Annotated in this window: 47 protein-coding genes (2 of these 47 cut by a window edge); 15 read left to right on the top strand and 32 right to left on the bottom strand. The window is 74.5% G+C overall.

The genetic code is table 11. The annotated features are described in order from the left end of the window. Positions 1-965 carry the 3' portion of an ATP-dependent DNA ligase gene (locus AMPC_RS18620; RefSeq protein ID WP_248343043.1) on the top strand. Its footprint begins 91 nt before the window's first position, so 965 of the gene's 1056 nt are visible here — the last part of the coding sequence; the start codon falls outside the window, past its left edge; its stop codon occupies positions 963-965. Between the two features lie 138 nt (positions 966-1103). On the opposite strand, the gene AMPC_RS18615 is transcribed toward AMPC_RS18620, so the two are convergent. The 18 genes from AMPC_RS18615 to AMPC_RS18530 form a co-directional block, all read right to left on the bottom strand. Then, complete coding sequence (locus AMPC_RS18615; protein WP_248343042.1) at positions 1104-3602, bottom strand: hypothetical protein; 2499 nt, start codon at positions 3600-3602, stop codon at positions 1104-1106. 174 nt (positions 3603-3776) lie between these two features. After that, a complete protein-coding gene (locus AMPC_RS18610) occupies positions 3777-4445 on the bottom strand; it encodes a hypothetical protein (RefSeq protein ID WP_248343041.1) in 669 nt (222 codons plus the stop codon). 59 nt (positions 4446-4504) lie between these two features. After that, positions 4505-7648: an FAD-binding and (Fe-S)-binding domain-containing protein gene (locus AMPC_RS18605; RefSeq protein WP_248343040.1), complete on the bottom strand. Its 3144-nt coding sequence runs from the start codon at positions 7646-7648 to the stop codon at positions 4505-4507. A 13-nt stretch (positions 7649-7661) separates the two neighbouring features. Then, positions 7662-8768: an enolase C-terminal domain-like protein gene (locus AMPC_RS18600; RefSeq protein WP_248343039.1), complete on the bottom strand. Its 1107-nt coding sequence runs from the start codon at positions 8766-8768 to the stop codon at positions 7662-7664. Continuing rightward, entirely contained in the window at positions 8768-10549 is a 1782-nt protein-coding gene (locus AMPC_RS18595; RefSeq protein ID WP_248343038.1) for a thiamine pyrophosphate-requiring protein, read from the bottom strand. Before AMPC_RS18595 ends, AMPC_RS18600 begins: the two co-directional genes overlap by 1 nt. Before the next feature lie 26 nt (positions 10550-10575). Beyond that, positions 10576-10968: a sensory rhodopsin transducer gene (locus AMPC_RS18590; protein WP_248343037.1), complete on the bottom strand. Its 393-nt coding sequence runs from the start codon at positions 10966-10968 to the stop codon at positions 10576-10578. Positions 10969-11014: 46 nt separating this feature from the next. Beyond that, positions 11015-11446: a cytochrome C oxidase subunit IV family protein gene (locus AMPC_RS18585; protein WP_248343036.1), complete on the bottom strand. Its 432-nt coding sequence runs from the start codon at positions 11444-11446 to the stop codon at positions 11015-11017. A gap of 15 nt (positions 11447-11461) precedes the next feature. Further along, complete coding sequence (locus tag AMPC_RS18580) at positions 11462-12115, bottom strand: cytochrome c oxidase subunit 3 family protein (protein ID WP_248343035.1); 654 nt, start codon at positions 12113-12115, stop codon at positions 11462-11464. After that, the gene (locus AMPC_RS18575; RefSeq protein WP_248343034.1) at positions 12108-13766 is read right to left on the bottom strand and encodes a cbb3-type cytochrome c oxidase subunit I; all 1659 of its coding nucleotides are present in this window, start codon (positions 13764-13766) and stop codon (positions 12108-12110) included. Before AMPC_RS18575 ends, AMPC_RS18580 begins: the two co-directional genes overlap by 8 nt. After that, complete coding sequence (gene coxB, locus AMPC_RS18570) at positions 13747-14796, bottom strand: cytochrome c oxidase subunit II (protein ID WP_248343033.1); 1050 nt, start codon at positions 14794-14796, stop codon at positions 13747-13749. The genes AMPC_RS18575 and coxB overlap by 20 nt, the downstream gene beginning before the upstream one ends. Beyond that, positions 14793-15665 (bottom strand): SCO family protein, encoded by an 873-nt coding sequence (locus tag AMPC_RS18565; protein ID WP_248343032.1) that lies wholly within the window; start codon positions 15663-15665, stop codon positions 14793-14795. The genes coxB and AMPC_RS18565 overlap by 4 nt, the downstream gene beginning before the upstream one ends. Beyond that, complete coding sequence (locus AMPC_RS18560; RefSeq protein ID WP_248343031.1) at positions 15662-16039, bottom strand: hypothetical protein; 378 nt, start codon at positions 16037-16039, stop codon at positions 15662-15664. The genes AMPC_RS18565 and AMPC_RS18560 overlap by 4 nt, the downstream gene beginning before the upstream one ends. Then, entirely contained in the window at positions 16036-17214 is a 1179-nt protein-coding gene (locus tag AMPC_RS18555; RefSeq protein WP_248343030.1) for a hypothetical protein, read from the bottom strand. Before AMPC_RS18555 ends, AMPC_RS18560 begins: the two co-directional genes overlap by 4 nt. Next, complete coding sequence (locus tag AMPC_RS18550) at positions 17211-17777, bottom strand: c-type cytochrome (RefSeq protein ID WP_248343029.1); 567 nt, start codon at positions 17775-17777, stop codon at positions 17211-17213. Before AMPC_RS18550 ends, AMPC_RS18555 begins: the two co-directional genes overlap by 4 nt. Then, complete coding sequence (locus tag AMPC_RS18545) at positions 17774-18313, bottom strand: DUF3341 domain-containing protein (RefSeq protein WP_248343028.1); 540 nt, start codon at positions 18311-18313, stop codon at positions 17774-17776. The genes AMPC_RS18550 and AMPC_RS18545 overlap by 4 nt, the downstream gene beginning before the upstream one ends. Next, entirely contained in the window at positions 18310-19746 is a 1437-nt protein-coding gene (gene nrfD, locus AMPC_RS18540) for an NrfD/PsrC family molybdoenzyme membrane anchor subunit (RefSeq protein ID WP_248343027.1), read from the bottom strand. Before nrfD ends, AMPC_RS18545 begins: the two co-directional genes overlap by 4 nt. After that, on the bottom strand, positions 19743-22703 hold the full coding sequence (locus tag AMPC_RS18535) for a TAT-variant-translocated molybdopterin oxidoreductase (protein ID WP_248343026.1): 2961 nt from the start codon (positions 22701-22703) through the stop codon (positions 19743-19745). Before AMPC_RS18535 ends, nrfD begins: the two co-directional genes overlap by 4 nt. Positions 22704-22709: 6 nt before the next feature. Then, positions 22710-23360 (bottom strand): cytochrome c3 family protein, encoded by a 651-nt coding sequence (locus AMPC_RS18530; RefSeq protein WP_248343025.1) that lies wholly within the window; start codon positions 23358-23360, stop codon positions 22710-22712. Between the two features lie 209 nt (positions 23361-23569). Here AMPC_RS18530 and AMPC_RS18525 point away from each other — a divergent pair, with 209 nt between their 5' ends. From AMPC_RS18525 to AMPC_RS18505, 5 genes are all read left to right on the top strand, one after another. Beyond that, on the top strand, positions 23570-24415 hold the full coding sequence (locus tag AMPC_RS18525; protein ID WP_248343024.1) for a sigma-70 family RNA polymerase sigma factor: 846 nt from the start codon (positions 23570-23572) through the stop codon (positions 24413-24415). Between the two features lie 57 nt (positions 24416-24472). Continuing rightward, positions 24473-25210 carry a leucyl/phenylalanyl-tRNA--protein transferase gene (aat, locus tag AMPC_RS18520; protein WP_248343023.1) on the top strand — a complete coding sequence of 246 codons (738 nt, stop codon included), beginning with the start codon at positions 24473-24475 and terminating at the stop codon, positions 25208-25210. Positions 25211-25221: 11 nt separating this feature from the next. Continuing rightward, the gene (locus AMPC_RS18515; RefSeq protein WP_248343022.1) at positions 25222-25545 is read left to right on the top strand and encodes an ATP-dependent Clp protease adaptor ClpS; all 324 of its coding nucleotides are present in this window, start codon (positions 25222-25224) and stop codon (positions 25543-25545) included. A 2-nt stretch (positions 25546-25547) separates the two neighbouring features. Next, positions 25548-27821, top strand: a complete 2274-nt coding sequence (clpA, locus tag AMPC_RS18510; protein ID WP_248343021.1) for an ATP-dependent Clp protease ATP-binding subunit ClpA — start codon at positions 25548-25550, stop codon at positions 27819-27821. 202 nt (positions 27822-28023) lie between these two features. Then, a complete protein-coding gene (locus AMPC_RS18505; protein ID WP_248343020.1) occupies positions 28024-28284 on the top strand; it encodes a hypothetical protein in 261 nt (86 codons plus the stop codon). Here the strand turns inward: AMPC_RS18505 and AMPC_RS18500 are convergent. Continuing rightward, positions 28253-29221, bottom strand: coding sequence for an Fpg/Nei family DNA glycosylase (locus AMPC_RS18500; RefSeq protein ID WP_248343019.1), 969 nt, complete (start codon positions 29219-29221; stop codon positions 28253-28255). The genes AMPC_RS18505 and AMPC_RS18500 overlap by 32 nt on opposite strands. A gap of 232 nt (positions 29222-29453) precedes the next feature. On the opposite strand from AMPC_RS18500, the gene AMPC_RS18495 reads away from it, so the two are divergent. Next, on the top strand, positions 29454-29969 hold the full coding sequence (locus AMPC_RS18495; RefSeq protein WP_248343018.1) for a YjbH domain-containing protein: 516 nt from the start codon (positions 29454-29456) through the stop codon (positions 29967-29969). A 51-nt stretch (positions 29970-30020) separates the two neighbouring features. Here the strand turns inward: AMPC_RS18495 and AMPC_RS18490 are convergent, their stop codons facing one another. Continuing rightward, a complete protein-coding gene (locus AMPC_RS18490; RefSeq protein ID WP_248343017.1) occupies positions 30021-30542 on the bottom strand; it encodes a c-type cytochrome in 522 nt (173 codons plus the stop codon). A 379-nt stretch (positions 30543-30921) separates the two neighbouring features. Here AMPC_RS18490 and AMPC_RS18485 point away from each other — a divergent pair, with 379 nt between their 5' ends. From AMPC_RS18485 to AMPC_RS18475, 3 genes are all read left to right on the top strand, one after another. Next, on the top strand, positions 30922-32076 hold the full coding sequence (locus AMPC_RS18485; RefSeq protein ID WP_248343016.1) for an HNH endonuclease: 1155 nt from the start codon (positions 30922-30924) through the stop codon (positions 32074-32076). Between the two features lie 48 nt (positions 32077-32124). Further along, entirely contained in the window at positions 32125-34737 is a 2613-nt protein-coding gene (gene hrpB, locus AMPC_RS18480) for an ATP-dependent helicase HrpB (protein WP_248343015.1), read from the top strand. 76 nt (positions 34738-34813) lie between these two features. Then, entirely contained in the window at positions 34814-35581 is a 768-nt protein-coding gene (locus AMPC_RS18475; RefSeq protein ID WP_248343014.1) for a DUF72 domain-containing protein, read from the top strand. Here AMPC_RS18475 and AMPC_RS18470 read toward each other — a convergent pair. The 3 genes from AMPC_RS18470 to AMPC_RS18460 are packed head-to-tail and all read right to left on the bottom strand — an operon-like array spanning position 35538 to position 42138. Next, positions 35538-38009 (bottom strand): ATP-binding response regulator, encoded by a 2472-nt coding sequence (locus tag AMPC_RS18470; protein WP_248343013.1) that lies wholly within the window; start codon positions 38007-38009, stop codon positions 35538-35540. The genes AMPC_RS18475 and AMPC_RS18470 overlap by 44 nt on opposite strands. Before the next feature lie 31 nt (positions 38010-38040). Then, positions 38041-39282: a 2-oxoglutarate dehydrogenase complex dihydrolipoyllysine-residue succinyltransferase gene (gene odhB, locus AMPC_RS18465; protein ID WP_248343012.1), complete on the bottom strand. Its 1242-nt coding sequence runs from the start codon at positions 39280-39282 to the stop codon at positions 38041-38043. A gap of 21 nt (positions 39283-39303) precedes the next feature. Continuing rightward, positions 39304-42138 carry a 2-oxoglutarate dehydrogenase E1 component gene (locus AMPC_RS18460; RefSeq protein WP_248343011.1) on the bottom strand — a complete coding sequence of 945 codons (2835 nt, stop codon included), beginning with the start codon at positions 42136-42138 and terminating at the stop codon, positions 39304-39306. A 72-nt stretch (positions 42139-42210) separates the two neighbouring features. Here AMPC_RS18460 and AMPC_RS18455 point away from each other — a divergent pair, with 72 nt between their 5' ends. Beyond that, on the top strand, positions 42211-43326 hold the full coding sequence (locus tag AMPC_RS18455) for a 50S ribosomal protein L11 methyltransferase (RefSeq protein WP_248343010.1): 1116 nt from the start codon (positions 42211-42213) through the stop codon (positions 43324-43326). Here AMPC_RS18455 and AMPC_RS18450 read toward each other — a convergent pair. The 5 genes from AMPC_RS18450 to AMPC_RS18430 form a co-directional block, all read right to left on the bottom strand. Next, positions 43302-44327 (bottom strand): Acg family FMN-binding oxidoreductase, encoded by a 1026-nt coding sequence (locus AMPC_RS18450; RefSeq protein WP_248343009.1) that lies wholly within the window; start codon positions 44325-44327, stop codon positions 43302-43304. The two genes, AMPC_RS18455 and AMPC_RS18450, sit on opposite strands and share 25 nt — an antisense overlap. A 100-nt stretch (positions 44328-44427) precedes the next feature. Further along, positions 44428-45441: an NAD-dependent epimerase/dehydratase family protein gene (locus AMPC_RS18445; protein ID WP_248343008.1), complete on the bottom strand. Its 1014-nt coding sequence runs from the start codon at positions 45439-45441 to the stop codon at positions 44428-44430. Continuing rightward, entirely contained in the window at positions 45438-45824 is a 387-nt protein-coding gene (locus tag AMPC_RS18440; protein WP_248343007.1) for a response regulator, read from the bottom strand. The genes AMPC_RS18445 and AMPC_RS18440 overlap by 4 nt, the downstream gene beginning before the upstream one ends. 8 nt (positions 45825-45832) lie before the next feature. Continuing rightward, a complete protein-coding gene (locus AMPC_RS18435) occupies positions 45833-46618 on the bottom strand; it encodes a prolipoprotein diacylglyceryl transferase (protein ID WP_248343006.1) in 786 nt (261 codons plus the stop codon). Next, positions 46615-47310: a pentapeptide repeat-containing protein gene (locus AMPC_RS18430; RefSeq protein WP_248343005.1), complete on the bottom strand. Its 696-nt coding sequence runs from the start codon at positions 47308-47310 to the stop codon at positions 46615-46617. The genes AMPC_RS18435 and AMPC_RS18430 overlap by 4 nt, the downstream gene beginning before the upstream one ends. 95 nt (positions 47311-47405) lie before the next feature. Between AMPC_RS18430 and AMPC_RS18425 the strand changes: the two genes are divergently transcribed. Next, positions 47406-49211, top strand: coding sequence for a DUF294 nucleotidyltransferase-like domain-containing protein (locus AMPC_RS18425; RefSeq protein ID WP_404800659.1), 1806 nt, complete (start codon positions 47406-47408; stop codon positions 49209-49211). Positions 49212-49403: 192 nt separating this feature from the next. Then, entirely contained in the window at positions 49404-50012 is a 609-nt protein-coding gene (locus tag AMPC_RS18420; protein WP_248343003.1) for a 3'-5' exonuclease, read from the top strand. A gap of 115 nt (positions 50013-50127) precedes the next feature. Here the strand turns inward: AMPC_RS18420 and AMPC_RS18415 are convergent, their stop codons facing one another. Further along, on the bottom strand, positions 50128-50268 hold the full coding sequence (locus AMPC_RS18415) for a hypothetical protein (RefSeq protein ID WP_248343002.1): 141 nt from the start codon (positions 50266-50268) through the stop codon (positions 50128-50130). A gap of 225 nt (positions 50269-50493) precedes the next feature. Between AMPC_RS18415 and AMPC_RS18410 the strand changes: the two genes are divergently transcribed. Together AMPC_RS18410 and AMPC_RS18405 are read left to right on the top strand one after the other, a co-directional pair. Next, on the top strand, positions 50494-51768 hold the full coding sequence (locus AMPC_RS18410) for a chromate transporter (protein WP_248343001.1): 1275 nt from the start codon (positions 50494-50496) through the stop codon (positions 51766-51768). Positions 51769-51806: 38 nt separating this feature from the next. After that, on the top strand, positions 51807-52031 hold the full coding sequence (locus tag AMPC_RS18405; protein ID WP_248343000.1) for a hypothetical protein: 225 nt from the start codon (positions 51807-51809) through the stop codon (positions 52029-52031). A 21-nt stretch (positions 52032-52052) separates the two neighbouring features. Here AMPC_RS18405 and AMPC_RS18400 read toward each other — a convergent pair whose 3' ends face one another. From AMPC_RS18400 to AMPC_RS18390, 3 genes are all read right to left on the bottom strand, one after another. Then, positions 52053-52964: a MerR family transcriptional regulator gene (locus tag AMPC_RS18400; protein WP_248342999.1), complete on the bottom strand. Its 912-nt coding sequence runs from the start codon at positions 52962-52964 to the stop codon at positions 52053-52055. Continuing rightward, the gene (locus AMPC_RS18395; protein ID WP_248342998.1) at positions 52865-54055 is read right to left on the bottom strand and encodes a DNA topoisomerase IB; all 1191 of its coding nucleotides are present in this window, start codon (positions 54053-54055) and stop codon (positions 52865-52867) included. Before AMPC_RS18395 ends, AMPC_RS18400 begins: the two co-directional genes overlap by 100 nt. Positions 54056-54187: 132 nt before the next feature. After that, on the bottom strand, positions 54188-55381 hold the 3' portion of the coding sequence (locus AMPC_RS18390; protein WP_248342997.1) for a cache domain-containing protein. The gene runs 6 nt beyond the window's last position; the window shows 1194 of its 1200 coding nt (coding positions 7-1200); the start codon falls outside the window, past its right edge — the gene reads right to left on this strand; it ends in the stop codon at positions 54188-54190.

The following is a 55381-nucleotide window of genomic DNA, read 5'->3' as shown; positions in this document are numbered from 1 at the left end:
GGCAGCTCGAGCCGAAGTGGGACGGCTTCCGCTGCCTCGCCTACCGGGACGGCGCCGAGGTGGCGCTCCAGTCGAAGGCGGGGCAGCCGCTCGGCCGCTATTTCCCGGAGCTGGTCCAGGCCCTGGGAACGCTCCCGGCCCCGCGCTTCATCCTCGACGGCGAGATCGTCGTGCCGGTGGCGGAGGGCTTCTCCTTCGAGGACCTCCTGCAGCGCATCCACCCGGCGGAGAGCCGGATCCGGCGGCTCTCGCGGGAGCGGCCGGCGGCGCTGCTGGTCTTCGACCTCCTCGCCGACGAGCGGGGCCGGCTGCTCGCCGACGAGCCCCTCTCCGCGCGGCGGGCGGCGCTGGAGCGGTTCGCGGCCGCGTTCCTCGGGGACGGGCCGGTGCGGCTCTCGCCGGTGGCCCGCGACCGGGAGGAGGCGCTCGGGTGGCTCTCCGGGCGCGCCGGGGTGGACGGGGTGGTCGCGAAGCGCGCCGCCGCGCCCTACCGCGGCGGCGAGCGGGACATGGTGAAGGTGAAGCCGGAGCGCACGGCCGACTGCGTGGTGGGCGGCTTCCGCTGGGCGGCGAAGGGGCGGGAGGTGGGCTCGCTCCTCCTCGGGCTCTACCGCGACGACGGGCGGCTCGACCACGTCGGCCACTGCTCGGGGTTCGACGCCGCGACCCGCAGGGCCTTCACCGCCACCCTGCCCGCGCTCGCGTCGAACGGTCCGGGGACCGGTTTCAGCGGCACCGCCCCGGGCGGCCCCTCGCGCTGGGCGCGCGGCCGCTCCACCGAGTGGGTGGCGGTGCGGCCGGAGCTGGTGGTGGAGGTCGCGTTCCGCCACGTGAGCGGCGGCCGCTTCCGCCACGGCACCCGGCTCGTGCGGCTCCGGCCCGACAAGCGGCCCGACCAGTGCCGGCTGGAGCAGCTCGGGGCCGCGGGGCGGGCGGAGCTCGAGCCGCCCGGCGCGGACCCCTGAGGCGACACCGGGCCGCACCCCCTCCCTCGCCCTCCCCCGCTCCGCGGGAGAGGGGAAGACCTCGAGGTGCTCCACGCTGCACTCCCTCCCCACCGCGTGGGGAGGGCTGGGGAGGGGCCGCCAGCGGTGCCCTCGCGGCTACGGCGCCGTGAGGCGGAAGGTGCGCCAGGCCACGCCGGCCGACGGCGAGGCCAGGCCGGCGTAGCCCGCGCCGCGGAGCGCGGCGGCCGCGCCGTCGGTCACGCCGAGCACCGCGGCCCCGTTCACGCGCGCGGTGAGCGAGACCGGCCCGCCGCCCTGGGCGGTGAGCGAGAGCGTCGCCCAGTCGGAGAGCGTCGGGATCCCGGCGGGCGCCTCCCCGAGGGTCGTCGCGACGCCGCCCGAGAGGCGGCGGATCCGGACCCGGTTCGTGCCGAGCAGCACGAGCTCGTACCGGTCGCCCGGGGAGGGGGTGGGCGCGCGCAGGAAGATCGACATCTCCGGGACGCCGAAGCCGACCATCCGCGCGGAGACGGTGCAGTCGGCGCAGGCGGCGGCGCCCTCGGTCCCCACGTTCGCGCCGTTGTCGTCGGTGGCCGCGCCGGTCCGGGTGATCCAGGTGCCGGTCTGCGTCCAGGGCGCGCCGAGGGAGGTGCCGACGCGGAGGAAGTCGTCGCCGAAGAGCAGTCCGCTCGGCGGCGCGGGGCTCGGGCTCGGACTCGGGCTCGGACTCGGACTCGGACTCGGACTCGGGCTCGGGCTCGGGCTCGGGCTCGGACTCGGACTCGGACTCGGACTCGGACTCGGACTCGGGCTCGGGCTCGGCGCGGGGCTGGGCGTGGGCGCGGGGCTCGGCGTCGCCCCCGTCCCGGCGAGCACGAAGTCCTGGAACGGAATGCCGGCGGCGCCGGTCGAGAGGCCGGCGTACCCGGCCGCCCCGAGCGCCTGGGCCGAGCCGTCGGTGGCGGCGAGCCGGGCCGCGCCGTTCACGTAGGCGGTGAGCGACACCGGCGATCGGCCCCGCGCCTCGAGCCCGATCCGCGCCCAGTCGTTCAGGGCGGCGAGCCCCGAGGGCCCGCGGGCGAGCACGGTCGGGACGCCGCCCACCACCCGCCGGAGCGCGATCGAGCCGTCGCCGAGGAGCGCCACGTCGTACCGCTGCGCGCCCCCCGGCGTGGGGGCGCGGAGGAACGCGGCCACCTCGCTCACGCCGAAGGAGACGACGCTCACGTCCACCCGGCAGTCGGCGCAGGTGGCGCGCACCTCGCCGGCGAGGTTGGTGAAGTCGTCGGCCACCGCGCGCGTGCCGGTGGTGTACCAGACGCCCTGGGTCTGCCAGTCGGGCCCGAGCCCCTGGGCCGCGCGGGCGAAGGCGTCGGCGAAGAGCGTCCCGGCGGGCGGCGGCGTTCCGCCGCCCGCCGGGGTCGGGCTGGGGCTCGGTGTCGGGCTCGGGCTGGGGCTCGGCGTGGGCCCGGGCGCGGGCGCCCCGCCGCCGGCGAAGAGCGTGAGCACCTCGTTGCCGCCGCCGTTCGCGTCGGGCGCGGCGCTGTAGACGCAGGGCAGTCCGCCCGGTCCGGGCCAGCGCTCCGGCGCGGCCGGGTAGCCCTTGAAGAGCGCCGCGTCATCGAGCAGCTGCGCCGGGCCGAGCGCGCCGCCCGAGAGGACGCGGGCGCGGATCCGGTAGTAGGCGTCGAGCGTGACCGGCGTGTTGAAGAAGACCACCACCTCGCTCCCGGCCTGCGCCGCCGCCGGCTGGAGCGCCCAGTCGCCGGCGGTCTCCACCGCCTGCGCCGCGCCGAAGCCGCCGCCGTCGAAGTGGCGCCAGAAGAGCTGCTCGTTCTTGTTCTTGTAGAAGAGCTCCGCCCCGCCCGCGCCGTCGGCCACCGCCGACAGCGCCGCCCCGTGGTAGATGCCGTCCGGGAACGCGGTCTGCTCGGCCGACCACTGCGAGAGCGGATCCCCGTCGCCGCGCGTGCGGAACCGGGCCGTGGAGCCGGAGAAGTCGTGGGAGTCGTAGACGAAGAGGAGGCGGCTCCCCAGCGAGAGGATGCGCCCGCCGCCCCGCGCCGGCAGGTGCGCCAGCGACGGCTGCTCGGCGAAGGTCGCGCCGCCGTCGGCGCTGACCGAGACCACCGCCGTCGAGGTCCCGTCGCTCTCGAGCCGGAAGGCCTGGACCCAGATCCGCCCGGCCGAGTCCACCGCCAGCTCGGCGCGCGAGAAGGCGCTCGCGTCGCTCGCGGGGTGGAACACCCGCACCGGCGCGTCCGGCCGGTGGTCGCTCCCGTTCCAGCGCCACCACTGGAAGAAGACGTCGTGGCGCAGCGAGCCCGAGAGGCTCGGGGCCTCATAGGAATACACGAGCGCGGCGTCGTCCCCGGCGGCGAGGAGGTCGGCGGTGTCGGGCTCGCTCCAGTCGTCCTGGATGGCCGCGTACCAGCGCCAGGAGGCGCCGAGGTCGTCGCTGCGGAAGAAGCCGAGGCCGTGCCCCTGGGCCCCCTCCTGCTGCAGCGCGAGGAGCAGCACCGGCGCGTGCCCCGCCGGATCGAGCCGCAGGAGGTGCCGCTGCGCCGGCAGCGTGAGCGCGTTGCCGCCGGCGATGGGCGCGATCGAGGTGGCGCCCAGCGCGAGGGCGAGCGCGGCCGCGGCGAGCGAGGTCATGCGTGAAAGGGTGGGCCCCTCTCACGCGCCCGCCAGCCCGCCTTCATAGGGAAGGGGCGGGAGGGCCCGCCGGTCCCAGGCCGTGGGAGCGCCGCCGTGGCGGCAGCGCGAGGGGCCGGTGAGCGGGCGCCCGCGCCGCGGCGCCGGGCCGGGGCCGCGCGCGCCCGCCTCGCCTCAGCGGCCGCGCCGGGTCTCGGCGGGCGGCGTGCGCGCCTGGACCCGCTGGTCGGCCACGCCGGTCTGGCCCACGCCCGGGAGCACGCCGGTGAGGAGCGGCTTCCCCTCCGCCGGGGCGCCCTGCTGGCCGGCCGGGTAGAGCGCGACGTGCACGCCGGTGAGGCCGTCCGGCACCTCCTTCGAGAGGAAGAAGGCGGAGCCGGAGGCGTCCGGATCGACCTTGCCGAGCGGCTTGCGCTCGCCTTCCTTCCCGACCACCGCCTCGAGCCGGTACTCCTGGCCCGCCGGCGGCGCCGTCATCCCGAACAGGTAGGCGTTCAGGGCGTGGTGCTCGGGGTGGTAGAGCGCCACGCCACTGGCGATGCCCTTCGGGTCGGGCGAGGTGAGCAGGGTCGCGCCGCTACCGGGAGTCTCGAGGACGGAGACGTCGGCGCGCTGCTTGGTGATGACCTGGTCCCGCTCGTCGAGGTTCTTCTGGAGCTCCTGGTTCGCGGAGGTGAGCTGCCGGACCTGGGTCTCGAGGCCGCTCGTCCGCGAGATGGCGAGACCGGCGAAGACGAGCAGGAGGACGAGCGCCGCCATGGCCGGGAGGACGAAGAGCCAGACCTTCCGGTCGGTGCCGGCGCGCTCGGTGACGCGTCCGAACTGGAGAGATTCCTGTGCCATGTGCCAAAGGTAGGGCGCGCGCGCCGGAGCGGCGAGGCGAGCGGTCTCCCCGCAGCGCGTCAACGCCCTCGCCGCCGGCGCCCCAGCGCGCCCGCGACCCAGGCGAGGGCGAGCCCCAGCGCGAGCTGCGGCGCGAGCTTCCGGAGCCAGGCCCTCGCCGGCAAGCCCGGCCGCCGGCCCCTCGCCGTCCGCTCCGGCCAGGGGGCGCCGGCCCGCCAGCCGCCGCGGAGCCCCGCCGCGAGCGCCTCGGCGAGGTGGACCGCGCGCCGGCGCGTCCCCTGCGCGATCTGCTCGCGGCAGGAGAAGCCGTCGGCCAGCACCAGCGCCTCCGGCGGCGCCTTCCGGACGGCCGGCAGGACCGCCAGCTCGCCGGCCGCGACCGAGACCCGGTAGCGCTCCCCGGCCTCGAACCCGAAGGAGCCGGCCATCCCGCAGCAGCCGCCGTCGAGCAGGGTGACGTCGAGCCCGGCCGCCTTCGCCACCCGCTCCTCCGGCGCGAGCCCCATCACCGCGTGGTGGTGGCAGTGGCCCTGCATCACCGCCGGCCCGCGCAGCCTAGGCGGCGTCCAGGCGTCGCCGCGCCGGTCCAGCCACTCGGAGAGCGTGAGCACCTGCTCGGAGAGCCGGCGCGCCCGGGGATCGTCGGGGAGCATGTCCACGAGCTCGTCGCGGAAGACCGCCACGCAGGAGGGCTCGAGCCCGACGATGGGGATCCCGGCCTCGGCGGCCGGCGAGAGCGCGTCCACGAGGTCCCCGAGGAGCCCCTTCGCCCGGTCGAGCAGGCCGTAGTCGTAGAGCGGCCGCCCGCAGCAGAGCCAGCGGTCCGGGACGCGCACCTCGGCGCCGGCCGCCTCGAGCACCTCGACGGCGGCGATGGCCGTCTCCGGGTGGAAGTGGTCGTTGAAGGTGTCGGGGAAGAGGACCACCGGCGTCCCCCCGCGCCCGGGCGGCCGGGCGCGGAACCACTCCCGGAAGGTGTACGGGGCGAAGCGCGGCACCCGCCGGCGCAGGGCGATCCCGCCCGCCCACTTCGCGAGCGCCGAGAGTCCGGGCGCGGCGGCCACGAGGTTCGCGAGCCAGGGCGCGAAGGACGCGAGCCGCGCCCAGTACATGACGAGCCCCATGGCGTAGGCGGCCCGCGGCCGGAGCCGCCCCTGGTAGTAGTGCGACAGGAACTCGGCCTTGTAGCTCGCCATGTCCACGTTCATCGGGCAGTCGCTCTTGCACCCCTTGCACGCGAGGCAGAGGTCGAGGGCCTCCTTCACCGCCGGCTCGCGCCAGCCGCCCCGGAGCGGCTCGCCCTCCATCGCCTCGAAGAGGAGGTGGGCGCGGCCGCGGGTCGAGTGCATCTCCTCCCGCGTCACCCGGTAGGACGGGCACATCACGCCGCCGTGGTCGCGCCGGCACTCCCCCACCCCCACGCAGCGCGCCGTGGCCCGGCCGAAGCGCCGCGCGTCGGCGTCGAAGGCGAAGGCGGTGCGCGGCGCGAGCTCCCGGTACCCCTCGCCGAGCCGCAGGTTGGAGTCGAGCGGATACGGGTCCACCACCTTGCCCGGGTTCATCTTGCCGGCGGGGTCCCAGATCGCCTTGAACTCGCGGAAGGCGTCCACGAGCACCGGCCCGAACATCTTCGGGAGCAGCTCGGCGCGGGACTGGCCGTCGCCGTGCTCGCCCGAGAGCGAGCCGCCGTGCGAGAGCACCAGGTCGGCGGCGCGCTCGACGAAGCGGCGGTAGCGGGCGATCCCGTCGCGGGTGGTGAGGTCGAAGTCGATGCGGGTGTGGATGCAGCCCTGGCCGAAGTGGCCGTAGAGCGCGCAGTCGTAGCCCGACTCCTCGAAGAGCCGCCGCAGGTCGCGCAGGTACGGCCCGACGCGGTCGATCGGGACCGCCGAGTCCTCCCAGCCCTCCCAGGTGTCCTTCTCGCCCGGGACGCGGGCGGTCGCGCCGAGCCCCGACTCGCGCACCTTCCAGACGATCGCCTCCTCCGCGCGGTCGTCGAAGAGCTTCATCGACGGCGCGCCCCGGGCCTTCCGGAGCGCGTCCATGCAGCGGTGGGCCTTTTCCTCCGCCTCCGCGCGCGTGTCGCCGCCGAACTCGACGAGCAGCCAGCCCTTCCCGTCGGGGAGCAGCTTCAGCCGCTCCGGGTGGAGCCGCTTCTTCTTCATGTCCTCCACGAGCCGGTCGTCGATCCCCTCGAGGCCGATGGGCCCGAAGCGGCGCAGCTCCGGGACGTGGTCGCCGGCCTCGTAGACGCTCGGGTAGCCGAGGACGAGCAGCGCCCGCGAGGGAGGGCTGTGGACGAGCCGCACCTTGGCCCGGAGCACCGTCACGCAGGTGCCCTCGCTGCCCACCAGCGCGCGGGCCACGTCGAAGCCGTTCTCGGGCAGGAGGGCGTCGAGGTTGTAGCCGGAGACCCGCCGCTCGATCCTCGGGTAGCGCGCCCGCACGAGGTCGGCGGTGCGGTCGCGCAGCATCCGGAGCCGCGCGTGGATCTCGGCGCGCCGGCCGCCCAGATCGGAGAGCTCCTGGTAGGCGTCGTCGCTGGTGGGCCCCACCACGAAGCGCGCGCCGTCGTAGGTGAGCACGTCGAGCGCCAGCACGTTCTCGGCGGTCCGCCCGGCCATGACCGAGTGGACGCCGCAGGAGTCGTTCCCGATCATCCCGCCGAGGGTGCAGTGGTCGTGCGTGGAGGGATCGGGGCCGAAGGTGAGGTGGTGGGCCTCGGCGGCGTCGCGCAGCCGGTCGAGCACCAGCCCGGGCTCCACCCAGGCGAAGCCCGACGCGGGGTCGAGCTCGAGGAGCCGGTTCACGTGCTTCGAGAAGTCGATCACCACCGCCACGTTGCAGCACTGCCCGGCGAGGCTGGTGCCCCCGCCGCGCGAGAGCACCGGCGCCCCGTGCCTGCGGCAGAGCGCGATCGTGGCCACCACGTCCTCCTCGCTCCGGGGCACCACCACGCCGATGGGCACCTGCCGGTAGTTGGAGCCGTCGGTGGCGTAGAGGGCGCGGCTGCCGGCGTCGAAGCGGACCTCGCCCGCGACGACCCGCCGCAGGTCGGCCTCGAGCGCGCGGGCCGCCTCGGAGGTGACCCACTCGCCCGGCCGCGCACGCGCCTCCTCGAGCGCCCGGGCCTCGGGGACGGCGGCGGGGCCGAGGCCGGGGAGGAGGACGCGGTGCGGGGCGAGGGGCTCGAGCGGGTTCACGGGGTGGTCCTTTCTAGAAGGGGGCTCGGAACCGCTCGGCGTCGGCCGCCTTGAGGGCGATCCCGAGGCCGGGGCGGGAGAGGTCGGGCGCGAGCGCGCCGTCCACGGCGCGGGCCGCGCCGTCGAGCAGCATCCCCTCGAGCCGCACGTGGTCGAAGAAGTACTCGGCGTGCACGGCGGCCCGGAGCGCGCACAGCGGCGCCACGTGGAGCGAGGGGGCGCAGTGGCTCGAGAGCGGCACGCCGAAGGCGGCGGCGAGCGCGCCCGCCTCGAGGAAGCCGGTGATGCCGGCGCAGCGGGTGGCGTCGGCCTGGAGGGCGTCCACCGCCCCGGCCTTCAGCATGCGCAGGAAGTACCAGGAGTCGTAGCCGTACTCGCCGGCGGCCACCTCCATGCCGGCCGGGGCGCGGTCGCGCAGCAGGCGCAGCCCCTCGAGGTCGTCGGAGCTGACGGGCTCCTCGAACCAGGAGACGCCCTCGGCGGCGAAGCGCTCGGCGAGCCGCAGCGCCTGCTTGCGCCGGTAGGCGCCGTTGGCGTCCACGAAGAGCGCCACCTCGGGCCCCACCGCCTCGCGCGCCGCCCGCACCCGCGCCGGATCGGCCGCCGGGTCGCGCCCCACCTTCATCTTCACCCGCCGCAGCCCCTCGGCGGCCCAGCCCCCGAGCTGCTCCCGGAGCTCGGCCTCGCCGTAGGAGGTGAAGCCGCCGCTGCCGTAGGCCGGGATGGCGGGCCGGACCATCCCGAGCAGGCGCGCCAGCGGCAGCCCGAGGAGCTTCGCCTTCAGATCCCAGAGCGCCGCGTCCACCGCCGAGATGGCCATCGACGAGACGCCCGGCCGGCCCAGGTTGCGGATGGCGCGGACCATCGCCGCCCAGGCGCCGGGGACGTCGAGGGCGTCGCGCCCGGCGACGAGGGGCGCGAGGAGGTCGTGGACGAGCCGCGCCGTGGCGGTGTCGGCGTAGGAGTAGCCGGCGCCAAGCTCCCCTCCCCCGCGCGCCTCGACCCAGACCAGCGTGGTCGCCTTCCACTCGAGCGTGCCGTCCGACTCCGGGGTGCGGGTGGGCACGGTGAAGGCCGAGACCTCCACCCCCTCCACCCGCGCCGCCGTCCCCCCCGGCATCACGCCGTCCAGCTCTTCAGCATGTCCTTCCAGGCCTGCCGGATGAAGGCCGCCCGGTCGGGATCGCCCCGGGCGATGGCGCCCATGAACCCCTTCATCTGCTCGAAGGTGATGTGGGGCGGGAGCGGCGGCACCTCGGGATCGGTGATCGCCTCGACCACGCAGGGCCGGTCGGCGGCGAGCGCCTGGTCCCAGACCCGCCCCACGTCGTCCGCCGTCTCCATCCGCAGCCCGGCGAGCCCGATCGACTCGGCGTAGCGCGCGTAGGGGAAGTCGGGCAGGTCCTGCGAGGCCTGGAACTTGGGATCGCCCTCCATGACCCGCTGCTCCCAGGTCACCTGGTTGAGGTCGCGGTTGTTGAGGACCAGGACCACCAGCCGGGGGTCGCGCCACTCCTTCCAGTACTTGGAGATGGTGATGAGCTCCTCGTTGCCGTTCATCTGCATGGCGCCGTCGCCCACCAGCGCGAGGACCGGCCGGTCGGGGAAGGCGAACTTGGCGCCGATGGCGTACGGCACGCCCGGGCCCATGGTGGCGAGGTTGCCGGAGAGCGAGGCCATCATGCCCCGCTGGATCCGGACGTCGCGGGCGTACCAGTTGGCCGACGAGCCGGAGTCGGCCGAGAGGATGGCGTTCGCCGGCAGGCGGCGCGAGAGCTCCCAGTAGACCCGCTGCGGGTTGATGGGGTGGGCCGGGTTCATGGCCCGGGCCTCGAGCACCTTCCACCAGCGCGCCACCTCCCGCTCGATCTTCGCGCGCCAGGAGCGGTCCTCCTTGCGCCGCAGGAGCGGCAGGAGCGCCCGGAGCGTCTCGGCGCTGTCGCCGGCCAGGTTCACCTCCATCGGGTAGCGGATGGAGAGCATCCGGCCGTCGAGGTCCACCTGGACGCCGCGCGCCTGCCCCTCGGGCGGCAGGAACTCGGAGTACGGGAAGGAGGAGCCGACCATGAGCAGCGTGTCGCACTCCATCATCAGGTCCCAGGACGGCTTGGTCCCGAGGAGCCCGATGGCGCCCGTCACCCAGGGCAGATCGTCGGGCAGCGCCGCCTTGCCGAGGAGCGCCTTGGCGACGCCCGCGCCGAGCACGTCGGCCACCGCCGTGACCTCGTCGCTGGCCCGGAGCGCGCCCGCCCCCACCAGCATCGCCACCCGCTGGCCGGCGTTGAGCACCTCGGCCGCCCGGCGCAGGTCCTCCTCCCGCGGCACGACCCGCGGCGCCGACCAGCCCTGGCCGATGCCGGTGTGGACGGTGCCGTGCTTCTCCGGCGGCGGCTTCACCGGCAGCTCCTGCACGTCGTTCGGCAGGATGATGCAGGTGACGGTCCGCTCGGCGAGCGCGATGCGGACCGCCCGGTCCACGAGCTGCCGCGCCTGCTCCGGGACGTGCATCTGCTGCACGTACTCCTTGGCCACGTCCTTGAAGAGCGAGAGGAGGTCCACCTCCTGCTGGTAGTCGCCCCCGAGCGCCGTGCGCGCCGACTGGCCGACGATGGCCACCACCGGCTGGTGGTCGAGCTTGGCGTCGTAGAGGCCGTTCAGGAGGTGGATGGCCCCGGGGCCGCTGGTGGCGAGGCAGACCCCCACCTCGCCGGTGAACTTGGCGTGGGCGCAGGCCATGAAGGCCGCCATCTCCTCGTGCCGGACCTGCACGAAGTCGAGCTCCGGGACCTTGCGGAAGGCGCCGAGCACGCCGTTGATGCCGTCGCCCGGGTAGCCGTAGATGCGCCGGACGCCCCAGGCCCGCAGCCGCCCGAGGATGAACTCGCCCACCGTCGCCGCCATGTCCCCTCCTCCGCCGCGAGGCGGCGTCACTCCGCGAACGCGACCGTGCTGAGCAGCGCCGACTCGGCCTGCCGGGCGTCCAGCCGCGTGTGCTGCACGACGATCGGGACGTCCGACTCGAGGACGCTCGCGTAGTCGGCGCCCCTCGGCACCGGCGCCGGCGACGCGAGGTCGTTGAAGCGCAGGTGCAGCGTGCGCCGCGCCGGCACCGTCACGAGGTACGGGCCGGCCGGCTCGCGGTCCGGGAAGTAGATCGTGATCCGGACGTGGGCGTCGGACGCGCCGGCGTTCAGCAGGCAGGCGGTCTCGTGGCTCTCGAAGGCCCGCCCCACCTTGCCGCTCGAGAAGGGCGGGATGTACCCCTCGGCGATGGCCCAGCGGCGGCGCCCGATCGCGCCCGCGTCCTCGCCGTCCCCCATGCCTGGAAGGTGGGGACGCGGGCGCGGCAGGTCAACGGAAGGTTGCTCAGTGCTCGGCGGCGGGGCGGCCGATGGCGCCGGGGCGCCCCTGGCCCCGCTCGCCCTCCTGCACGTGGGGCTCCTCGCCCGGCGGCTGGAAGCGGAGGGTCTGCTCGTGCGGCGGGTTGGTGAGCGGGAAGCGGGTGGCGTTGTCGAGCACGGTGAGGCCGATGAGGAGCGCCACGAACGCGAGCGAGGTGACGAAGACCAGCCGGTTCGCCCCGGGTTGATCCCACAGGTGCATGAAGAAGAGCGCCACCAGCGTCGCCTTCCCGCCCGCGATGGCCATCGCCACCAGCAGGTGCCACGGCGGGCCGAGCGCCAGCCGCGAGGTCAGGAAGGTGGCGACGGTGAGCACGCAGAGCGCCACCCAGACCGCGACGTAGCGCCCGGTGCCGTGGTGCTCCTCGAACCCTGCCGCGTTCTCGCCGTGGGCCATGCCGGGTCGCTCCGATCAGATGAGGTAGAGCAGCGGGTAGAGGAAGATCCAGATGAGGTCCACGAGGTGCCAGTAGAGGCCGGCGAGCTCGATGGGCGCGAAGTGCACCGGCCCGAACTCCTCCCGCCAGGCCCGCACCGCCATGATCGCGAGCACCGTCATGCCCACCACCACGTGCGCGCCGTGCAGGCCGGTCATGATGAAGTAGAGGGTGAAGAACATGCTCGCGCCGGGGCCCTGCACCTCGGCGAAGTGGTAGAACTTCCCGGGCAGCTGCCCCTCGTGGAAGTGGTTCGTGTACTCGATGGCCTTGATGCCGAGGAACACGAAGCCGAGGGCGAGCGAGACCGCGAGCAGCGCCGCCGCGAGCTTGCCCCGCCCCTCCTTGGCGAAGTGGTAGCCGAGCGCCACCGTCAGCGACGAGGTGATGAGGACGAAGGTGTTGGTGGTGCCGGCCCAGAGCTCCACGCCCTTGCGGCTCGCCTCCTCGAACACGGTCGGGTAGAGGAACCGGTACACCGCGTAGGCGGTGAAGAGGCCGGTGAAGAGCAGCACCTCGCTCACCAGGAAGAGCCACATCCCGAGGCGCGCGGCCTCGGTCTGCTGCCTCATCGAGACGAAGTGGTGCGCGAGCGGCGGCTCGATCGCGGGCGTGGTGGCCTCAGGCATGCTGCGCCTCCGGCGGCGGCGTGGGGCTGGGCTCCTCGCCCGGGCCCCGGTCCTGGTAGTCGTGCGGCCCGTGCGTGAACACCGGCGGCACCGGGAAGTTGAGCGCGGACGGCGGCGACGGCGTGTTCCACTCGAAGCCGCGCGAGCCCCACGGGTTCGCGCCCGCCACCCGGCCGTACTTGAGCGAGAGGAGCAGGTAGACGAGGACCAGCAGGAAGCCGAAGCCGAGCAGCGAGGCCCCGGCGGTGGAGGCCACGTTGAGCGGCCAGAACTGCGCCGGGTACGAGTAGTAGCGCCGCGGCATCCCCATGTTGCCGAGCAGGAACTGCGGGATGAAGGTGGCGTTGAAGCCGAAGATGATGGTGCAGGCCGCCACCAGCGCCCAGCCCTCCGAGTACATCCGCCCGAACATCTTCGGCCACCAGTAGTGGATGCCGGCCAGGAAGGCCATGATGGTGCCGCCCACCATGATGAAGTGGAAGTGGGCCACCACGAAGTAGGTGTCCTGCCAGTGCACGTCGAGCGAGACGGTGGCGAGCGCCACCCCGGTCATCCCGCCGAACACCAGGAAGAACAGGAAGCCGCAGACGTAGGCGAAGGGGGCGGTGAACTTGATGGCGCCCTTGTACAGGGTGGCCGTCCAGTTGAAGACCTTGATGGCCGTGAAGATGCCCACGAACATCGAGAGCACGCCGAATATGCCGGCGTCGAAGGCCGACTGCCCCGAGGTGAAGAGGTGGTGGCCCCAGGTGAAGAAGCCGACGAAGGCGATGCCGAGCGAGCTGTAGGCGACCGCCTTGTAGCCGAACATGTTCTTGCGGGCGAAGGCGCAGACCACCTCGCTGATCACCGCCATCGCCGGCAGGACCATGATGTAGACCGCCGGGTGCGAGTAGAACCAGAAGAGGTGCTGCAGCAGGATCGGGTCGCCGCCGCGCGCCGGGTCGAAGATCCCGAAGCCGAACGAGTGCTCGATGGCGACGAGGAGCAGCACCATGCCGAGCACCGGCGTGGCGAGCACCTGGATGATGCTGGTCGCGTAGATCGACCAGACGAAGAGCGGCATCCGGTCCCAGGTGAGCCCGGGCCCGCGCATGGTGTGCGTGGTGACGATGAAGTTGATGCCGGTGACGATCGACGAGAAGCCGATGACGAAGGCGCCGAGCAGGATGGGCACCACCTTGGTGGTGGTGGTGGTGCTGTAGGGCGCGTAGAAGGTCCAGCCGGTGTCGGCGCCGCCCTGGATCATGCCCCACACCGCGATGGTGGCGCCGACGAGGTACAGGTAGACCGAGAGCAGGTTGAGCCGGGGGAAGGCCACGTCCTGCGCGCCGAGCATGAGCGGCAGGAAGAAGTTCCCGAAGATGCCGGGGATGGCCGGCACCATGAAGAGGAAGATCATGACCACGCCGTGCAGCGTGAACATGCGGTTGTAGGTCATGGCGCTCATGATCGTGGGACCGGGCGTGAGCAGCTCGATCCGGATGAGCATGGCGAAGAGGCCGCCGAGCGCGAAGGCGCTCGTGGTGAGCACGAGGTACATCACGCCGATCCGCTTGTGGTCCCGGGTGAAGAGCCAGGAGCGGACGCCGCCCTCGGCGTCCAGGTAGTTCGGCGTGTTGTAGACGACGCTATTTGCGGATGGGTTCATAGACCGGGCCCTTCGACGGCTCCACCCTCACGGCGTCCGTCCGCAGCGACTTGATGAACTCGACGATGGCGGCGATCTCCGGCGCCGGGATCTTCCCCTGGTACGTCGGCATCACCGCCTGGTACCCGGCCACGATCTTGGCGCGGGGATCCATCATCGACTCGGTGAGGTAGCCCTCGTCGGCGACCACCTCCTTGCCGCCCTCGAGCCGCTCGGTCTTCTTGTAGAGGTCGAGCCAGGTCGGGCCGATGTGCCGGGTGCCGTCCACGCTGTGGCACTTGAGGCAGCCGTACTCGGCGGCGAGGCGCCGCCCCTGCTCCGGCAGGCTCTGCCGGGGATCGGTCCGGTCCTCCTCGGTCATGGCGGCGTCCTGCGCCGGCGAGCCGGAGCGCCGGGCGTCGGCGAGCCAGGCGTCGAACTCGGCCGGCGGCATGACCACGATCTCGCCGAGCATGGCCGAGTGGCCCATGCCGCAGTACTCGGCGCAGAAGAGCTCGTAGCGGCCGGGCTTGTCGGCGTTGAACCAGGTCTGCGAGTACCGGCCCGGGAGCACGTCCTGCTTCAGCCGGAGCGCCGGCACGAAGAAGGAGTGGATCACGTCGCGGCTCGTCATGAGGAGCCGCACCGGGCGCCCGGCCGGCACGTGCAGCACGTCGATGCCGTTCGGCCCGCCGGCGTAGGAGAACTTCCACATCCACTTCTTGGCCTGGACGTAGACGTCCATCGAGTCCTTGGGCGGCGTCTGCAGCCGCACGAACTGCGGGAAGCCGATGGCGAACCAGAGCAGGAAGAAGGAGAGCGGCACGCCGATGAAGAGCACCTCGTGGATGGGCTTGGGGTTCACCACCGGGGTGGTCTGCGACTCGGAGCGGCGGCGGTACCGCACGAAGAAGCCGAGCGCGGTGATCGCCACGCCGAAGGCGGCGATCATGGTGGTGGTGATGACGAAGTAGTGCAGGTGGTCCACGTCGCGGGCGTACTGGGACGCCTGCTCGGGGAGGAACAGCATCCGGCGCATGAGCTCGTTCACGCGTGCCTCCCGTGGAGCTTCCGGGCCTCGCGCCGCCAGAAGACGGCGAGCGTGGTCGCGAGCGCGGCGAAGACGAGCAGGCCGCCGGCGCGGATGAAGCCGAACACGTAGGGGGTGTACCGCCGCCCGGTGGCGTCGTAGCGGTAGCAGGTGAGCAGCACCTTGTCGAAGCTCGTCCCCACCCGGCCGCCGCCCGCCTCGACCAGCGCCAGCCGGAGGTCGCGCGGCGGGAAGTCGATGCCGTACAGGTAGCGCGACACCTTGCCCTCCGGCGTCAGCACGAAGATGGCGGCGGCGTGCGCGAACTGCTTCGTCGCGGCGTCGTACTTGTAGTGGAAGCCGACCGCGTCGGCGAGGACCCGGATGTCCGGCTCCTGGCCGGTGAGGAAGGCCCAGCTCGCGCGGGCGTCGGGCTTGCCGGTCGCCTGGAGGTACCCGGACTGCCGCTCCGCGGCGAGCGCGGGCCCCTCGCGCGGATCGAAGCTCACCGTGACCGCGTCGAAGTCCTTGCCGAGCTCGAGGCCGGTCTGGCGCATCGCCCGCGCCTGGCCGCCCAGCACCAGCCCGCAGAGCATGGGGCAGTTGTAGTAGACGAGCGTGAGGATCACCGGGCGCCCGCGGCCGAGCAGGTCGCCGAGCCGGAGCGGGCGGCCGTCGGCGGCGACGAAGCGGGCGTCGAGCGGGACGCTGGCGCCGAGCCGCTCCTCCACCTCCACGCCGCGCAGGATGTCGGGGGTGGCGGCGTCGGCGGCGTCGTCGGCCTCGGTGGGGTCCTTGGCGGCCGACGCCCGCGCCGGGAGCGCCAGGGCGGCCACGAGCGCCGCCGCGGCGAGCCGGCCGGCGAGGCCGGGCGGGAGCCGGGCGGTCACGGGCGCTCTCCCTTCACGAGCCGGTCGATGGCCTCGTCGATGGGGATGTGGATCACGCCCTTCTCCTTGTCGATCCAGCCGTAGCCGGCGAGCTGGGCGCGCTGCTTGCGGAGCAGCTCCCTGGCCCGGGTCTGCTTGTCGAAGAGCTGCTGCTCGACCATGCCGATCTTGGGCTTGCCGAGCTCCGACGGGTACGGCGGCGGTCCGCCCGGGTTGAGCTGATCGCGCCGCGTCTGGAGGATGCGCGCCGCCGCCAGCGAGGCGAGCAGGAACACCAGCATGGCCGCGAACCCGACGACCACGAGCTTGCCGGTGGAGATGACGTCGGGCTCGACCGCGGTCGGACGCCCTTCGCTGTGCGAGTGCTCGGTCATTGCGGATCGTACCTCAGCGATTCCTCGAGGTAGGGGTCGCCCACCGGGACGGCGCTGCGGCCCCGCAGGCGCCAGACGGTGAAGGCCACCGCCGCCGCCCCGACGCCGACGAGGGCGGTGAGATCGGTGAAGTGCGGGTGCGGCGCCTCCGGCGAGAGGTGCGGCATCACCACCCAGTAGACGTCGACGAAGTGGGCCACCAGGATCCAGCCCGCCACCCACTGCAGCCGCTCCGGCTCGCGCTTGATCTGGCGCGAGAGCAGGACGAAGAACGGCACCACGAAGTGGAAGAGCGCGAGGAAGACGCCGACCGGCATCCAGCCCCCGCGGTTGCGGATGGCGTACCAGGGCACCTCCTCCGGGATGTTGGCGATCCAGATGAGGAGGAACTGCGAGAAGGCGATGTAGGCCCAGAAGGCGACGAAGGCGAGGAGGAGCTTCCCCAGGCTGTGGAAGTGGGCCAGCGTGAGCGCGCCGCCGAAGACGCCCTCGCGCCGCCCCCACGCGGCGGCGATGATGAGCACCGCGATGGCCGACACGAAGCTGCCGGCGAAGTAGTAGACGCCGAAGATGGTCGAATAGAACTGCGGCGTCAGGCTCATCCACCAGTCGAAGGCGGCGAAGGTGAGCGTGAGCGCGAGCAGCGGCAGGCCGCCGGCGCCGAGCCGGTGGGCCTTGAGGGTGAGGCCCGGCGCCCCGCTCTCGTCCTGCGCCACCGACCAGCGGTGGAAGGCGTGCGAGAAGCCGATCCAGACGGCGAAGTAGAAGGCCGCCCGGACCACGAAGAAGGGCACGTTGAGCCAGGCCTTGCGGTGCTCCATGGCCCGGGCCGCCTCGCCGGCCAGCTCCTGGTGGCCGGCCCAGGGGAAGAGCTGCTTCGCGCCGAGGAGCAGCGGGACGAAGAGGACGAGGAAGAGCGCGCTCGAGAGCGGGATCACCTCCAGCATCCGGCGGACCGCCACCGGCCAGCGGGCGTTCGCGGCGTGGAGGGCCATGAGCAGGATGAGGGCCGCCACCGCGATGCCGACCCAGTAGGTGAAGGCGACGAGGTAGGCCCAGAGGGCGCGGCGGGGGTCGAAGGCGGCCCCGAGCGCGGTGAGCGCCAGCCCGGCCACCGCCACCGCGCCGGCCACGGCCATGAGCCGGCTGCCGCCCTGGAACGGGGTGATCTTCATCGGGGCTCCTCCTGCACCTTGCTCCGCTGCTCCGCCGGGAGCTGGTCGATGCGGGCGTTCTGCGAGAGCTGGAGCGCGCGCACGTAGGCCACCACCGCCCAGCGCTCCTCGACCGACAGCTCCGCCGCGTACGAGGGCATCACGCCGAAGCCGTTGGTGACCACCTGGTAGAAGTAGCCGTCCGGGAAGCTGCGCTTGAGGTGGATCGAGGGCGGCGGGCGGAGCGCCATGTTCTTCGCCACCATGCTGTCGCCGTCGCCGGTGAGGCCGTGGCAGATGGCGCAGGTCTGGTCGAACTTGCGCCGGCCCAGCTCCACCAGGTCGCGGGAGAGCGCCACCGGGGCCACCGGCAGGAGCTTGCCGTCGGGGCCGATGCCGGTCGCGAGCGCGGGCTCGATCGCGCCCGAGGACGGGACGGTGCCGGGCGGCGGCGCCAGCATCGACACGCCGTCGGGGAAGAAGGTGGTGCCGCGGTACGGCTTGTACTTCTGCTGCCACATCATCGGGTCGAAGACCTGGCAGGCGCAGAGGCCCACGAGGGCGAGGGGGACGAGGCGCCTCATGGCTGGCCCTCCACCACCTGGACCACGCTCGCCCCGGCCCGGCGCAGCTCCTCCTCGAGCGGGGCCGGGTCGGCCGTCTCGACGGAGAGCCAGAACTTGTCCACCGAGGCGGAGCGGAAGGCGTCCGCCTCGAAGACCGGGTGGTGCAGGCGGGGCAGCCGGAAGAGCAGGATGCAGCCCACGAAGATGGAGAGCGACGCGAAGAGGACGCCGAGCTCGAACATGACGGGGACGAAGGCGGGGATGGCGTTGAACGGGCGGCCGGCCACGTTGATCCGGTAGTCCACCGCGTTCATCCACCAGGCCATGAGGTAGGCGGTGACCACCCCGGTGAGCCCGCCGCAGAGCGCGATGAGCGGCACCCGGGAGTGCGGGATCCCGAGCGCCTCGTCGGCGCCGTGGACCGGGTACGGCATGTGGGCGTCGAGCGCGGTGTGGCCGGCGGCGCGCACCTTGCGGGCGGCGGCGAAGAGCGCCTCCGGCTCGGCGAACTCGGCCAGCACGAAGCTGCGGACGAGCGGGTCGGCGTGGCTCATGAGTCGCTCTCCTCCTCCGCGAGCGGGACGCCCACGGCGTCGTGGCCGGCCTGCGGCCCGTGGGCCGCGAGCTCGTGCCGCAGCTCCTTCACCTCGGTGACGGCGACCGCCGGCAGGAAGCGCAGGAAGAGCAGGAACAGCAGCGAGAAGAACCCGACGGTGCCGGCGAGGATGCTCCAGTCCACCCAGGTCGGCGTGTAGATGGCCCAGGAGGACGGCAGGAAGTCGCGGTGGAGCGAGGTGACGATGATGATGAACCGCTCGCACCACATCCCCACGTTGACGAGGATGGAGGCGATCCAGGTGACGACGAGGCTGGTGCGCGCCTGCTTGAACCAGAAGATCTGGGGGAGGCAGACGTTGCAGAAGATCATGAGCCAGTAGACCGGCGCGTACGGCCCCCTGGCCCGGTTGATGAAGACGAACTGCTCGTAGGGGTTGCCGGAGTACCAGGCGATGAAGTGCTCCATGAGGTAGCCGTAGGCCACCATCAGCCCGGTCACGAGGAGCACCTTGTTCATGGTCTCGATGTGACGCATCGTGATGACGCGCTCGAGCCCGAGCAGCCGCCGCGCCGGGATGATGAGCGTGAGCACCATGGCGAAGCCGGAGAAGACGGCGCCGGCGACGAAGTACGGCGGGAAGATGGTGGTGTGCCAGCCGGGCAGCTGGGCCACGGCGAAGTCGAAGCTCACGATGGTGTGCACCGAGAGCACGAGCGGGGTCGCGAGGCCGGCCAGCAGCAGGTAGGCGATGCGGTAGTGGCGCCAGGCCCGCGCCGACCCGCGCCAGCCCAGGGCGAACACGCCGTACACCCGGCGGCGCCACTCGCCCTTCGAGGTGTCGCGGAGCGCCGCGAGGTCGGGGATGAGCCCGAGGTACCAGAAGAGCAGCGAGACGGTGAAGTAGGTGGAGACCGCGAAGACGTCCCAGATGAGCGGGCTCTTGAAGTTGGGCCACACGGCCATGGTGGACGGGTACGGGAAGAGCCAGTACGCGAACCAGGGCCGGCCGACGTGCAGGAGCGGGAAGAGCCCGGCCTGCATGACCGCGAAGAGCGTCATCGCCTCGGCGAAGCGGTTGATGCTGGTGCGCCACTTCTGCTGGAAGAGGAGGAGGATGGCGCTGATGAGCGTGCCGGCGTGGCCGATGCCGATCCACCAGACGAAGTTGATGATGCCGAAGCCCCAGGCGACCGGGATGTTGTTGCCCCAGGCGCCGATGCCCACCATCAGCGTGACCGTGATCCCGACGAGCAGGAGGCTGGTGCCGCCGGCGGCGAGCAGGAAGAGCAGGATCCAGCCGCGCCGGGGCCGGTAGACGTGCCCGAGCAGCTCCTCGCTCAGCTCGGCGTCGGTCGGCGCGCCGAGGATGAGGGGCCCGGGCTCGAGGGGGTTCCGCGCGGGCGCGGCGGTGCGGATTTCGACGCTCATGCGAGGTCCGGGTTCGGATTGCGGAGGCGGGCGAGGTAGGTGGTGCGGGGCCGCGTGCCGAGCTCGTGGAGCAGGTCGTAGCGGCGCTCGTCCTGGTGGAGCCGCGTCACCCGCGCCTGCGGGTCGTTGAGGTTCCCGAAGACGATCGCCTCGGCCGGGCACGCCTGCTGGCAGGCGCTCTTCAGGTCCTGCTCGCGGATGAGCCGGCCGGCGACGCGCGCCTCGATGCGGGCCCGCTCGATGCGCTGCACGCAGTAGGTGCACTTCTCCATGACGCCCCGGGTCCGCACGGTGACCTCGGGGTTCATGAGCATCTTCTCGGTGGGCGCCATCTCCCCGCGGTAGTCGAGGAAGTTGAAGCGCCGCACCTTGTACGGGCAGTTGTTGGAGCAGTACCGGGTGCCGACGCACCGGTTGTAGACCATCTCGTTCAGCCCCTCGTCGGAGTGGACGGTGGCGTTCACCGGGCAGACGTACTCGCAGGGCGCCTTCTCGCAGTGGACGCAGGCCACCGGCTGGAGCGCCACCTCCGGCTCCGCGGCGGTGCCCTGGTAGTAGCGGTCGATGCGCAGCCACTGCATCTCGCGCCGCCGCTCCACCTGCTCCTTGCCGACCACCGGGATGTTGTTCTCCGACTGGCAGGCCACCACGCAGGCGCTGCAGCCGGTGCAGCGGGAGAGGTCCACCGCCATGCCCCACCGGTACTGCTCCTGCTCGTAGGCGTGCATCTGCGGCATGAGGCTCGCCGGCTCGCCGCGGTGCTCCTCGAGCTCGCCCTTCTCGTGCTCCCAGCCGGCGGCGGTGAAGTCGAGCGCCAGCGGCCGCCCCTCCATGCTGTCGTGGGTCTGCGTCACCGCGAAGGCGTGGCGCTTGCCGAGCTTGCGCAAGGCCGCGCCGGCGGCGAACCAGGGGGCGTCGCCGCGGCGCAGCCGCCCGGCGTCGAAGCCGACGTTCCTCGACACCGGCCCGCCGGCGCGCCGCCCGTAGCCGAGCGGCAGCGTGAGCGCGTCGTCGGCGTGGCCGGGCTGCACCCAGACCGGCGCGGTGAGGCTGCGGCCGGCGAGCTGCAGCTCGACGAGGTCGCCGTTGACGAGCCCGAGCCGCCCCGCCGTCGCGGGCGAGAGGTAGGCCGCGTTGTCCCAGGTCATCTTGCTGACCGGGTGCGGCAGCTCCTGCAGCCAGGCGTTGGGCGCGAACCGCCCGTCGAGGGTCTTGTAGTCGGGGACGAAGCTCACCTCGAGGCCGCCGGCGCCGGCCGGCTTCAGGTCGCGCAGCGCCTGGGCCACCGCCGCCGACTGCACCGCCGGCGCCTCGGCCGGCTCCGCCGTGCCCGGGACGACGCCGGCCGCGAGCCAGCGCTCGAACTCGGCGTCGAAGGCGGCCCCGCCCCGCCGCTCGCGCCAGAGGTCCTGCAGGAGCCGGCGCGGCCCGAGGTCGGCCTGGTCGAGGAAGGCGGCGAGGAGCTCCACCTCGCCCATGCTCTCGAAGAGCGGGGCGATGAGCGGCTGCGCCAGCGCCACGGTCCCGTCGGGCCCGCGGGCGTCGCCCCACTGCTCGTAGGGGTGGCTCGCCGCCAGCATCCAGCCGCAGGCGTCGGCGGTCTCGTCGTCGTGGAGCGTGAAGTAGATCGCGTTCGGGACCTGCTCGAGCAGCGGCGCGAGGCCCAGGTCGGCGGGCGCGGTGTAGACCGGGTTCGCCGCCGTGACCACCAGCGTGTCCACCTGGCCGGCGCGGAGCTCGGCGGCGAGCGCGGCGAGGCCGGCCGGGCCGGTGGCGGCGTCGTTCAGCACCGGCTTGCGGTAGCGGACGGTGGCGCCGGCGTTGCCGAGGGCGGCGTTGAGGGCGTGGGCGAGCGCGTGCACCGCGGCCGGCTGGCGCGGGCCGCAGAGCACCAGGGAGCGGCCGCGGGCGCGGGCGAGGTCGTCGGCCACCACGTCGGCCCGCGGGTTCGGGGCGGCGCCCTCCCCGAGCGGCGCCAGCGCGGCGAGGCCGTGCTTCGCGGCGAGCCGGGCGGCCACCGCGCGGGCGAACCCCGCCACCTCGGCGGCGCGGGTCCGCAGGTGGTGGTCGGCGTTCATGCCGGTCACCGAGAGCCCGGGCTCCACCTGGTAGAGCCGGTTGAGCTGGCCGGGGACCCGGCGCGACGACCACTCGCGCATGAGCCGGAGCTGGTCGGGGCCGAGGCCGAGGAAGTCGGCGTCGAGCGAGAGGATCACGTCGGCGGGGCCGAGCGCGGGGCGGGCCTCGAGCGGCGCGCCGAAGGCGATCCGGCCGCCGTCGCGGGCGGCGTCGTCGGAGAGCGGGTCCCAGGCGGTGAAGCGGGCCTTGGGGAACCGCGCCAGGATGCGCCGGCGGAGGTCGGCGAGCAGCGGCGAGCTCGAGGGGTCGGCGAGGAACCGGAGCCGCGCGCCGCCGTCCTTCTCGTGCGACCTCGCGAGCGTCGAGAGCTCGAGGAGCGCCGCCCGGTACGAGAGCTGCCGCCCCTTCTTCTGGAAGCCGCGGGCGCGCGACGGGTCGTAGAGGTCGAGCAGCATCGCCTGCTGGAACGGGCCGACGCCGCCCAGGCTGGCCGGGTGGTTGGGGTTCCCCTCCACCTTGGTCGGCCGCCCCTCGTTGCTGCGGACGAGGAGGCCGGTGGCGTAGCCGGAGAGCGTGGCCGCGGTGGCGTAGTGGACCGCCTGGCCGGGGACGAGCCCCACCGGCTGCCGGACGAAGGGGTAGATCTTCTCGCGCGGCGGCGAGCAGGCCTCGAGCCCCGCGAACGCCAGCGTCGCGCCGAGGAGCTGCATGAAGCTGCGGCGCGAGAGCGCGTCGGGCGGGCCGTCGGCGCCGGGCGCGAACTCGGGGGAGCGCGCCTCGGAGCGGCCCTGCGCGAGCTCCTCCAGGCTTCGCCAGAGCGGGCGGTGGTTCGGCTTCGTCGGCGGCTCGGCCGCCTGTCCGTAGATGGGCAGTCCCATGGTCGCCTAGCGGTGACAGGTGGTGCAGCTGGTTCGGGAGTGGACGTCGTACTTCTTCGCGAGCTCGGGCCCGAGCACCGCCTGGTCCTTCTCCGGCTTGTAGTCCATCTGCGTCACCGCCTCGCGCGGCCGCAGGTGCAGCGCCGGGTCGCGGTGACAGTCGAGGCACCAGCTCATGGTGAGCGGCGCCACCTGCTGGATGGCCGGCATCTGGTCCACGCGGCCGTGGCAGGTCTCGCACCCCACGCCCTTGGTCACGTGGATGGAGTGGTTGAAGTAGACGAAGTCCGGCAGGCGGTGGACGCGCATCCACTCGACGGTGCGGCCGGTGAAGTAGCTCTCGCGCACCTTGTCGAGCAGCGGGCTGCGGTTCCAGATCTGCGAGTGGCAGTTCATGCAGAGCGAGGTGGCCGGGATCCCCGCGGTGTTGCTCTTCTCGACGGTCTGGTGGCAGTACCGGCAGTCGATGTTGTCGTCCACGACGTGGTGCCGGTGGTCGAACTGGAGCGGCTGCTGGAGCTCGGCGAACTGGCGCGTGCCGGCGGGGACGCGCCAGTAGAGCATCAGGCCGCCGATCGTCCCGGCGGCGCCGCCGAAGAGGATGACCAGCGCGATTCGGAAGAGGGTGTTGGCGCGGGGGCGGAAGAGTGCGCTCATGGATTTGCCGGGCACCCTCCGACGGGCGAGAGGCGCAGCCCTCCGGCGGCTGCCCGCGTGGTGACCGGGTGGCCGTTAAGTGACGAGGGAATCAACGGGAATAAAGTCTCTGTTGGGGTGGCCTTCACGAAAAGGCCGCGTGCGAGGGCTTTCCGCGTTCACGCTGCGTCACCTTGTCGGGCGAGCCGGGCCGGGATAAGGACTCGGGCATGGAACGGGACGACGAGCGGCTCCTGGCGGAGGCGCGGGAGGGGCGGCGCGAGGCGCTCGAGGAGCTCCTCGAGCGGCACCAGCGGCGCATCTACCGCTTCGGGCTCAAGATGTGCCGGGACGAGGAGGACGCGAAGGACGTCCTGCAGGACACCCTGCTCGCCGTGGCGCGCGGCATCCGCGACTTCCGCGGGCAGTCGTCGGTCTCCACCTGGCTCTACAGCATCGCCCGGAGCTTCTGCATCAAGAAGCGCCGGCGCGGGAAGTACGAGCCGGCCGAGGAGCAGCGCGTCGGCTCCGAGGGTGAGGAGGAGGTGACCCGGCTCCCCGACCCGGCCCGGCCGGCCGACGAGACGCTGGCGGGCCGACAGGTGGAGGCGGCGCTGGAGGCCGCCATCGCCGCCCTCCAGCCCATGTACCGGGAGGTGCTGCTGCTGCGCGACGTGGAGGGGCTGACCGCGCCGGAGGTGGCGGAGATCCTCGGGCTCTCGGTGGACGCGGTGAAGAGCCGGCTCCACCGCGCCCGGGTCGCGGTCCGGGAGTCGGTGGCGCCGCGCCTCGGCATCCCCGAGCCCGCCCCCGCGAGGCCCGCGGGCGAGGCCGCCTGCCCGGACGTGGCGGCGCTCTTCTCGCGCCACCTCGAGGGCGAGATCTCGAGCGACCTCTGCGCCGAGATGGAGCAGCACCTCGCCGGCTGCCCCCGCTGCACGGCGCGCTGCGACAGCCTGCGGGCGACGCTCACGCTCTGCGCCCGCTCCCCGGCGCCGGAGGTCCCCCAGGCCGTGCAGCACTCGGTCCGGCAGGCGCTCCAGCGCTTCCTCACCGAGCGGCCGCCCCAGGCCTGAGCGGCAGGGAGGGGCGGTGAGCGGCGGCCGTGGCCGTCCCGCTGCTATGATCCTCGCGTGGCCGTCTACCGACTCCCGCGCCAGATCGCCTTCCCCGACCCCTCGCTCGCCGAGCCGGACGGGCTCCTGGCGGTGGGCGGCGACCTCTCGCCCGAGCGGCTGCTCGCCGCCTACGAGGTCGGCATCTTCCCCTGGTTCTCGGAGGAGTACCCCATCCTCTGGTGGTCGCCCGACCCGCGGTTGGTGCTCGAGCCGGCGCGACTGCACGTCTCGCAGTCGCTCCGGCGCACGCTCCGGCGCGGCCGCTACCGCGTCACCGCCGACCGGGCCTTCGGGCAGGTGATCCGGCGCTGCTCGGGCAAGCCGCGCCCGGGCCAGGACGGGACCTGGATCACCCGCGAGATGATCACCGCCTACGAGCGGCTGCACGCGCTCGGCTTCGCCCACTCGTTCGAGGCCTGGGAGGGCGAGGCGCTCGCGGGCGGCCTCTACGGCGTCTCGCTCGGCGCCGCCTTCTTCGGCGAGTCGATGTTCGCCGACCGGCCCGACGCCTCCAAGGCCGCCTTCGCGCGCGCCGTGGAGTGGCTCGGCGCCGAGGGCTTCGGGCTGGTGGACTGCCAGGTGCGCACCGACCACCTGGTCCGCCTGGGCGCGGAGGAGATCCCGCGCGCCGACTTCCTCGACCGCCTGGCCGAGGCGCTGCGGGCGCCCACCCGCCGCGGCCCCTGGACGCTGCCGGAGGGCCCCGGGGCCGGGCCCGCCGCCGGAGCGGCACCGCGCCCGTCTTCCGCTTAGAATAGCGGTCCATGGCCGAGCCCAAGACCCCCGGCGGCGGCGCCGTCGTCGCGCCGAAGTCGAAGACCGGCAAGCAGCTGGCGAAGCCGCCGCTCTACAAGGTTCTGTTGCACAACGACGACTACACGACCATGGAGTTCGTGGTGGCGGTGCTCGAGGAGGTCTTCCACCACGACCCGGAGCAGGCGGCCCGCATCATGCTCCACGTCCACCAGCGCGGAGTGGGCGTGGCGGGCACGTATTCCCTGGAGATCGCCGAGACGAAGGCGGCGAAGGTGATGTCACTCGCGCGCGCGGCGGAGTTCCCCCTCCTCTGCACGGTGGAGCCGGAGTAGCGATGGTCACGGTCACGAAGGAGCTTCAGCTCACCCTGCAGGCGGCGGTCGCGGAGGCGCGGAACCGCCGGCACGAGTACGTCACCCTGGAGCACCTGCTCCACGCCATGACCCGCGACCGGGTCGCCTCGGAGATCCTGCTCGCCTGCGGCGCCGACATCGCGCAGCTCGAGAAGGACCTCGAGGACTACCTCGGCCGGACCCTCGAGCCCCTGCCCGGCGATGGCAAGCAGGACCCCGAGCAGACCGCCGCCTTCCAGCGCGTGCTGCAGCGGGCCGCCTGGCACGTCCAGGGCAGCGGCCGGACGGAGCTCAACGCCGGGGACGTGCTCGTGGCCGTCACGCGCGAGCGCGGCTCGCACGCCGTCTACCTCCTGGAGAAGCAGGGCGTCCGCCGGCTCGACATCCTCTCCTACATCTCGCACGGCATCTCCAAGGAGGGGGCCGGCAGCGGCGGCGAGGAGGACCCCGAGGCCGGCGGCGAGGGCGACGAGGGGCCGCGGCCCATCAAGGATCCCTTCAAGACCTTCACCGTGAACCTGGTGGAGCGCGCGGCGCGCGGGCTCATCGACCCGCTCATCGGCCGGCGCGAGGAGATCGAGCGGACCATCCAGGTGCTCTGCCGGCGGCGCAAGAACAACCCGGTGCTGGTGGGCGAGCCGGGCGTCGGCAAGACCGCCATCGTGGAGGGGCTGGCGCTCGCCATCCACGAGCGGCGGGTGCCCTCGGTGCTGGAGAAGGCCGCCATCTACTCGCTCGACATGGGCGCGCTCCTCGCCGGCACCAAGTTCCGCGGGGAGTTCGAGCAGCGGCTCAAGGGCGTCATCGCCGGCGTGAAGAAGACGCCCCACGCCATCCTGTTCATCGACGAGATCCACACCATCGTCGGCGCCGGGGCCACCACCGGCAGCTCGATGGACGCCTCCAACCTGCTCAAGCCGGGGCTCGCCTCGGGGGAGCTGCGCTGCATCGGCTCCACCACCTTCCACGACTACAAGCAGACCTTCGACCGCGACCACGCCCTGGCGCGCCGCTTCCAGAAGATCGAGGTGCAGGAGCCCTCGGTCGAGGACACGGTCCGCATCCTCAAGGGGCTGAAGAAGGTCTACGAGGAGCACCACGGCGTCACCTTCACGCCGCGGGCGCTGCGGGCCGCCGCCGAGCTCTCGGCGAAGCACATCAACGACCGCAAGCTCCCCGACAAGGCGATCGACGTGCTCGACGAGGCCGGCGCCTTCGACCGGATGCGGCCGGAGGCGAAGCGGCACAAGGTCATCAAGTCGCGCGACGTGGAGCGGGTGGTCTCCCGGATCGCCCGCGTCCCGGCCCGCTCGGTCTCGGCCTCCGACCAGGAGGCGCTCAAGAACCTCGAGCCGGAGCTCAAGAAGGTCATCTACGGCCAGGACAAGGCGATCGAGGCGATGGCGAGCGCCATCAAGCTCAACCGCTCCGGCCTGGGCAGCCCGGAGAAGCCCATCGGCAGCTTCCTCTTCTCCGGCCCCACCGGCGTCGGCAAGACCGAGCTCGCGAAGCAGCTCGCCCGCGTGATGGGCGTGGAGTTCCTGCGCTTCGACATGACCGAGTACCAGGAGAAGCACACCGTCTCCCGGCTCATCGGCGCGCCCCCCGGCTACGTCGGCTTCGACCAGGGCGGGCTCCTCACCGACGCCGTGCGCAAGACCCCGTACGCCGTGCTGGTGATGGACGAGATCGAGAAGGCGCACCCGGACATCTACAACATCCTGCTCCAGGTGATGGATCACGCCACGCTCACCGACAACAACGGGCGCAAGGCCGACTTCCGCCACATCGTCCTCATCATGACCACCAACGCCGGCGCCCACGAGCTCGCGACGCGCTCGGTCGGCTTCGGCTCCGACCAGGCCGCGCCGGGCAACGCCCGCAAGGCCATCGAGCGGACCTTCAGCCCCGAGTTCCGCAACCGGCTCGACGCCTGGATCTCCTTCGACAGCCTGCCGCGCCCGGTCATCGAGCGCGTCGTGGACAAGCTCGTGAAGGAGCTCGCCGACCAGCTCGCCGCGAAGAAGGTGGCCCTCGAGCTCACGCCGGCGGGGCGCGCCTGGCTCGCCGACCACGGCTTCGACAAGGTCATGGGCGCGCGGCCCATGGCCCGCCTCATCCAGAACGAGGTGAAGAAGCCGCTCGCCGAGAAGGTGCTGTTCGGGGAGCTGCTCCACGGCGGCAAGGTGAAGGTGGGCGCCAGGGACGACGCCCTGACGCTCGAGGTGGACGGGGAGCCCGCCGGGGAGGCGTAGCGCGCCGGGGCCGCGCCCCCTCCCTGACCCTCGCCCGCTTCGCGGGAGAGGGGAACCTCGGGACTCGCTCCCCTGCCTCGAACCTCTGCCGCTTCGCGGGAGGGGGAATCTCGGGACTCCCTCCCCACCGGGTGGGGAGGGATGGGGAGGGGCTGCCAGGGATCCCCCAGCGTTCCGCCCGCTCGCCCGCTAGAGTGTCAGGATGCTCCGCCCCGCCCTCGCGGCCTACCTCCTCGCCCGCTCCGCGCTCGGCTTCCTCGGGGTGGTGACGGTCGTCGGGAGCCTCGTCTCCACCTGGGTCTTCGTGCGCGACGGGCTCGTCCGGCGCCACCTCCGCACCAGCACCGCCGAGTTCCGCGGCAGCCGCGCCGTGTGGGCCTCCCTCGCCGCGCTCTTCTTCTGCCTGGTGTTCGACTGGCTCGGGCTGAAGCTCATCGTGCTCGCGTACTACTACGGGCAGTGACCGCGCCCCGCCGCGCCGGCGCCGCGGGCGGCCGCAGCCCCAGGCCCGGGTTCTTCTCGAGCTCCTCGAGCGTCTTCGGCCAGTCCTCCGCCAGGAGCCGCGCCAGCGAGCGGTCCGAGAGGATCCTCCCGCCGGTCTGGCACCGCGGGCAGTAGTTCACCTCGTTCTCCGCCCGGACGATCCGCTGCACCGGCGCGCCGCAGTCCGGGCAGGGCTGCCGGTGCCGGCCGTGGACCGCCATCCCCTCGCGGAAGGCCGTGACCCCCTCCGGGAAGTCCCCGCCCGCCTCGCGCCGGAGCCGCTCCGTCCACCCGGTCAGCACCGCGCGCGTGGCCGCGTGGAGCCGCGCCAGCTCCTCCTCCGAGAGGTTCTGCGCGAGCTGCGTCGGCGAGAGCCGCGCGCGGTGCAGGATCTCGTCCGAGTAGGCGTTGCCGATGCCGGCGAGGATCCCCGGGTCGGTGAGCGCGCGCTTCAGCGTGTGCCGCTCGCGCCGCAGCGCCGCCGCGAACCCGGCGAGGTCCACCTCGAGCGGCTCGACCCCGCCGCGGTCGAGGGCCCGGAGCGCCGCCTCGCCGCGGACGAGGTGCAGCGCCGCCCGCCGCTTGGAGCCGGCCTCGGTGAGGGTGAGCGCGCCGTGCGGGAAGTCGAAGGCCGCGAGCGCCGCCTTGCCCCCGAGCTTCGCGCCGGCCTCCTTCCAGTGCAGGCGCCCCGCGATCATGAGGTGCAGCGCCAGGAAGAGGTCGCCCTCGAGCGCGAGCACGAGCCGCTTGCCGAGCCGCCGGACCGCGCGGACCTCCCTGCCCTCCGCCGCCCCGAGCGGCGGCTCCACGGTGCGCAGGAGGAACGGGCTCGCGAGCCGGACCTTCTGGAGCGGGGCGCCCCGGACCCGCGCCTCGATCGCCTCGCGGTAGACCTCGACGTCGGGGAGCTCGGGCATGGGAATCCTTCCGGACGATCCCGGATCGATCTCCACAGCCTTATCACCGGACCTCGAGCCGGGCTCGCCCTCCGCGCGATCGCGCGCCCACCCGCCCGAAAAGAGGGGCGAGGCGGTGTGGACGACCGCCGCTCGCCCGCCTGGCGGTGCCCGGCCCGGGAATTTCGCCCGGATGGAATATTTTACCCAGACAGAATTGATCGACCCGTTCTACCCGGATATTAAGACGGCCATGAACCGACCGACGAGCGAGCGCGTGGACCAGGGATACCTCGAGGTGACGCAGGAGGCGGGGATCGCCCTCATGAAGCGAGCCATCTCCGGGCCGGTGGTCATGCTGAACCTGCTTCGGTTCAGGGCGGTGGCCGACTACTCGGCCACCCCCGGTCTCGCGCCCGCGCATCCCATCAGCGGGGCCGCCGCGTACCGGCGCTACATGGAGCTCACGCTGCCGCACCTTCGCGCCTCGGGTGGCGAGGTGATGTTCCTGGGCGCCGGGGGGCCGTTCCTGATCGGTCCTGCCGACGCGCGGTGGGACGCCGCGATGCTGGTGCGGCAACGCAGCGTGGCCGACTTCGTCGCCTTCGCGTCCAACGAGGAATACGGGACGGGGCTCGGGCACCGGCTCGCGGCCCTCGAGGACTCCCGGCTGCTGCCGCTCGTCGAGGCGAAGGAGGCCTGCGTCATTCCCGGGGCGGGTGCCTGGCCGGGGGCTGGACCGTGGCCGATCCCCGCGAGCGACCGCTGAACGCGGCGTTCTCGCTCGAGCCGGCGGAGCGCCGAGGCGACGCGCGGGGCGCTACCGCCTCGCCGCCTCCGCCGCCGCCTTCAGGGCCTGCTTCTCCGCCGGCGCGAGCCGCGGCAGGTGGCGCACGAAGGCGACGAGGTGCCAGAGCTCCCGCTCGTCGTGCGACGTGGCCCAGCCCGGCATCCCGGTCATCCGCACGCCGTGGGAGATGACGAAGAAGAGGTCCCCGTCCGAGCCCTCCTGCGCGTCGGGCGCCGCGAGGTCCGGCGGCGAGGGGTTGAGCCCCAGCGCCGCGCCCCAGGGCGACACGCCGGGCGCGCCGTGGCACTGCAGGCAGTCGCGCCGGTAGAGGGCCAGCCCCGCCGCAAGCACCTCCGGGGTGCCCGGGAGCGGGTTCCCGGTCCGCGGTGCCCGCCGGGCGGTGGACCGGTCGGCCAGCACCGATCCGACGAGCCGCTCCAGGGCGGACGGCGGCCGGGTGGCCGACATGTCCACCAGCCCCGAGGCGACCACCGCCGCGCCGCCGACGACCAGCATCCCGAGGGTGAAGAGCATCCCTGAGACGAACCTCATGCCGTTACCCCACAGACGAGAGAGGCGCCGTTCGGAAAGCCTAACGCAGGCGCGGGTGCCGGGTTCCACGAACTGCGTGGGTGGGGGTTGGTGCCGGAGGGCGGAGGACGCGAGGCCGAGCCGGGCCGATTACGAGCCGTGAGGTCGGGACGCGAAGGCGGGTACCCATTTCCCCATGGTGAATGGTTGACGCGATTCCGCTCGCTTCGCGCCCGCGATCCGCTCGCGCCCAAAGAGCGGCCTTCACGAGGCGATGCGCTGCCGAGGTGCGGACCTCGGCGCCCTCTCGCCGTCGCCAAGCTCCCCGCGCCCGATCTCGCGCCAGGAAGCATCCTCGTGCGTTTGGCGGAGCCCAAAGATCCGGTGAGACACTCTCACCATGAACAGCGCGCTCTCCGAGACCGCCCGCCTCGCCCAGCTCCTCCGCAAGGAGCAGGGCGCCCTCGCCGAGTTCCTCCTCGCCCTCGCGGACTTCGACCGCCAGCGGCGCTGGCTCGAGCTCGGCCACTCGAGCCTCTTCTACTATCTCCACCGAGAGCTCGGACTGTCCAAGGGCGCTGCCCATTACCGCAAGGTGGCGGACGAGCTGGTGCGGCGATTTCCCGAGGTGGTCGAGCCGCTCCGGGAAGGCAAGCTCTGCATCACGAGCGTCGTCGCGCTCGCGAAGGTGATGACGCCCGAGAACCGGCACGAGGTGCTGCCGCGCTTCTTCCATTGCTCCAAGCGGGAGGCGATGGCGGAAGCGGCGGCCATCTCGCCGGCCGAGGCAACGCCGCGGCGAGAGGTGGTCACGGCGGTGCCGGTGGGTTCAGGGACCCGAACGATTGCCGCATCTGCCGGAAGCGGGATGGGTGAGAACACGCAGCTTCTGGTTCAACCGGTTGAACTGGATCGGACGATCGCTCCCGTTCCGACCTCGACTGCACCCTTGACGTCCACCGCGACGGCGACCCCGACTCCACCGGCTCCTCCCCACCCCCCGCGCGCTGCGGCGGACCCGCTCACCGCCGACCTCCGTCGCCTCCACATCACCGTCTCCCGCCGGTTCCTCGAGAAGCTCGAAGCCGCCCGCGACGCCCTCTCTCACGCATGCCCCGGCGGCTTCGCGGAGGAGATCCTCGAGGCCGGCCTCGACCTCCTCCTCGACCGGAGCGCCAGGCGGAAGGGGCTCGTGGCAAAGCCCCGGGCTGCGACCGGCCGCACCGAGGTGCCGGACGAGCCGGAGGCAGAGGCTGCCGCTCGCGACCGCTACGTCCCTGCCCACGTGAGGCGCGAGGTCTGGAAGCGCGATGAAGGGCGCTGCCAGTGGCCCCTCGCCTCGGGCGGCGTCTGCGGCTCGACGCGCCGCCTCGAGCTGGACCACGTCATCCCGCGCGCGCTCGGAGGACGAACGACCGCCGTTAACTTGAGGGTGCTTTGCCGAGCCCACAACGACCTCGCCGCTCGAGGCGCATACGGGGACGAGTGGATGGACCGGTTCACGCGACGCACGGCCGGCAGTGCGAGCCCCGCTGCAACCGAAGACGAGCGATGAGAGGGCGGTCGCGGCCTCCCCCGCCATCCCGTGCTATGGACTCCCCCCATGCAGCCCCTCCCCATCGACCCGCTCCTGCCGGAGATCGCCGAGGCGCTCCGCCGCGGGCCGTCGCTCGTCATCGAGGCGCCGCCCGGGGCCGGCAAGACCACCCGGGTCCCCCGCGCGCTGCTCGAGGCCGGGCTCGCCGGGGCGGGCGAGGTGGTGGTGCTCGAGCCGCGCCGGCTCGCGGCCCGCATGGCGGCCCGCCGCGTCGCCGAGGAGCTGGGTGAGCGTCCCGGCGAGACCGCCGGCTACCAGGTCCGCTTCGAGGAGGTGGCCGGGCCGCGCACGCGCCTCCGCTTCGTGACCGAGGGGCTGCTGACGCGCCGCCTCCTGTCCGACCCGGGGCTGCCCGGGGTGGCCGCCGTCCTCCTCGACGAGTTCCACGAGCGCCACCTGCACGGCGACCTCGCGCTGGCGCTCCTGCGGCGGCTCCAGCGCACCGCCCGCCCCGAGCTCCGGCTCGTCGCCATGTCGGCCACGCTCGACGCCGCCCCGGTGGCGCGCTTCCTCGGCGCGCCCTCCCTCCGCTCCGAGGGGCGGATGTTCCCGGTGGAGGTGGAGTACCTCTCCCCCGCCGAGGCCGCCCGGCCCGACGTCCGGCTCGAGCAGCTCGTCGCCTCGGCGGTGCGCAAGGCGGTCTCCGCCGCGCCGGCCGGCGACGTGCTCGTCTTCCTCCCCGGCGCCGCCGAGATCCGGCGCGCCCGGGAGGCGCTCGCCCCGCTCGCGCAGTCGGCCGGCCTCGACCTCGTGCCGCTCCACGGCGACCTCGCCCCGGAGGAGCAGGACCGCGCCGTGCGCCCGGGCCCGCGGCGCAAGGTGATCCTCTCCACCAACGTGGCCGAGACCTCGGTCACCATCCCCGGCGTCACCGCGGTGATCGACTCCGGCCTCGCCCGCGTCGCCTCGCACTCGCCCTGGTCGGGCCTCCCCACGCTCGAGGTGAAGAAGGTGAGCCGCGCCTCGGCGGCGCAGCGGGCCGGGCGCGCCGGCCGCACCGGCCCCGGGCGCGCCGTGCGGCTCTACACCCGGCACGACCACGACGGCCGCCCCGAGTTCGACCTCCCGGAGATCGCCCGCGAGGACCTCTCGGAGGCGGTGCTCTCGCTCGCCTCCTTCGGCCTCGCGGCGCGCGAGCTCGGGGCGGGGCCCGAGGCCGGCGGCGAGGGCGCGTTCGCCTGGTTCGAGCCGCCCCCGCCCGCCGCGCTCGAGGCGGCCGTGGGCCTCCTCCGCCAGCTCGGGGCGCTCGACGCCGAGGGCCGGATCACCGAGCCCGGCCGGCGGATGCTCCGGTTCCCGCTCCACCCGCGCCTGGCGCGGCTGGTCCTCGAGGCCGACGCGCGCGGCGCCGGCCAGGAGGGCGCGCTCCTCGCCGCCATCCTCGGCGAGCGCGACCTGCGCGAGCGGAGCCCCTTCGGTGCGGGGGGCAGGCTCGACACCCCCACCGGCCCCTCCGACCTGCTCGAGCTGGCGCACCTCTTCCACCAGGCGTCCGACGGCGGCGGCCCCTCCCCCGAGCGCTGCCGGCGGCTGGGGCTCTCCCCGGGGGCCGCGGCGTCGGTGGGCCGCAGCTTCCGCCAGCTCTGCCGGCTCGTCCGGACCCGCGGCGACGACGAGGGGGCGCTGCTGGCGGCCACGCTCGCCGCCTACCCGGACCGGGTCGGCCGGCGGCGCGCGCCCGGCTCCGACGAGGTGGTGCTGGTGGGCGGCGGCAGCGCCCGGCTCGACGAGGCGAGCGTGGTCCGCGAGGCGCCGCTCCTCGTGGCGGTGGACGCGGGCGAGCGGCGTGGCGCGCGGCCCGCGCCGGGCGCGCGCGGCGGCCCGGTGGTGCGGCTCGCGAGCGCGGCCTCGGAGGAGCTGCTCCTCGACCTCTTCGCCGGGGACCTGCGCTACGACGAGGAGGTGGCCTGGAACGCCGCGGGCGAGCGGGTCGAGGCCCGCGAGCGGCTCCTCTACCGGGACCTGGTGCTCGAGGAGAAGCGGCTCGCCCGCCCGGATCCGGCCCGCGCCGCGGCGGTGCTCGCGCGCGCCGCGCAGGAGCGGGGCCCGCGCGCCTTCGCCGCCGAGGGCGCGCTCGACCGGCTCCTCGCCCGGCTCGACTTCGCGGCCCGCCACGCGCCCGCGGCGGGGCTCGCCGCGCCGTCGGAGGCCGACCTCGCGGCGGCGCTCGCCGGGCTCTGCGAGGGGCGCACCTCGTTCGCCGAGCTGCGCGAGGCCGGGCTCGAGGAGGCGGTCCTCGCCGCCCTGCCCGGGCGGGCCCGGGCGGCGCTCCAGGAGCTCGCGCCGGAGCGGATCCGGCTGCCCTCCGGCCGCGCCCTCGAGGTGCGGTACGAGGCGGCCGGCAAGCCGCCCTGGGTGGAGAGCCGGCTGCAGGACTTCTTCGGCCTCGCCCGCGGCCCGGCGCTCGCCGGGGGACGGGTGCCGCTCACGCTCCACCTGCTCGCGCCGAACCACCGCGCCGTGCAGGTCACGAGCGACCTCGCCGGGTTCTGGGAGCGGCACTACCCGGCGATCCGGCGCGAGCTCTCGCGCCGGTACCCGCGCCACGCCTGGCCGGAGGACCCGCTCACCGCGTCGCCGCCCGCGCCGCGGCCGCCGCGAGGGGCGCCGGGCCGCTGAGCGCTGGCGACGCCCGTCGCAGGCGCGTCCCCTGTCCCGTGCCGCGCCGGCGGCGCCCCGCGCCTAGGTTAGGGCCATGGGAGCCATCCGCGTCGGCACGAGCGGCTACCAGTACCGGCACTGGCGCGGGGTCCTCTACCCGGAGGGGCTGGCGCAGCGGCTCTGGCTCGCCCGGTACGCCCGCTCCTTCGACTGCCTGGAGCTCAACGCCACGTTCTACAGGCTGCCCCTGCCCGGCGCGGTGGAGCGCTGGCGCGCGCAGGTCCCCGGCGACTTCCGCTTCGCGGTGAAGGGGAGCCGGTACCTCACGCACATGAAGCAGCTCCTCGATCCGGAGCCGGGCCTGGCCCGGTTCCTCGACCCGGTCCGCCGGCTCGGCGGCAAGCTCGGTCCCATCCTGTGGCAGCTCCCGCCAAGGCTCGCGCCCGACCCCGGGCGGCTCGACGCCTTCCTGGCGGCGGTGCCGGAGGGGCTCGCGAGCGCCGTCGAGTTCCGCTCCGACCGCTGGTACCGCCGCGACGTCTGCGACGTGCTCGACCGGCGCGGCGCCGCCTTCTGCGAGCACGACCTCGTGGACACCCACCCGCCGCGGCTCACCGGCCCCTTCCGCTACCTCCGCTTCCACGGCACCACCGGCCACTACGACGGGCGCTACGGGCCGGAGGCGCTGCAGCCGGTGGCCCGCGACCTCTCGCGGCACGCCCGCGGCGGCGGCGACGCCTGGGTGTTCTTCAACAACGACCTGCACGGCCACGCGGTGGCCGACGCGCTCTCGCTGCGGGGGCTGCTCGAGGGGCGCGTCAGCGCGGCGCCGGAGCCCCCGGGGCCGGCTCCGGCTCCTTGAGCGCGGGCCGGAGCGGGACCGCGACGCGGAAGACCGTCCCCGCGGGACCGCTCTCCACCAGCTCCACCCGGCCGCCGATGGCGGCCGCGATCCCGCGCACGAGCGAGAGCCCGATGCCGACCCCGGGCTGGTGCTTGTTCTCGAGCGCCCCGACCTGCTCGAAGGGCTCGAAGATCCGGTCCCGCGCCTCCGGCGGGATGCCCGGCCCGGTGTCGGCCACCGCGACCCACTGCCGGTCCCCGTCCTCGCCGGCGGTGATCCGGACGCCGCCCCGCTCGGTGTACTTGATGGCGTTCACCACGAGGTTGATGAGCACGAGCCGCAGGAGCCGCGGGTCGGCCTCGAGCGGCGGCAGGGGCGCGGCCTCCACCTCCAGCTTGAGCAGCCTGGCCTGGGCCTGCGGCAGGAGCTCGTCGGCCACCTCGCGGGCGAGCCGCGCCAGGTCCACCCGCTCCGGCCGCACCACGAGCCGGCCGCTCTCGACGCGGGTGTACTCGAGGAGCGACTCGATGAGCTCGAGGAGCCGCCGCGCCGCCTGCTCGATCCGCTGCATGGCCCGGGCCCTCGCCTCGGGGGGCGCGGCGCCCTGGCGCTGCAGGCTCTGGAGCGTGAGGAGCATGGAGGTGATGGGCGTGCGCAGCTCGTGCGAGACCATGCCGAGGAACACGCTCTTCACCTGGCTGGCGCGCTCGGCCTGCTCGCGGGCCACCTGCGCGGTCTCGAGCGCCACCTCCAGCTCGCGCTTGCGCCGGGCCACCTCGCGGGCGAGCGCCTCGAGATCGCCGCTCCGCTGCGCCAGCTCCGCCCGCAGCACGTCGCTCGAGCGCTTCATGGCGACGAGGTTCCGGGCCCGGGCCAGCAGCTCCTCCGGGTGGAACGGCTTCACGAGGTAGTCCTGGGCCCCGTCCCGGAGCAGCGCCAGCCGCTGCCGCTCGTCGGCGCGGGCGGTGAGCACCATCACCGGCGTGCGCCCGAGGGCGGGCAGCCGGCGGAGGGCCGAGACCAGCGCGTCGCCCGGCAGCCCGGGCATCATGAGGTCGGTCACCACGAGGTCGGGCTCGAGCGCCTCGGCCTTGCGGAGCCCCTCCGCCCCCTCCGACGCGGTCGCCACCCGGAACTCGGCCGCGAGCGCGGCGGCGGCGAACCGGCCCATCTCGGCGTTGTCCTCCACGAGCAGCACGAGCGGGGCGCTCGGGTCCACCGGCAGGGCGGGGAGCTCCCGGGCCGCGCCGGGCGGGAGGTCGGCCGTGGCGCGGGCCGCCTCGAGCCCGAGCGGCGGCGGCGCCGCCGCGACCGGGGCGCCGGCCGGCGCGCGGAGGGGGACGGCGACGGTGAAGCGCGCGCCGCCGCGCGCCCCGTCCCCCACGCCGATGGTCCCGCCGTGCAGCACGACCAGCTCGCGCGAGATGGCGAGCCCGAGCCCGGCGCCCTCCGGCGCGCCCCGGCCCTGCCGGAACCGCTCGAAGATGGCCTCGCGCAGCTCCGGCGGCACGCCCGGCCCCTGGTCCTCCACCTCCAGCACCGCGCGGTCGCCCTCCGCGCGGACCGCGCAGCGCACCGCGCTCGCGGGCGGCGCGAACTTGAAGGCGTTCCCGAGCAGGTTGAGCGCCACCCGGTCGAGCTTGGGCGCGTCGGCCTCCACCGGCACCGGCGCCCCCGCCTCCACCTCGAGCCGGACGCCCCGGTCGCGCGCGACGCCCTCGAACGCGGAGGCGAGCCCGCGGAGCCGCTCGGCGAGGTCCACCCGCGCGTAGTCGAGGGTGAGCCGCCCCTCGTCGAGCCGCGCCAGGTCGAGCATGTCGTTCACGTGCCGGAGCAGGAGCCGGCCGTTGCGCCGCACCACCTCGAGCTCCCGCCGCTCCCGCTCCTCCAGCGGCCCGGCGAGGAGCTTCTCCACCGGCCCGAGCACCAGGGCGAGCGGCGTGCGCAGCTCGTGGCTCACGTTGGCGAAGAAGCGGGTCTTGGCGTCGTCGAGGTCCTTCACCCGCTCGTAGAGCCGCTCCAGCTCGCGGTGGGTGCTCTCGAGCCGCACCCGGCGCTCCTCGGCGAGCTGCGCGCCGCGGGTGACGGAGAGGATGGTCGGGCGGACCCGGAACAGGTAGACGCCGGTGGCCACCGAGGCCACCGCCGTGACCGCCTTCACGCCGCCGGAGAGCCAGTAGTCCGGGAACCAGAGCGTCAGCACCTCCATGTAGTGGGTGAGGCCGCAGGCCCCGATGAACACGCCGAAGGCCAGGATCATCGGGCTGAACGGCAGCCGGATGTGGCGCACCAGCTGGTACAGGATGACCGAGATGGCGAGGTAGGCGGTCCCGATGAGCGCGTCGGAGACGACGTGCAGGGACACCAGCCCCGGCTGCCACAGGTAGCAGTGGCCGTGGGGCATGTACTCCTCGGAGAGGAAGAGGCGCCGGAAGAGCTCGACCATGTGGCCTCCCGCCTGCCGCTCCGCCGGCCCGTCAGACCTCGAGCAGGAGCCGCTCCGGATCCTCGATGCACTCCTTCACCCGGACGAGGAAGGTGACCGCCTCCCGCCCGTCCACCAGCCGGTGGTCGTAGGAGAGCGCCACGAACATCATCGGGCGCGCCACCACCTGCCCGTCGCGCACCACCGCCCGCTGCTCGATCTTGTGCAGCCCCAGGATCCCGGACTGCGGCGGGTTGAGGATGGGGGTGGAGAGCAGCGAGCCGTAGATGCCGCCGTTCGAGATGGTGAAGGTGCCGCCCGAGAGCTCGTCGAGCGTGATCCGGTTCTCGCGGGCCTTCTTCGCGAGCTGCGCGATGGCGAGCTCCACCTCGGCGAAGGAGAGCCGGTCGGCGTCGCGCACCACCGGGACCACGAGCCCCTTGCCCCCGCCGACCGCCACGCCGACGTCGTAGTGCTCCTTGTAGACGATGCTCTCGCCGCGCACCTCGGCGTTCACGGCCGGGATGGCCTTGAGCGCCTCGACCGCCGCCTTCACGAAGAAGGACATGAACCCGAGCTTCACCCCGTGCCGCTCGGTGAAGGCGGCCTGGTGCCGCTCGCGCAGCGCCAGCACCCGCGTCATGTCCACCTCGTTGAAGGTGGTGAGGATGGCGGCGGTGCGCTGCGCCTCGACGAGCCGCCGCGCCACCGTGCGGCGGAGCGGCGTCATCGCCACCACCCGCTCGCGCTCGCCGGCCACCACCGGCGCCGCCGGCGCGGGGGCCTCGAGCGCCCGCTGCACGTCGTCCTTGCGCAGCGCGCGCCCCGCGAGCGCGTCGGCGGAGAGGCCGTTCTCGGCGAGGAGCCGGCGCGCCGAGGGCGGGAGGCGCGGCCCGCGGCCGGGGGGAGGCGGCGGGGCCGCCCTCGGAGCCGCGGTGGGCGCCGGGGCCGGGGCGGCGGCGATCGGCGCGGCCGGGGCCGGGCTCGCGGGGGCGGCCCGCGGCGCGGCGTTCACCGCCGGGTTCGCGCCCGGGCCGGAGGCGGCGGTCGCGGCGGCGCCCTCCTCCAGGTAACCGATCACCTCGCCCACGGCGACCGTGTCGCCCGGTCCCTTCAGGACCCGCGAGAGCACGCCGGAGACCGGCGCCGGCAGCGCCACCGTGGCCTTCTCGCTCTCCACCTCCACCACCGGCTCGTCCGCCCGCACCGGCTCCCCCTCCTGCTTGAGCCAGGCGCCCAGCGTGGCCTGCGTGATGGACTCTCCGATGCTCGGAACCCTCAACTCGACCGACATGTGCTCCCTCCCGGAACGGGGCTAGGCGACCTCGACGCGCGCGGCCACGCCGATGGCCTGCGCCACCAGGGCCTGCTGCTCGAGCTTGTGGCGGGTGGCCGACCCGGCGGCGGGCGCGGCGCTCGGGGGGCGCGACACGCAGCTGAACTCGCAGAACCCGCGCAGGAACGGCCCGAGGTGCAGGTCCACGTAGTCCCAGGCCCCCATGTTGCGCGGCTCCTCCTGGACCCAGACCACCTCGAGCCCGTCGGGGTAGCGCGCCAGCTCGGAGAGCACGGCGTCGCGGTCGAGCGGGTAGAGCTGCTCGACCCGGACCAGCGCCACGTGGCGCGCCCGCTGCGCCTCCCGCGCGGCGAGGAGCTCGTAGTAGAGCTTGCCGGTGCAGAGGAGGACCCGGGTCACCGCCGCGGCGTCCTCCACCCCGGCGTCGCCGAGGACCGGCTGGAAGCCGCCCTTCGAGAGCGCCTCCACCGGCGACACCGCCTGCGGGTGCCGCAGCAGGCTCTTCGGCGACATCACGACGAGCGGCTTGCGCCAGGGGGCGAGCACCTGCCGTCGCAGCGCGTGGAAGATCTGCGCCGGCGTGGTGAGGTTCACGACCTGCCAGTTGTCGTCCACCGAGAGCGCCAGGAAGCGCTCGAGCCGGGCCGAGCTGTGCTCCGGGCCCTGCCCCTCCATGCCGTGCGGCAGGAGCAGGGTGAGCCCGGAGAGCTTGTTCCACTTGGCCTCGGACGAGGACAGGAACTGGTCGATCACCACCTGGGCGGCGTTCACGAAGTCGCCGAACTGCGCCTCCCAGATCACGAGCCCGTCGGGCATGTCGAGGCTGTACCCGTAATCGAAGGCGAGCACGGCGGCCTCGGAGAGCGGGCTGTCGCGCAGCTCGACCACCCCCTGCCCGGGCCGCAGGTGGGCGAGCGGCGTGTACGGCCGGTTCGACTGCGTGTCGTAGAGCACGCCGTGCCGGTGGCTGAAGGTGCCGCGCCGGCTGTCCTGGCCGGAGAGCCGCACCCGCGTCCCCTCCCAGGCGAGCGTGCCGTACGCGAGCGCCTCGGCCATGCCCCAGTCGAGCGGGCGGTGGCCGGCGGCCATCTGGGCGCGCCCCTCCAGCAGCTTCGCCACCTTGGGGTGGACGTTGAAGCCGGGGGGCGGGGTCACCAGCGCGCGCGAGACCTCCGCGATCACCTCCGGCGAGACGGCGGTGGCGATGGGCGGCGCGCCGTCGATGGCGCCGCCGCGGTAGCGGCGCTCGCCCACCTCGAGCACCGGCGCGGAGGGGCTGGCGGCGATGGCGGCCGAGGCGTGGAAGGCCTCCTCGAGCCGGGCCCGGTAGCCCTGCGCCAGCCCGTCGAGCTCCGGCGCCGTCGCGACCCGCTCCCGGACCAGCCGGGCGGCCTCGAGCTTCGGGAAGGTCTCGCGCCCGGCGATGGCGCGGTACATGACCGGCTGCGTGAACGAGGGCTCGTCCCCCTCGTTGTGGCCGTGGCGCCGGTAGCACCAGAGGTCGATCACGGCGTCGCGGTGGAACCGCTGGCGGAAGTCCACCGCCAGCAGCACCGCCTGCGCCACCGCCTCCATGTCCTCGCCGTTCACGTGGAAGACCGGGATCTGGAGCATGCGCGCCACGTCGGTGGCGTAGGTGGTGGAGCGGGCGTCGGCGGGAGAGGTGGTGAAGCCGACCTGGTTGTTCACCACCACGTGGACGGTGCCGCCGACCGTGTAGCCGTCGAGGGCGGCGAGGTTGAGCGCCTCCGCCACGATGCCCTGCCCGGCGAAGGCGGCGTCGCCGTGCACGAGCAGCGGCAGCACCTCCTTGCGCTCCACGTCGCCCCGGCGGTCCTGCTTGGCCCGGACGCGCCCCTGCACGACCGTGTTCACCCACTCGAGGTGGCTCGGGTTGAAGGCCAGCGTCACCAGCACCTTCCCGTCGGGCGTCTCGCGCTCGCCGGTGAAGCCGAGGTGGTACTTCACGTCCCCGCCGTTCCCGCCGATGACGGCCCGGTCGCGGAACTCGGCGAAGATCTGGCGGAGCGGCTTGCCGCAGACGTTGGCGAGCACGTTGAGCCGGCCGCGGTGCGCCATGCCGATGGTCACGTCGCGCACGCCGTGGCCGACGGCCCGGTCGATGGCGAGCTCGAGGAGCGCCACCGTGGACTCGCCCCCCTCCACCGAGAAGCGCTTGGCGCCGAGGAAGCGGGTCCCGAGGAACTGCTCGAGCAGCTCCGCCTCCATGACCTTCTGGTAGAGCCGGAGCTGCACCTCGGGCGCGAGGGTGATGTGGTTGCGGGTCCGCTCCATCCGGTCCTGCAGCCAGCCGCGCAGCTCCTGGTCGTGCAGGTGGGCGAGCTCCACGCCGAGCGTGCGGCAGTAGGTCTCCTCCAGCCGGTCGCGCAGCGCGCCGAGCGTGGTGGCGCCGGCCGCCTGCGGGTCTCCCACGGCCACCGGGCGGGCGAGGTCCTCCTCGCGCAGGCCGAAGGACTCGAGGCCGAACCCCTGGTGCTCGCGGCGCGCCAGCCCGAGCGGGTCGAGCCGGGCGCGCAGGTGGCCGTAGTCCCGGTAGGTCTCCACGAGCTTGTCCACGCGGAACTGGAAGGCCTCCTCCGAGGAGGCGCCCGGCCCGGCCGGCGGCTCCTTCGCGGCCAGCTCGCCGGGCAGCGCGGCGGTGAAGCCGTTCCGGCGCCAGGCGGGCTCGGGCGGGGGCGCGACGTCGCCTTCCGGGCGGGGCAGCGCGTCGAAGTAGCGGCGCCACGTCTCCGGCACGGTGGACGGATCGCGCAGGTAGTCGTAGTAGAGCTCCTCGACGAACGCGAGGTTGGCCGCGCTCGGCGCGGTCGCCGATTCTGGTACCGGTTGCATGGGCCTCCTATTTTAACAGGGGCGCGGCCCGCCGCCCCCCTTCATCGCGCCGCGCGGCCCGGAGAACCTTCGATGTACGTGACGATCCGTGAAGGTGGCGCGCCGCGGCAGGCGCGCTGGCGCTCCGCCGGCCTGCCCGCACCGGGCCGGGTCGGCGAGGCGACCGACGCGACCCGCGCCGACCCGGCCTTCCGTCGCCTCTTCCGGGGCGAGTCGCTGCTCTACTCCGGCGACTACCACAACGCCCGCCAGCTCCTCGCCGCCCTGGGGCGGCGGCTCCGCCCGCCTCCGCCGCAGCCGAGCCTCGCCGAGGCCTTCCGGGCGGAGCGCCGCTTCCGGAGGCTCGAGCGGGACGTGCTGTCGCGGCTCCTCGTCCCGGTGGACGCGGAGTTCGCGGTGGCGCTCCGCCGCGCCCCGGAGGTGGCCCCCGCCGCGCTCCGCGAGGTCTGGGGCGCTCCCGACGGGGAGCCCTCGGTGGTGCCCCTGCGCGAGCTCCTCGGCCTGATCGGCGCCCACGAGTGGCGCCGGAAGGGCGTCGCCGTCCCGGCGCTCGGCGGCTCGGTCCACCCCCACTACGGCGTCTTCGCCCCGGTCCGCGGCGAGTACGTCGGCCTCGTCGCCGAGGCGCTCGGCCGGCGCAACCTGCGCGGGCGGGCCGCGTTCGACGTCGGCACCGGCACCGGGGTGCTCGCCTTCCTCGCCGCGCGCGCCGGGGCGCGGGTCCGCGCCACGGACGCCGACCCGCGCGCGGTCGCCTGCGCGCGCGAGAACGCCGCGCGGCTCGGCCTCGCGTCGGCCGTCGAGGTGGAGGAGGCCGACCTCTTCCCCGAGGGGCGCGCCGACCTCGTGCTCTGCAACCCGCCCTGGCTGCCGGGCGAGCCGCTCGGCCCGGTGGACGCCGCGGTCTACGATCCGGGGGGCCGGTTCCTCGCCGGGTTCGTGGCCGGCCTCGCCGCCCACCTCGCGCCGGGCGGCGAGGGGCTGCTCGTCCTGTCCGACCTGGCGGAGCGGCTCGGGCTGCGCCCCGCGGGCGCGCTGGAGGCCTCCTTCGCCGCCGCCGGGCTCACCGTCACCTCGCGCGCCGAGGCCCGCCCCGCGCACCCCCGCGCCCGCGACGCCTCGGACCCCCTCCACGCCGCCCGCGCGGCCGAGGTGACGACGCTCTACGTCCTCAGCGCCAGCTCCTGACGGCGGGGGGAGGCGGGCGCCAGCCGGCGGATCAGCTCCTCCGGCGCGCGCCGCGGCGTGGGGCGCGAGGGCGTCCCGGCGGCGTCGGCGCCCAGCCGGAAGAGGAGCTGCGGGTGCCAGCGCTCGCCCAGGACCTCGCGCACCTCCTGGCGCAGGTCGGGCAGCTCGAGCGGCGAGTTGAGCCAGCAGGCGGAGAGCCCCTCCGCGGCGGCGCGCAGGAGCACCTTCTCCATCGCCTGCCCCGCGCGCAGCCAGTCGGCGCCGCGATCCTCCGGCGTCGAGAGGGCCACGAGCGCGCTCGCCCCGAGGGCCCGGGCGAGGTCGCGGGCCGCCTCGGCGGCGGCGTCGCGCGCGAACCGCAGCCGAACCGGCTCGAGCCAGGAGGCGGCGCCGGAGAGGCCGCGGGCGTACCCGGGGATGCCGTCGCGCGACCGGCTCGCGGAGGGGCGCGTCCAGCGCGCCACCTCGGCGCGGAAGGCCGCGCTCGCCCACTGCCGCCGGTCGGCCTCCGCCACCCGCTCCGCCACCGCCCGCGCCGTGGACGGCTCCACCGGGCGGAGCGACGCGCCCTCCTCCCAGGCGATGCGCGCCAGCTCGGAGACGAGGCCGCGCGGGAGCGGCCGCTGCTCCATGGCGAGCCGGACGGTGCGGCGGGCCGGGATGGCGTCGGCGAGGCGGGCGGCGAGCGCGGTGGGGCGCGCGGCGTGCTCGAGCCGCACGCGGGCGAGGAGGAAGTCGTGGCGCGACCCGCCCATGAGCTCGCAGCTGGTGGCCCGCCCCTGCCAGGCCGCGGCGAGCCGCAGGTTCGCGAGCGCCGCGCCGCAGCCGATGAGCTGCTCGCGGCCGGCGGGGTCGGAGACCGGCAGGGCGCGCGCCGGGTCGCCGTAGAGCCGCAGCTCCTCGCCCTCGACCTCGAAGGCCCAGGGCTGGGCGTTGTGGCGCGAGGGGGCGAGCCCGGCGAGCCGGACGAGCTCGCGCGTCGCGTCTGTCGCCTCCGGCATGGCCCCCTCCCCCGGCCGACGGATCTGTGCAGCGCGGGACCGGAAGGGAAGGCCCGGCGCGGGGCGGCCGGAGGGGGGCGGGGACTCCGGGGGGCGAGGCTCAGGCGGCGAGCGCGCGCAGCTCTGCGGTCTCGGGCCGGAGCTGCCCCTGCGCGATGAACCAGCGCAGCGTGTCGCGCAGGGAGTCCTCGAACGGCCGGATGGCGTAGCCGAGCTCCGCCTGCGCCTTGGCGCTCGACACCCAGGTGTAGAGGTGGCTCGCCCGCACGAGCTGGGCCGTCAGCCTGGGCTCCTTGCCGCGGACCGCCGCGAGCCACTCCGCCCCCGTCGCCGCGGCCAGCGCCGCCGCGTACGGGATCCGGGGCGGCGGCGCCACGCCGGCGAGCTGCGACACCCGGGCCATGAGGTCGCTCGTGGCGAGGTTGTGGCCGCCGAGCACGTAGACCTCGCCCGGCCGGCCGCGCAGGAGCGCGTCCACGTGCCCCCGGGCCACGTCGCGGACGTCGCAGAACGAGGAGCCGCCCTCGACGTAGACCGGGTAGCGGCGCCGGGCCAGCCCGAGCACCAGCCCCGCGCTCGAGCGGTACAGGTCGCCCGGCCCGAGCACCACCGCCGGCCGCACGATCCGGACCGGCAGCCCGCGCGAGGCGAGGACCCGGGCCGCCTCCTCGCCGTGGAGCTTGGAGGTGAAGTAGTCGATGCCGAGCTGCGCGGCGTTGGAGGGCGTGGCCTCGTCGGCGACGCGCGGCTCCGGGGCGCCGCCGGTCACCGAGACCGACGAGGTGAGCACCGCCCGCTCCACGCCGGCCTCGAGCGCCGCCCCGAGCACCACCTCGACGCCGCGGCCGTTGACCGCGTGCATCCGTCCGGCCTTCCCCGGGCTCCAGGCCACGACGCCGGCGGTGTGCACCACCCCCTCGCAGCCGCGCAGCGCGCGCGCCACCGAGGCGGCGTCGAGCACGTCGCCCTCGGCGCGCTCGACCGCGAGGCCGCGCAGGTTGTCGAGCCGGCTCGTCGGCCGCACCAGGGCCCGGACCTCGCAGCCCCGCTCGGCGAGCTCGCGCGCCACCCACGAGCCGATGAAGCCGCTCGCGCCGGTGACGAGGACCCTCACGCCGGCTTCCCCGCGCCCCCCGGCCCGGCGAAGCGCGCCACCACGGCGAGCAGGTCGGCGAGGTCGAACGGCTTCGGCAGGTAGGCGGTGGCCTGCGGGATGTCGTTGCGGCCGGACGGCATGGCGGCGGTCATGAGCACCACCGGCACCCCCGCGATCTCCGGGTCGCGCCGCTGCTCCTCGAGGAACTGGGCGCCGCCGAGCACCGGCATGAGCAGGTCGAGCACCACCACCGCCGGCTTCTCGCGCCGCAGGAGGTCGAGCCCGTCGCGCCCGTTCGAGGCGGAGCGGACGCGGTAGCCCTCGAAGACGAGGCAGTCGGCGACGCTCTCGCGGATGGCGGCGTCGTCCTCGACGAGCAGGATGTTGGCGCCGGAGCCCATGGCCCTTCCTACCTACCAGCCCCGGAGGCTCTTCCCTGCTGCCCGAGAGGGGCGCTCGCCACCTTCGAGAACCGCCAGGCGGCGTAGGCCACGAGGAGCATCGAGCCGTACTGGGCGGGGGTGAGCCCGAAGTAGCGGGCGTCGGGGTACGGCACGTCGCTGGCGCGCAGGAAATCGAGCAGGAACCGGCAGACGGCGTAGAGGGCGGCCAGCACGGCGAGCAGCCGGCCGCGCAGGATCCCGCGGCGCGAGAGCTGGAAGAGCAGCGCCGCGAGCGCGAAGAGCACGACGGCGTCGTACAGGCCGAGGTCGTGGCGCGGCCCGTCGGGGAAGGCCACCGCGAGCGGGAAGTCGGTGTGGACGCCGGGGTGGTCGTGGATGGCGAAGCAGCCGAGCCGGGCGATGCCCCAGCCCGGCGCCACGCCCAGCGCCAGCGCGTCGCCGTAGTCGTGGAAGCGCAGCCGCCTGCGGTGGAAGAAGACCGCCGCGGCGAGGATGCCGCCGAGCAGGCCGCCGAAGGAGGAGAGCCCCTGCCAGAACTCCACCACCTTGCGCCAGTCGGAGAGCTCCTCCGGGTGGTAGAGGAACAGGTGCACGAGGTGGCCGAAGAGGACGCCGGAGGCGACGCCCCAGACGGCGAAGTCGGCGAGCGGCTCGACCGCGAGCCCCTGGCGGCGCGCGGCGCGGGAGGCGATGACGGCCCCGGCGTAGACGCCGGCCGCCGCGAAGAGCCCGAAGACCTGGAGGTGGAACGGCCCGAAGCTGAGCGAAGGAGGTTCGAGGTAGGGGATCACGCGAGCTCGAGTGGTGCGAAGGGCGCGAAGCGGAAGGTGTCCGGCACCAGCCCGCCCGCCCGGTCGAAGGTGGCGTCCTTGAGCCAGGAGAGGACGAACTGCGCGTCCTTGAGCCGGGCCCGGGTGAAGTCGGCGCCGGAGAGCGCCGAGAGCAGGAAGCTCGCCTCGTTGGCGCGGGCGCGGACGAGCCGGGCGCCGCCGAGGTTGGAGAGGATGAAGGTGGCGTCGTCGAGGGAGGCGCGCTCGAGATCGGCGCCGGAGAGCGCGACCGCGGTGAGGATGGCGCGGTCGAGGTCGGCGTCGCGCAGCTGCGCCAGGTTGACGAGGCACCCGACCCAGCGCGTCTCGCGCAGCGACGCCTGCGAGAGGTCCGCGCCGCGCAGGTCGCAGAGCGCGAGGCTCGCCCCGTCGAGGTTGGCGCCGCGCAGGTTCGCCCCCTTGAGGTCGCAGGCGAGGAGCGACGCCCCGGCCAGGTTCACCCCCGACAGGTCGGCGCCGGAGAGCCGCTGACCCGCGAGCCGCTCCTGGCCCTCCACCTGCGCGCGGGCGCGGGAGGGGATCACCTCGACCGCCGGGGCCTTCGAGAGCGCCTGCGACGGCTTCGCCGCGCGGGCGGCCGGCTTGCGGGGGGCGGCGCCCTTCGACTTCCGGTCGGTCTTCTTCGGCGACGCCTGACGATCGCTGCGGGCCATGGCTTCCCCCCGGGTTCGCTGGACGGGCGTCGTTTAGCACGAGCCGCCCCGCCCGGCGAGGCTTTGGGCGGGGTATGCTCGCCGGCGTGCCGGCCATGGACCCCATCGCGTTCGTGCGCGCCACGCCCCCGTTCGACGCGCTCCCGGAGGAGGCGTTCGCGCTCGCCGCGAAGGCGCTGGAGGTGGCCTATTTCCCGGCCGGCACCCGGCTCGTGGAGCGCGGCGGGCCGCCGCTCGATCACCTGCACGTCATCCGTAAGGGCGCGGTCCGGCTCGAGCGCGACGGGCAGACGGTGCAGGTGCTCGAGGAGGGCGAGCTCGTCGGCGTCACCTCGCTCGTGTCGCGGCGCACCCCCTTCGACGCGGTGGTGGAGGAGGACCTGCTCTCGTACCGGCTGCCCCGCGCCACGTTCGAGCGGCTGCTCGCGCACGCCGCCTTCGCCGGCCACTTCGCCACCGGGCTCGCCGACCGGCTGAAGAACAGCCTCGAGCGCGCCGCCGACGCGGACGCCGGGGCCGGCGCCGACCTCACGGTGGAGGTGGAGGGGCTCCTGCGCGGCCCGCCGATCTGGGTGGAGGCCGACGCGAGCGTGGGCGCCGCGGCCCGGGTGATGCGCCACCACGGCGTGAGCTCGGTGCTGGTGAAGTCGGAGCCGCCGGGCATCCTCACCGACCGCGACCTGCGCAACCGCGTCCTCGCCGAGGGGCTCGGGCCGGACACGCCGGTGGCCGAGGTGGCGTCGGCGCCGCTGGCCGGCATCCCCGCCGCGGCGCCGGTGTACGAGGCGTGGCAGGCGCTGCTCGCGAAGGGGATGCACCACCTCGCGGTGACCGGCCCGGCCGGCGTCCTCGGCGTGGTGACGAGCGGCGATCTCCTGCGCGCCTCGGCCCGCGGCCCGGTGGTGGTGATGCGGCGGGTGGAGCAGCTCGAGGGGCGCGACAGCCTCCCGGGCTACGGGGCGCTCGTGGCCGACATGGCCCGCGCCCTCCTCGCCGGCGGGCTCGAGCCGTCGCGCATCGCCGGCCTCGTGGCCCGGCTCAACGACGCGCTCCTCGCCCGGATCCTGCGCTGGGCGGAGGCCGAGCTCGGGCCGCCCCCCTGCCCCTACGCCTGGCTGGTCTTCGGCTCCGAGGGCCGGATGGAGCAGACGCTCCTCACCGACCAGGACAACGCGCTCGTCTACGCCGAGGACGGCGAGGCCGCCCGCGCCTGGTTCGGGAGGCTCGCCGAGGTGGCGAACCGCGACCTCGGGCGCGCCGGCTTCCCGCGCTGCCCGGGCGGCTACATGGCCGAGAAGTGGCACGGGCCGCTCGCCGAGTGGCGCGCGCGCTTCGCCGGCTGGATCGACCGGCCCACGCCCGACGCCCTCCTCTCCGCCTCCATCTTCTTCGACTTCCGGCCGGTGCACGGCGCGCTCCCGGTCGAGCCGCTCGAGGAGCTCCTGCGCGCCGCCGGCCGGCAGCGCACCTTCCTCGCCGCCATGGCCAAGAGCGCGCTCGGGTTCAAGCCGCCACCGGGGCTCCTGCTGCGCATCTCGAAGGGCTCGACCGAGCTCGACCTCAAGCTCTCCGGCATCTCGCCCATCGTCTTCCTGGCGCGCTGCTACGGCCTCGAGGCCGGCGCGGCGGCGCGCGGCACCGTGGCGCGGCTCGACGCGGCGGTGGCGGCGGGGCTCATCGGCGGGGAGGTCCGCGACAACCTCGCCGAGGCCTACCGGTTCCTGCTCTGGCTGCGGCTCCGCGAGCAGCTCAAGCGCATGGCGCAGGGCGAGCGGGCCGGGAACGAGATCACCTACGCCCGGCTCTCCGCCGCCGAGCGCAGCCGGCTCAAGGAGGCCTTCCGCGCCATCCGCGACTGGCAGGAGACCGCGGCGTTTCACTACAGGACGGATCTGTTCTGATGACACGGGACATGCTGTCCCGCCCCGCCGGCAGAGCCGTCGGGGCCCCACCCTCCGCTCGGCGGGGCCCTTGCGCCTCCGCGCCTGCCTTCGCAGGCTCGGAGGCTCGCCCGCCTTGGAGGGCTCCGCCCTCCCCACCTGCGGTGGGGCCCCTCCCGGCTCTGATCTCTTCGGCTCTGGTATCTTCGGCGCATGCTCTTCCGCTCGCCCGCGTGGGACGAGATCACCTACTGGGCGATCGACCTCGAGACCGGCGGCCTCGACGCGAAGCGCGATCCGATCCTGGCGGTCGGGATGGTGCCGATCCGCGGCGGCGTGGTGCAGCTCGGCGAGGCCTTCGAGTCGCTGGTGCGGCCGGAGGACGGCGCGACCATCCGGCCCGACTCGGTGCGGGCCCACCAGCTCGTGCCGCGCGACGTGCGCGGGGCGCCGCCGCTCCCGGTGGTGCTGCGCGAGGTGCACGCGCGGCTGCGCCAGGGCGCGCTCCTCGCCCACCACGCCGGCATCGAGGTGGGCTTCCTGCGGCGCGCCTACGCGACGGTGGACCTGGTCTGGCCGAGGCCGCGGGTGGTGGACACGGCGGAGCTCCTGCTCGCCCTCGAGCGGCGCGCCCGCTTCCTCGACCCCGACCGCGTCGGCGGCGATCCGGTGCTCGAGCTCCAGGCGGCGCGGCGCCAGCTGGGTCTCCCCGACTACCCGCCCCACCGGGCGCTCCACGACGCCCTCGCCGCCGCGGAGCTCTTCCTCGTGCTGCGCCGAAAGCTGGGCCTGAAGCGGGTCCGAGATCTCCCGCGCGGGTGAGCGCTCGTGAGGAGCTCGCCTCGCACCGCCCCGGGGGATTCACCGGGACACCGGGCGCGATCCGGCGGCGGAGACCCCGTCCGCCGCCGGATCCCGCCGGCGCCCCCGCACCCCCCTACCCGATGAGCCCCCGCGCCAGCATGGCGATGGTGAGTCCGCCGAGGAGCCACTCCGCCGCGGTGGCGAGCTGGGCGTGGAGCGCGGGTCGCGACGGCAGGACCATCACGCGGCCCCTCGACCGGGAGAGCTGCCTCATGAAGGGCCGGTAGGCCGGAGTGGTGAATCCGCGCGTCACGAGGCATGACGATGGTGCTCGCTCACCGGCCAGGGAAGCGTCCCTCCATGGGCTTCCCGGGCGTGCGGGACACGGGCCGGGACTCCGCGGGAGCGCGCTCGCCGGGATGCCGGGCGCTTGCGCGAGGATGGGGCGTCCTGCTTCGCGCCTTCCGTCCGCCCCGCTCGCGGCCCTAGAGTGACGCCGATGGAGAGCGCCAGACAGACCACGCGGCCCGAAGCGGGCGAGATCTTCCGGACCTCGCTCCGGCTCGGCGCCACCGGGTTCGGCGGCGGCCTCTCCGTCCTCTCCACCATCCGCGCCGTCTGCGTGGAGCGGCGGCGCTGGACCACGGAGCGCGAGTTCACGCGCGTCGCCACCGTGGCCCAGATGATCCCGGGCGGCGCGGCCGCCAACGCCCTCGCCTACCTCGGCTTCCGCTACGCCGGCCGGCGCGGCGCGATCGCGGGCTACGCCGGGTTCGTGCTCCCGGGGCTCGTGGCCACGCTGGCCCTCGCCGTGCTCTACGTGAAGCTCGGGGTGAGCCCGCGCGCCGGGCTCGTGCTCGACGGCTTCAACGCCGCGGTGGTCGGCATCATCGGCTCCATCACCATCCAGATGGTGCGCAGCGGCATCGGCCGGCTCTGGCAGATGGGGCTCGCCGGCGCGGCGCTGCTCCTCTCGCTGCCGGGCGGCGCGAGCGCGGGCGAGGTGGCGCTGCTCGGGCTCGTGGTGGGGCTCGTCGCCGACGTGTCGCAGAAGCGGGCGCGGCTCTACCGGTTCCGCGCCCGCCAGCGCACCGCGCCGGTGGCGCTGCCGGACGAGGGGGAGCTCCTGCCGGAGGAGGAGCCCGCGGCGCCGGCCGCCGGCGCCGACGCGCCCGCGCCGGAGCGGCGGGGCCCGCTCCTCCCGGCCATCGCCCTCGCCGGCGGGGCCGGGATCCACTTCGCCGGGCTCGACACCGCGCTCTTCCGCATCTTCGTCACCTTCTTCCGGACGGGGCTCGGCGCCTACGGCGGCGGGTTCGCGATCGTGCCGCACCTGCAGGGCGTGCTCGTCGGCTCGGGCTGGCTCTCGGCGCGGCAGTTCGCCGACGCCGTGGCCATCGGCAAGCTGACGCCGGGGCCGGTGCTGCTCATGGCCACCTTCGCCGGCTACCTGCTCGGCGGCCCGCTGCCGGCGCTCGCCGCGACGCTCGGGATCTTCCTCCCGCCGCTGCTGCTCGTCATCGGCATCGGCGCCTGGCTCGAGCGCGTGCGCCGCAGCCGCGCGGTGCGGGCCGCCCTGCGCGGCCTCACCCCGGCCGTGGTCGGCCTCATGGCCGCGGCGGCGGTGACGATGGGCCGCTCGCTCGACGGGGCGCCGGCGGTGGCGATCGCCATCGCCACCGGGCTCACGCTGCAGCGCTTCCCCATCGACCCCGTGCTGCTCATCGCCGCCGGTGGCCTCGTCCGCCTCGCCGCCGGCCTGCTGGGCGCGTAGCCCGGCGACGCCGCCCGGGGCGTGCGCATCCTTCCGTCATGAGCGACTCCATCCAGAAGCAGCGCGAGCGGGAGCTGGCGCTCCGCCGGGAGCAGGAGAGGAAGGACCTCGAGACCGAGCGCACCATCGGCCGGCGGCCGCTCGAGGGGTTCTCGCACGCGAAGACCACCTGGACCGACGAGCAGGACGAGCGGCCCGCGGCGGAGGTGCACGGCAACGACGAGGCCGAGTCCCGCAAGCGGAGCGAGGATCAGATCCCCTGAGTGGACGCCCCACGCCCGAGGCTAGAACCGCGCCCCGTGCCGCGCCAGGTCCTGCTCGAAGCGCTCGAGATCGGGCACCTGCGTCGCGCCCGCGTCGCGCAGCGCCGCGCCGAAGCGGGGATCGCGGGCGCCGCCGGTGAGCACCTCCACCCCGCCCGGCAGCAGGCGCCGCAGCTCGCCGATCTCGGCGATCGCGAGGGCCGGGTCGGCCACGCCGGTCGCGGCGACGACCGCCGCCCGCGCGCCGCTCCGGGCCGCGGCCGCGGCGACCTCCGCCGCCGGCAGCTCGGCGCCGAGGTAGACCGGGGCGAGCCCGCCCGCGGCCGCCAGCGCGGCCGCGGCGAGCAGGCCGAGCTCGTGCCGCTCGCCCGGCGGCGTCGCGAAGAGCAGCCGCACCGGGGTCTCGCGCGCCGCGCCCACCAGCGTGCCGGCCACCCCGTGCAGGAGCGCCGAGGTGAGGTGCTCCTGGGCGACGGTGAGCCGGCCCGCGTACCAGGCGTCGCCCACCCAGCGCATGAGGGGCAGCATCACCTCGTGCACCAGCTCGCGCGGCCGGTAGATGGCCGCCACCCGCCGCAGCTCGCGGTCGGCCGCCGCGGCGTCGAACCGCTCGACCGCGTCGGCGACCGTGCGCCAGCCGCTCCCCGGCCGCTCCGGCGCGGGCGGAGCCACGGCCGCGGCGCCGGACGAGGTCGCGAGGTCCGAGAGGGCGCGCTCGTCGAGCCGGGAGAGCCGGCCGATGGAGTGCCCGCGCTCCACCAGCATCCGGAGGAGCCGCAGCTTGCGGACGTGGTCGTCGGAGTAGAGCCGGCCGCGCTCGTCGCGCTCCGGCGTCACCAGCCGGTAGCGCCGCTCCCACGCCCGGAGCGTGTCGACCGGTATCCCGGTGAGCTTGGAGACCGCGCCGATGGGGTACTGCGCCGAGCCCTGCATGCCTTTTCCTCGGGAGCAGCATGGCGGGGCCGGCGCGGGAATGCAATGGCGCCGTCCAGCACCTGTCGTGGACGAGGGGCGTGCGGCACGGCGGCCCGGAGCAGGGCCAGGAGGGATCGCTCCGACGCGTGCAGCCCGCGCCCCTCCAGCGCGAATTCCTCCACCGAGCGGAAGGGCCGCGACACCACCCGCCCCTGCCGCCAGGCCGAGAGCACCTGCGGCGCGATGTAGCTCGACCGGCAGACGGCGGGGGTGTTCCCGAGCCTGGCCGCGGTCTCCCTCACCGCCGCGGTGAGCACGCGGGCCGGATCGGTCCGCCCCGGGATCATCTCGCGCCGGCGCCGCGCCAGCTCCGAGGCGCAGATCACCGTGCCGGCCCAGGTGCGGAAGTCCTTCGCCGTGAAGGGGCCGCCCATCACCTCCTTCACGTACTGGTTGATGTGCCGGCGCCGGACGTCCACCGGGCCGTCGTCGGCCAGGAACAGGAAGAGCTCGGGGCCGGGCAGCTTCAGCATCTCCCGGACCACCCGGGCGACGCGCAGGTCGCGCAGCTCGCGCACGTGCCTGCGCCCCGACTTCCCCGGGTAGTCGAAGCGGACCACGTCCCGCTCCACGGTCACGTGGTGCTTGCGCAGGGTGGCGATGCCGTAGCTCCGGTTCCGCTCGGCGTAGACCTTGCTCCCCGCGCGCATGAAGCAGCTCCCGAGCAGCCGCACCGCCGCCGCGAGCGCCCGCTCCCTCGGGAGCCCGGGGAGGAGCAGGTCGCGCTCGACCGCCGCCCGCAGGCGCGGCAGCGCGGCGGCGAAGCGCAGGAGCCGGCGGTACTTCGCCTCGGCGCGGCGGCGCGTGAAGGCGTCGTGGTAGCGGTACTGCCAGCGGCCGGCGCGATCGCGCCCCACCGCCTGCAGCTTGGCGCCGGGGACCGGGCTCGCGTGCACGTCGGTCCAGGCGGGCGGCAGGGCGAGCGCCCGCAGCCGCTCGAGCTCCTCCCCGGCCGCGGCCCGGCCCTCGGGGTCGATCCAGCGGAAGCCCTTCTCCGGGGAGCCGACGCGGCGGTAGCCGCGGGTGCTGAGCCGCTCGAGCTGGTTCACTCCCGGATGAGGTGCTCACCTCCGGCCGGGCGCGCAACCGCGAGGTGGCCAGCCGCGCCCGCGGCGGGAGCGACTCCCAGGAACCGCTCGCGACTGGACCGGGCGGGCTCCGCGCCCGCGGGCGCGAAGCGGCTAGCGCCCGTTGCGGCGCCGGGCCGCGTCCCGCTCTCCCGAGAGATCGCGCAGGGTGCCGCCGAGGGCGTCGAGGAAGCGCGAGAAGAACCGCTCGAAGCGGCCGAGCTCGTCGTCCGGGCCGGGGACGATCTCGCCGCCGACCGAGTAGTCGCCGCTCTGCAGCCGGGCGGGGAGGTTCTCCACCACCGCCGTCATCCGCGCGAGCCGGTCGAACACCAGCGCCTCGAGCAGGAAGACGACCAGGGCGGCGAGCCCGAGGGCCATGAGCACCACCACCGCCACCACCCGGACGCGCACCTCGTCCACCCCGGCGTGGAGCCGCGAGGTGTCGTGGAGCACGTAGACCATGCCCACCTTGCGCTCGTAGGCGTCGCGCACCGGGAAGACGCCGCGGACCTGGTGCGGGAGGGAGCGGTCGAGGTTGTCGAGCACGAGCCCGTCGTCGGGGACCTCCTTCACCCGCCGCCCCGAGTCGAAGAGCCGCTCGCCGCCGGTGGTGGAGTCCACCACCACCGTGTGCGGCCGATCGCCCCAGTCGTCCCGCTCGTGGTTGTTGGCCCGCATCCGCGCCCAGGCCTGCGCGTCGAGGAAGTCCTTGTCCACCAGCAGGCCGAAGTCGTCGCCGGTCTGCTTCTTCATGCGGGCGAGGAAGTGGTCCATCTCCTCGGCCAGCTCGTAGTAGCCGAGGAGCTTGTCGCCGTCGTAGAGCGGCTTCACCACCCGCAGCGCGAAGGCGGTGGCCCCGAGCTCCTTGCCGGCCGAGTAGGTGCGCACCTCGGCGGCGCGCGCCAGCGTGAGCCGGGGGATGCGGTCGCCGCGCAGCTGCGGCGCGTGCACCCGCAGGAAGCAGGTCCGGTCGGTGTCGATGAAGTACCAGTGGGTGACCGAGTGCTCGTCGCGGAGCTCGTCGAAGAGCGGCTTCGCGAGCTGCTGGAGCCGCTCCCGATCCCGGGCCACGAAGGCGGCCTTGAACCGCTCGTCGGCGACGAGGCCGTCGAGCAGCGCCGCGAGCTTGTCCACGTCGGCCCGCTCGAGCCCGTCGAAGGTGGCCTGGGCGTTGCGGACCGCCTGCGCCGCGGCGGCGTGCATGGCCCGCTCGTAGACGAAGCGGGTGAGCGCCATGCACACGAGGGCGATGCCGACCACCCCGACGAGGAGGGCGGCCACGATCTTGAGCTTGATGCTGCGGTG

Source organism: Anaeromyxobacter paludicola (assembly GCF_023169965.1).
In the GTDB taxonomy this organism is placed as follows: Bacteria; Myxococcota; Myxococcia; order Myxococcales; family Anaeromyxobacteraceae; genus Anaeromyxobacter_B; species Anaeromyxobacter_B paludicola.
This window is presented reverse-complemented; position numbering and strand designations above follow the sequence as displayed.

What these genes read in the sequence shown, in the direction of transcription:
- AMPC_RS18615 (WP_248343042.1), bottom strand. Translation starts at nt 3,602, where the DNA reads ATGACCTCGCTCGCCGCGGCCGCGCTCGCCCTCGCGCTGGGCGCCACC.
- AMPC_RS18610 (WP_248343041.1), bottom strand. Translation starts at nt 4,445, where the DNA reads ATGGCACAGGAATCTCTCCAGTTCGGACGCGTCACCGAGCGCGCCGGC.
- AMPC_RS18600 (WP_248343039.1), bottom strand. Translation starts at nt 8,768, where the DNA reads ATGCCGGGGGGGACGGCGGCGCGGGTGGAGGGGGTGGAGGTCTCGGCC.
- AMPC_RS18595 (WP_248343038.1), bottom strand. Translation starts at nt 10,549, where the DNA reads ATGGCGGCGACGGTGGGCGAGTTCATCCTCGGGCGGCTGCGGGCCTGG.
- AMPC_RS18590 (WP_248343037.1), bottom strand. Translation starts at nt 10,968, where the DNA reads ATGGGGGACGGCGAGGACGCGGGCGCGATCGGGCGCCGCCGCTGGGCC.
- AMPC_RS18585 (WP_248343036.1), bottom strand. Translation starts at nt 11,446, where the DNA reads ATGGCCCACGGCGAGAACGCGGCAGGGTTCGAGGAGCACCACGGCACC.
- AMPC_RS18580 (WP_248343035.1), bottom strand. Translation starts at nt 12,115, where the DNA reads ATGCCTGAGGCCACCACGCCCGCGATCGAGCCGCCGCTCGCGCACCAC.
- AMPC_RS18575 (WP_248343034.1), bottom strand. Translation starts at nt 13,766, where the DNA reads ATGAACCCATCCGCAAATAGCGTCGTCTACAACACGCCGAACTACCTG.
- AMPC_RS18560 (WP_248343031.1), bottom strand. Translation starts at nt 16,039, where the DNA reads ATGACCGAGCACTCGCACAGCGAAGGGCGTCCGACCGCGGTCGAGCCC.
- AMPC_RS18555 (WP_248343030.1), bottom strand. Translation starts at nt 17,214, where the DNA reads ATGAAGATCACCCCGTTCCAGGGCGGCAGCCGGCTCATGGCCGTGGCC.
- AMPC_RS18550 (WP_248343029.1), bottom strand. Translation starts at nt 17,777, where the DNA reads ATGAGGCGCCTCGTCCCCCTCGCCCTCGTGGGCCTCTGCGCCTGCCAG.
- AMPC_RS18545 (WP_248343028.1), bottom strand. Translation starts at nt 18,313, where the DNA reads ATGAGCCACGCCGACCCGCTCGTCCGCAGCTTCGTGCTGGCCGAGTTC.
- nrfD (WP_248343027.1), bottom strand. Translation starts at nt 19,746, where the DNA reads ATGAGCGTCGAAATCCGCACCGCCGCGCCCGCGCGGAACCCCCTCGAG.
- AMPC_RS18535 (WP_248343026.1), bottom strand. Translation starts at nt 22,703, where the DNA reads ATGGGACTGCCCATCTACGGACAGGCGGCCGAGCCGCCGACGAAGCCG.
- AMPC_RS18530 (WP_248343025.1), bottom strand. Translation starts at nt 23,360, where the DNA reads ATGAGCGCACTCTTCCGCCCCCGCGCCAACACCCTCTTCCGAATCGCG.
- AMPC_RS18525 (WP_248343024.1), top strand. Translation starts at nt 23,570, where the DNA reads ATGGAACGGGACGACGAGCGGCTCCTGGCGGAGGCGCGGGAGGGGCGG.
- AMPC_RS18515 (WP_248343022.1), top strand. Translation starts at nt 25,222, where the DNA reads ATGGCCGAGCCCAAGACCCCCGGCGGCGGCGCCGTCGTCGCGCCGAAG.
- clpA (WP_248343021.1), top strand. Translation starts at nt 25,548, where the DNA reads ATGGTCACGGTCACGAAGGAGCTTCAGCTCACCCTGCAGGCGGCGGTC.
- AMPC_RS18505 (WP_248343020.1), top strand. Translation starts at nt 28,024, where the DNA reads ATGCTCCGCCCCGCCCTCGCGGCCTACCTCCTCGCCCGCTCCGCGCTC.
- AMPC_RS18500 (WP_248343019.1), bottom strand. Translation starts at nt 29,221, where the DNA reads ATGCCCGAGCTCCCCGACGTCGAGGTCTACCGCGAGGCGATCGAGGCG.
- AMPC_RS18495 (WP_248343018.1), top strand. Translation starts at nt 29,454, where the DNA reads ATGAACCGACCGACGAGCGAGCGCGTGGACCAGGGATACCTCGAGGTG.
- AMPC_RS18490 (WP_248343017.1), bottom strand. Translation starts at nt 30,542, where the DNA reads ATGAGGTTCGTCTCAGGGATGCTCTTCACCCTCGGGATGCTGGTCGTC.
- AMPC_RS18485 (WP_248343016.1), top strand. Translation starts at nt 30,922, where the DNA reads ATGAACAGCGCGCTCTCCGAGACCGCCCGCCTCGCCCAGCTCCTCCGC.
- hrpB (WP_248343015.1), top strand. Translation starts at nt 32,125, where the DNA reads ATGCAGCCCCTCCCCATCGACCCGCTCCTGCCGGAGATCGCCGAGGCG.
- AMPC_RS18475 (WP_248343014.1), top strand. Translation starts at nt 34,814, where the DNA reads ATGGGAGCCATCCGCGTCGGCACGAGCGGCTACCAGTACCGGCACTGG.
- AMPC_RS18470 (WP_248343013.1), bottom strand. Translation starts at nt 38,009, where the DNA reads ATGGTCGAGCTCTTCCGGCGCCTCTTCCTCTCCGAGGAGTACATGCCC.
- odhB (WP_248343012.1), bottom strand. Translation starts at nt 39,282, where the DNA reads ATGTCGGTCGAGTTGAGGGTTCCGAGCATCGGAGAGTCCATCACGCAG.
- AMPC_RS18460 (WP_248343011.1), bottom strand. Translation starts at nt 42,138, where the DNA reads ATGCAACCGGTACCAGAATCGGCGACCGCGCCGAGCGCGGCCAACCTC.
- AMPC_RS18455 (WP_248343010.1), top strand. Translation starts at nt 42,211, where the DNA reads ATGTACGTGACGATCCGTGAAGGTGGCGCGCCGCGGCAGGCGCGCTGG.
- AMPC_RS18450 (WP_248343009.1), bottom strand. Translation starts at nt 44,327, where the DNA reads ATGCCGGAGGCGACAGACGCGACGCGCGAGCTCGTCCGGCTCGCCGGG.
- AMPC_RS18440 (WP_248343007.1), bottom strand. Translation starts at nt 45,824, where the DNA reads ATGGGCTCCGGCGCCAACATCCTGCTCGTCGAGGACGACGCCGCCATC.
- AMPC_RS18430 (WP_248343005.1), bottom strand. Translation starts at nt 47,310, where the DNA reads ATGGCCCGCAGCGATCGTCAGGCGTCGCCGAAGAAGACCGACCGGAAG.
- AMPC_RS18425 (WP_404800659.1), top strand. Translation starts at nt 47,406, where the DNA reads ATGGACCCCATCGCGTTCGTGCGCGCCACGCCCCCGTTCGACGCGCTC.
- AMPC_RS18420 (WP_248343003.1), top strand. Translation starts at nt 49,404, where the DNA reads ATGCTCTTCCGCTCGCCCGCGTGGGACGAGATCACCTACTGGGCGATC.
- AMPC_RS18415 (WP_248343002.1), bottom strand. Translation starts at nt 50,268, where the DNA reads ATGAGGCAGCTCTCCCGGTCGAGGGGCCGCGTGATGGTCCTGCCGTCG.
- AMPC_RS18410 (WP_248343001.1), top strand. Translation starts at nt 50,494, where the DNA reads ATGGAGAGCGCCAGACAGACCACGCGGCCCGAAGCGGGCGAGATCTTC.
- AMPC_RS18405 (WP_248343000.1), top strand. Translation starts at nt 51,807, where the DNA reads ATGAGCGACTCCATCCAGAAGCAGCGCGAGCGGGAGCTGGCGCTCCGC.
- AMPC_RS18400 (WP_248342999.1), bottom strand. Translation starts at nt 52,964, where the DNA reads ATGCAGGGCTCGGCGCAGTACCCCATCGGCGCGGTCTCCAAGCTCACC.